The sequence below is a fragment of the Sphingobium sp. OAS761 genome (assembly GCF_024168485.1).
Taxonomy (GTDB): Bacteria; Pseudomonadota; Alphaproteobacteria; order Sphingomonadales; family Sphingomonadaceae; genus Sphingobium.
The window spans coordinates 1-54956 of the sequence record NZ_JALJVY010000009.1; the positions used below are offsets into that span (position 1 = coordinate 1).

Here is a 54956-nt window from a genome sequence, read left to right on the forward strand (position 1 = left end):
GAAGCTTGGAACAGGCTCGTCGATCAGCCGTGGCGCATCATGACAATCGGACGCCGCAAATGGGCATGTGGGTCGTGATCAATGCAGGTTGGTATTACTGGTAAAGAGTGACCGAAAATGGTCGTGTCGTGCCGGGCCTCCTTCCGCGCAAAGCGCTCGAACCATCCATTCTTGAAAATGCGCGAGATGGCGGTTCTCCTGCTTCTTCCGCCATATATAACACCTAGCGTTATAGTTCAACGACGGTGGGATGGGACGATACACCATCGGCCTTCTTGACAGCGGATGCGCTGCGGGTGAGCATGAGTTCCTGCTTCATCACGCTGCGAAGGTGGTCCTTACAAAGGAGCATCCCATGATCGACTCGGCCTAGCGCCTTCTGGCTGTCCCCCGGAACGGGGCGGTTGCGAAGGCTGCGCATGGGATTTTGGTACAGGCTGGGAAAAAATCTGCACTGATCGTGGTCGGTGAGAAGTCTACGCCAAATTCCGCCGTCTTCCGCCGCTGACCGCCGATTGCCGCCGGCGTCCACCATCACCTCACAGCAGTGCTGCCAGCGCGCCCGGAAGTCTCTTGTCCGGGACGGCAAGGCATCCAATGCTCGTGGTCGGGGGCGCGTGCAACATCCTGATTTGAAGAGACTGCCCCCATGACCAGTAGCGATCGTATCATCCGCATGAAAACCGTCCTCGCCCGCACAGGGCTTTCCCGCACGACGCTCTATCGCAAGATGGGCGAAGGCACTTTCCCACGGCAGGTGAAGATCAGCGTCCACGGCGCTGGCTGGCGAGAGTCCGCTGTTAACCGCTGGATTGCCGATCCGGCAGGCTATCGGGAAGAGTTGGGCGTTTGATCCTGTCGCCGTGCCCCTCGTTTCTTGTGGGCGAGGGCACGGCGACAATGACCGATTGCGTTCAGGCCGCCTGGCTTTTCGCCTTGCCGAATTTGCCGGTGAGTATCTTCTGGCCATCGCGCAGGAAATCGAGATGGTCTGACCAGTGCTGCATCATCCGCACGCGTTCGTCCCAATATTCACCGCGCGTATAAGCACGGCGCACTGCATTGTTGTCGCAATGGGCAAGCTGGCGTTCGATCGCGTCGGGATGCCATAGGCCCATCTCGTTGAGCAAAGTCGCCGCCATCGCCCGGAAGCCGTGGCCGGTCATTTCATCCTGCGCGAAGCCCATGCGGCGCAAGGCAGCGTTGATGGTGTTTTCCGACATGGGGCGATCCACCGAGCGGAGCGACGGGAACAGGTAGCGGCTGTAGTCCGCATCATGCTCAATGGTGCTAAGGATCGCCAATGCCTGCCGGGAGAGGGGGATGGTATGCGCCCGCCGCATCTTGGTCTTGTGCGCCGGGACCGTCCACAGCGCCTTGTCGAAATCAAAGTCAGCCCATTCGGCATAGCGGAGTTCGCCCGGACGGACGAATACATGAGGCAACAGTTGCAGCGCGGCCTTGGTGTTGGCGAAGCCCTCGAACGCTTCAATGGCCCGCAGCAGTCCGCCCGCATTGTCCGCGCTGGTAATAGCAGCCCTGTGGACGGGCTGGGGCGCGATCAGCGCTCCGCGCAAGTCCGCCGCCACGTCGCGCTCGGCTCGGGCCGTAGCGATGGCGTACCGGAATATCTGGCTGCATGTGCTGCGCAGACGTTTGGCCGTCTCATAGCGGCCCTTGCCCTCCATCTTGCGCAGCATGGTCAAAACCTCCTGCGCGGTGATGGCGGTGACAGGGCGTTTGCCCAGCGACGCATTGATAAATGCCAGCAGCCAGCGCAGTTTCTTCATGGTGACGGCGGAGCGACCTTCGCGCTCGACTTTTACCAGCCATTCGTCGGCGACAGCCTTGAAGCTGTTGGAGGCGGCCACCGTGGCGGCGATGCGATCCAGCCTGATCTTCTCGGCGGGATCGTCGCCCTTGGCTAACACTTTGCGGGCGGCGTCGCGCTGCTCGCGGGCGTCAGCAAGGCCGGTGTCGGGATAGACCCCAAAGGCCAAAGTCTTCTGCTTGCCCATATGGCGGTAGTTCATGCGCCAGTAGCGACCGCCATTGGGCGTCACATAGAGGAACAGGCCATCGCTATCGGTGAGCTTATAGGGCTTTACGCGGCCCTTGGCATTCTTGATGGCAGCAAAGGTGAGCGCCATGATGGTATCTCCTTTTAGGGGAGGGCTGCGCTACCATCAGACATACCATCAACATGCTGGTATCCGGTGGTGCATAACCACTCCGTATGGGATACCTATACCACAAAAAACCGCAGAAATCCGCCGTTCCCGGCACTTCCTGAAACCCTCTGGGAGAGAGTTTTGGTGACCCCTACGGGAATCGAACCCGTGTTTCAGCCGTGAGAGGGCCGCGTCCTGACCGCTAGACGAAGGGGCCGCGCGGCGCGCTTGCAGCGGCCGGCAGGGGCAGCGCTTTAGCAGACCATGGCGGTCGGTCAAGTCGCCGCCGCCATAAATAAAAAACCACCCCATGCGTATCACATGGGGTGGCCAGGTTCAGGGAGGAGACGCCTCCAAAGGGGGAGGCGCCCATACGACACACCCGAAAGGGGGGGCAGGTGCGCCGTATGATGATTAGATAAGACAGGTCGCATCCCCTTTCAAGGGGAATACGACAGGTCATTCATCCATCATTTGGACCGTTTCGGCGCGACGTTATTTCAGGCGTTGGCGGGCTGGGCGACCGGACCCTTGCCCTGAGTGACCTGCGCCTCGAAAATCTCGCGCATCAGTTGCAACGAGAACAGATGCGCATGAATCAGGGGCAGCATGCCGCTCTGGTTGATCTTGCGAAGCTGGTCGCCGCGCAGGTCGCGCAGCTTTTCCTCGTTGATCATGCGAAAGCCGCGATAGACAAAAGGCTGCTCGTTGCCCGGCGACTGGATGGCAACTTCGCCGTCCATCAGCAGGTCCATTTCCTGCAACTCACGGACGAACTGGCCGGTGCGGGCGGCCGCCTGCTCGAAATCCTCGCAGAATTTCAGCACGCCCTGCGTCAGTTCGCTCGGCTGGTTGCCGTCGAACAGCGGATTGCCCTCGTCAAACACGCCGATAGCCGGGCTGGTGGGGTCGAAACAGAGCGACAATTCCTCGCTGTCGGGCCGCAGCTTCGCCAGCATCCAGGGATAGCGCCGGACATAGGCCGGAACGTAGGCCGGACCGCGCAGCTTGCCCTCGTCGTCGACGAAGATGTTGACGCCCTCGTTGAGGCCCATCAGCGCCAGCGGAACGCTGTCGGCGCCGGCGGAAAAGATGATCGGCACGAACCGCTGGGCGGTAACGAACTCGTCCACCGTCAGCGGCACGGCGTGCTGGGTGACCAGGAATGGCGCGGCGTCGACCGAGCGGGTCTTGTATTCGGCATGGTCCTGCGTGCTGAGCGGGATGAGGTCGTTATAGAAAATCGGCAGGGTGTTCGCGGCTGCGCTGGCCATGGTCAGGTCCATTCTCTTTCTGGGCGGCGCCATCGCGGCGACGCGGGTCGCAATTGGGGCAGGGCGATAAAGGCCTTGCGGCCGCCGTGCAATCGCTTTGTCGGCGGTTCGGGCTCAGTCCTCGCCGGGCAGCGGGATCAGCTTGCCGGGGTTGAACAGCCCGCCCGGGTCGAACGCGGCCTTGATCGCCCGCAGCGCGCCGATCCGCGCCGGGGCGGCCAGCCGCCCCAGTTCCGCCCGCTTCATCTGGCCGATGCCATGCTCAGCCGAGATCGAGCCGCCCGCCGCGACCACCATATCATGCACGAAGCGGTTGATCGCTTCGCCCTGCGCCGCGATCCAGGCCGGACCGTCGCGCGTGCCGCGCGGCGCGCGGACGTGAAAATGAACATTGCCGTCGCCCAAGTGCCCGAAGGAGGAGGCGGTGGTGCCCGGAAACTGCGCCTGGACCCGCTCCGCCGCGTCGACCATGAAGGCGGGCATGCGCGCTACGGGCACGCTCACATCATATTGCAGCGCCGGCCCCTGCGCCCGTTCCGACTCCGACAGGGACTCGCGGATGCGCCAGAATGCCTCGGCCTGCGCTTCGCTCGCGGCGATGGTCGCGTCGGCGGCAATGCCGCGCTCCAGCGCCTCGGCCAGCGCTTCCTCCAGCCGCGCTGCGGGCCCCGGCTCGGAATGATCGGCATGGTCGATCTCGATCAGCACATGCCAGGGTGTTCGCGTGCCGACCGGCGACCGGGTGTCGGGAATATGGCCCAGCACGAAGCCCAGCGTCTCGTCGGACAGTATCTCGAACCCTTCGACGGTATCGCCCAGCCGCGCTTCTGCCAGGCGCAGCAGCGACAGCGCGTCCTCGGGCGAGGGAACGGCGACCCAGCCGACCGCGCGCGTCGCGATCGCGGGGACCAGCCGCAGGGACGCAGCCGTCACCACGCCCAGAGTGCCTTCAGCGCCGATCAGCAGTTGCTTGATGTCGTAGCCGCGATTGTCCTTCTTCAGCGGGTCGAGCCCTTCATAGATGCTGCCGTCGGGCAGCACCGCCTCGATACCCGCGACCAGCGCGCGCATCGTACCGTGGCGCAGCACCTGCGTGCCGCCGGCATTGGTCGATATAAGCCCGCCGATGGTCGCCGAACCCTTCGCGCCAAGGCTCAGCGGGAAACGCCGTCCGACCGCTTCGGCCGCTTCGTGCAGGGTCGCCAGAATGACGCCGGCATCGCAAATCGCGAGATTGTCGTCAGGCGCCATCGCGCGGATACGGTTCATGCGTCGCAACGACAGGATCAGCGCCGATCCGTCGGCCGGCGGCGTCGCCCCGCCGACCATGGAACTGTTCCCGCCCTGTGGCACCAGCGGGACGCCCAGCTCCGTCGCCAGCCCTACCGCCGCCGCGACCTCCGCGGTCGACGCTGGCGCCAATATGGCCGCGGCCGCGCCATGATAGCGCCCGCGCCAGTCATGGACCCAGGGGTCGATGTCGTCCGGATCGGTCAGGACCGCCTTGGTCCCCAGCCGTTCGACGAAGCGCGCAATGACATGCTGATCGATCATGGCACCGCTATGCGCCGGAATTCATCGACTGTTCAACCATTGGACGATAGTCTGCGCCGTACAAAAGGGGTCGATATTGTTTCATTCCATCCTGTTGTTGCTCGCCGCGTCGGCCGACCAGCCCGTGCAATGGGCGCAACTCACGATCGAGCAGAGGGTCATCATCCGCGTCCCCATGGCGCGGCAGGGCAAGGCTCCGGCGCGGATCACGCCTGATTCGCAGGATGATTGGGAGGAAAGAAAGGGGCCGCGCTGCATCGCCTTGCGATCGATCCGCGCTGCCAGCATCGTCACGCGCGACGGGATCGACCTGATCCTGGCGGACCGCCATCGCTATCGCGCGCGACTGGAAAAGGGATGCGACTCGGCTGGATATTATTCGGGTTTCTATGTGGAGCCGGCGGAGGACGGGTCGCTATGTTCGGGTCGGGACGAATTGCAGGCGCGCAGTGGGGCGAGCTGCGAAATCGTAAGCTTTCGTCGCCTCGTCGAGGCGGAAGACGGTGACTGACCGGCGCCGGAATCGCGCGATTTTCTTGACAAGCGGCCAATATTTCCGCAAGGCCCGCGCGATTTATGCCCTGTTGAACGCCGGGCGCCTCTCCCTCCAGTAACGGACGCCTGAATGACTTTTGCCGATCTCGGCCTTTCCGATGAATTGCTCAGGGCCGTGACCGAAGCGGGTTACGACACGCCCACGCCCATCCAGGCGCAGGCGATCCCGCCGGTCCTGATGATGAGGGACATTATCGGCATCGCGCAGACCGGCACCGGCAAGACCGCCAGCTTCGTGCTGCCGATGATCGACATATTGGCGCATGGCCGCGCCCGTGCGCTGATGCCGCGCAGCCTGATCCTGGAACCGACCCGCGAACTTGCCGCCCAGGTTGCGGAGAATTTCGAGAAATACGGGAAATATCACAAGCTTTCCATGGCGTTGCTGATCGGCGGCGTGCAGATGGGTGATCAGGTCAGGGCGCTGGAAAAGGGCGTCGACGTGCTGATCGCCACGCCGGGCCGTCTGATGGACCTGTTCGAGCGCGGCAAAATTCTTCTCAACGGCTGCAGCATGCTGGTGATCGACGAGGCGGACCGGATGCTCGACATGGGCTTCATCCCCGACATCGAACAGATTTGCACGAAGCTGCCCGCCCAGCGCCAGACGCTGCTGTTTTCGGCGACCATGCCGCCGGTCATCAAGAAACTGGCGGATCGGTTCCTGTCCAATCCCAAGTCGATCGAAGTGGCGCGACCCGCGACCGCCTCGATCAACATCACCCAGAATCTGGTTAAGGTCGATTCGCGCAAGAAGCGGGAAGCACTCCGCGCGCTGCTGGACCGGCAGGACGTGCACAGCGCGGTCATCTTCTGCAACCGCAAGACCACGGTGCGTGAACTCAACAAGAGCCTTCAGCGCCATGGCTATCGATCGGGCGAGATCCATGGCGACATCGATCAGGCATCGCGCATCGCCGAGCTGGAGCGGTTTCGCGTCGGCACGGTCAACATCCTGGTCGCGTCCGACGTCGCGGCCCGCGGCCTGGACATCAAGGGCGTATCGCACGTCTTCAACTTCGACGCACCGTGGCATCCGGACGATTATGTCCACCGTATCGGGCGCACCGGTCGCGCGGGTGCGAAAGGCGTCGCTTTCACCTTCGTGACCAAGGACGATGCCGAGGCGATCGACAATATCCAGAAATTGATCGGTACGCAGATCCCCTATGCGGACATGCCCGACACAGGCACGGACGCCGGCCCGCCGGAGGACGCGCCGCAAGAGCGTCCCGCCCGTGCCGAACGGTCGAAGCGTGGCAAGGAACGGGATGGCAAGCCCGGGCAAAAGGCGGAAGCGCGCGCTGAAGAGACACGCCGCGAAGAGCCTCGCCGTCAGGAACGCCCGGCCCGCCCGCCCGAACCGCGTCGTGCGCCGCGCCACGCGGAGCGGGATGACGGCCCGGACGATGGCTGGAACGGCCCGGTTCCGGAATTTCTATCGGTCGGTTTCAGCGGCTGATCCGCCGCATGTCACCGCCGGCGATGCGCCATTAGACGCGATGGCTGTCACTTCAGCCATCCGGTCAGCACCGCCATCAGCCCGATCCGCGCATCGCCGGACGCGGCGCGGGGCGCGCCATAGGCGCGGCATTGCAGGCAATCGGCGCGCACGCCGCCACCCGTCACCATCGCCCTTGCATCGTTGACCGCCTGAGCCGCCCAGCGGCGCTGGAGCAGCGCCTGTCGTGCCAGCAGGTCACGCGCCGCCCCGGCATCCTCGCCGTCGCGTTCGCGCTCTGCCATGGCCTCGAACCATTGCGCCCATTTGTCGGGCTGCTTCTCGATCCAGTAGGGACGGGCCTTGGCCGGGTCGATCTTCGCGCGTCGCGCAGCTTCGGCGATGGCATCTTCCAGCCCGCCGAAACGATCGACCAGCCCGATCTGGCGTGCCGTCCCGCCGTCCCACACACGGCCCTGCGCGATGGCGTCAACCTGCTCGGGCGTCTTGCGACGCGACTTTGCCACCAGGCCGATGAAGCGGCGATAAATATCCTCCACGCCCATCTGCATGATCTGGTCGAACGCCTCGTTGGTGCCCGCCATGACGTCGGGCTGGCCGGAAAGCGGCGTGGTGCGCACGCCGTCGGTCGTGATACCCATCTTGGCCAAAGTGCCTTCGAAACTGGGGAGGATGCCGAAGACGCCGATGGAACCGGTGATGGTGTCGGGCTCGGCGAAGATGATGTCCGCAGGCGTCGACACCCAATAGCCGCCGCTCGCCGCGACATTGCCCATGGACACGACGACCGGCAGGCCCTGTGCCTTCGCCTGCAATATGGCATCGCGGATCTTGTTGCCCGCCATCACAGATCCGCCGGGCGAATCCACCCGGACGACCAGGGCCTTCAGCGATTTTTCGTCGAGCGCCGTCAGCAGCAGGTCGGAAATCGTATCGCCCGCCGCCGTGCCGGGGCCGGCCTCGCCGTCGACAATGTCGCCGGCGACGGTGAGCACGCCGATCTGGCCGTCATTGGCGGGCTTGCGCGCCTTTACATAGGTCGAAAGATCGATTGAGGCGAAACTCCCTGCGGCATCATCCGTGCCATCCCCGGCGATGTCGGCGACATGATCGCCGAACGCGCTTTCGTTGCCTACCCGGTCTATCAGGCCGGCAGCCATCGCAGCCTTGGCCATGTCGCCCCCCGCCGCGCGTGCGGCGGCGACGGGATCGGCGGCATAGGCGGCGATTTTCGCCTTGGGGCGTGCCTTGGCCACGTCATCCTGCCAATTCTGCCACAGCGCGGCGGCCAGCGCCTGATTGGCCTGCTTCGCTTCGGGAGACTGGTCGGCACGGATGAAGGGTTCGACGAAACTCTTGTACGTGCCGACGCGATAGACATGGGTGGTGACGCCCAGCTTGTCGATCAATCCCTTGTAGAACAGGCTGGACCCGCCCCGTCCCATGATGGCTACGCCACCCAGCGGGTCGGTCCATATTTCGCTCGCATGGGCGGCCAGCTGATAACCATCGTCGGTATAGAGCGTGGCATAGGTCAATACGGGCTTCTTCGCCGCGCGCACCGCGTCCAGCGCTTTGCCCACCCGTGCCATCGCGACCTGGCCGCCGCCCATGAAACCGTCCAGGTTCAGCACGACCGCCTTCACCTTGGCATCTGTCCTGGCCGCTTCCAGCGCCAGGACGATATCCGACAGGCGATATTCCTTCGCATCCGGTCCGCTGCCCGACAGCAGTGCGAAGGGATCGACCTCGGCTGGCTGTTCCACGATCGTTCCGTCCAGGTCCAGCAGCAGCGCACCGCTGGCGATGGCTTTTGCGGGCTTGGGCGAAAAGGACAGCGCGGCGTAGAGCGCGCCGAAGAACAGCAGCAGGAACAGCAGGACCAGCCCGTCCTTGATCGCGACCAATATGCGCCAGACGCCCTTTACGAATGCCAAGTCCCTGCTTCCTTCCGGTGATGTCCCGCAACCAGCTATCCGATGGCGTGCCGGACTGCAATGTGGGGGACGGTCGCAGGGGCGGCAAGCTTGCGCCGCCGATTTTGGCCGCTATGGGATGCAGCCATCATTCGCCGCTATCGTGCAGGAGACGCGCCAGATGCCTACACTCGTCCTCATCCGTCATGGCCAGTCGGCCTGGAACCTGGAAAACCGCTTCACCGGCTGGTGGGACGTGGACGTCACGGAAAAGGGCGCGGAAGAGGCGCGTGCGGCCGGCAGGTTGATGGCGGAGAAGGGGCTGGATTTCGACCAATGCTATACCTCTGTCCAGACCCGCGCGATCAAGACGCTCAATCTGGCGCTGGAGGAAATGGGCCGGTTGTGGCTGTCGGTCGAGAAGGACTGGCACCTTAACGAGCGCCATTATGGCGGCCTTACCGGCCTCAACAAGGCGGAGACGGCGGCCAAGCATGGCGACGATCAGGTCAAGATCTGGCGGCGCAGCTTCGATACGCCGCCGCCGCCGCTGGAGGCCGGAAGCGCATTCGACCTGTCCGCCGACCGTCGCTATGCCGGCATCGAAATCCCCTCGACGGAAAGTCTGAAGGATACGATCGCCCGCGTGCTGCCTTACTGGGATGCGAAGATCGCGCCCGACCTCATGGCCGGCAAGCGCGTGCTCATTTCCGCCCACGGCAATTCGCTGCGCGCGCTGGTCAAGCATCTGTCGGACATCCCCGACGACGAGATCACGGAACTGGAAATCCCGACCGGCCAGCCGATCGTCTATCAGCTTGCCGACGACCTGACCGCGACCGACCGCTATTATCTGTCGGAGCGGTAACCAGTCGCAGCGCGGCACCCGAATCGGCATTGCCCCCCGGCGGTCCGCCCGCTAAGGGGCTGTGCTTTCCGGGCGATATCAGGGGAAGCGGGTAATGGACGGCGCGGTCGAGGTCGGCATCATCATGGGGTCCCGGTCGGACTGGGATACGATGCGCCATGCCGCCGAAGTCCTGGAAGCCTTGGGCGTGGCGCATGAATGCAAGGTCGTGTCCGCCCACCGCACGCCCCAGCGCCTCTACGATTATGCGACCGGCGCCGCCGCGCGCGGGCTCAAGGTGATCGTCGCCGGCGCGGGCGGGGCGGCGCATCTGCCCGGCATGGCGGCATCGATGACGCGGCTGCCGGTGTTGGGCGTGCCGGTCGAATCCAAGGCTCTCAAGGGCATGGATTCGCTTCTGTCGATCGCGCAGATGCCCGGCGGCATTCCGGTCGGCACGCTGGCCATCGGCAAGGCGGGGGCGATCAATGCGGGCCTTCTGGCCGCCGCCATCCTCGCCACCGCCGATCCGGCGCTCGCGACCCGGCTGGAGGACTGGCGCGCGCGCCAGACCGCCTCGGTTGCAGAGACGGTCGAGGATTGACGCAAGACCCATGACCAGCATTCCCCCCGGCTCGACCATCGGCATATTGGGTGGTGGCCAGCTTGGCCGCATGATCGCGGTCGCCGCCGCGCAGCTGGGCTATCGCACCCATGTCTTCGCGCCGGAGGATAGCGGACCGGCCGCCGACGTGTCGCCCAACTGGACGCGCGGCGCCTATGAGGATGCCGGCGCACTCGCTGCCTTCGCCGAAAGCGTCGACGTCGTCACATATGAGTTCGAGAATATCGATCCGTCCGCCGTCGATACGCTCGCGGGCCATGGCCTCGTCCGTCCCGGTGCCCACGCGCTGCGGATCGCGCAGGACCGGCTGGCCGAAAAGCGGTTCGTCAGCGATCTGGGCGGCCTGACCGCCCCCTTCGCGCCGGTCGAGAGCCTGGACGATCTGGAGGCGGCGATCGAGACCATCGGCAGCCGCGCCATACTGAAGACCAACCGCATGGGCTATGACGGCAAGGGACAGGCGCGCCTTTCCGAACCGGGCGACGCGGTCGGCGCCTGGAACGCGATCGGGCGGCAGAGTGCGATCCTGGAGGGCTTCGTGACCTTCGCCGAGGAATTTTCGGTCATCCTGGCACGCGGCGCGGACGGTGCGATCCGCTTCTGGGACTCGCCGGCCAACGTCCATGTGAACGGCATATTGGCGACGTCGACCGCGCCCGCGGGGCCGGTCATCGCGACGCAGGTGGATCAGGCACGCGCGCTCGCGGCACAGGTGGCCGACGCGCTCGACTATGTCGGCGTGCTGACGCTGGAATTCTTCGCCAGCGCAGACGGCCCGATGTTCAACGAAATGGCGCCGCGCGTTCACAATAGCGGCCACTGGACCATCGAGGGCGCGGTGACGAGCCAGTTCGAAAACCATGTCCGCGCCATTTGCGGCCTGCCGCTGGGGGATACCGGTCTCGCCGCGCCGCGCGTCGAAATGCGCAACCTGATCGGGGACGAAGCGCATGAATGGCTGTCGATCCTGTCCGATCCGGTCAGCCACCTGCATCTCTACGGCAAGCATGAGGCGCGGCCCGGCCGCAAAATGGGGCATGTGACCCGGCTGACGCTGTGACGCCACGCATCGTCCTGGTCCTCGCCCGCGCCGACAATGGCGTGATCGGCCGGGATGGCGACCTTCCCTGGCGATTGCCCGCCGACCTGCGGCATTTCAAGGCGCTGACCGCAGGTCATCCGATGATCATGGGCCGCCGGACGTTCGACAGCCTGCCGGGCCTGCTTCCGGGCCGTCGCCATATCGTGCTCACCCGCGATCGGGACTGGTCGGGCGAGGGGGCGGAAGTCGCCCACGATGTCGACGGCGCGCTCGCGCTGGCGGCCGCACCGACCGCGATGGTGATCGGCGGGGCGGAGATATATCGCCTGTTCCTGCCGCTGGCCGACCGGATCGAACTGACGGAGGTTCATCTGGACGCGGAAGGCGACGCCGCCATCGCCTATCCCGATCCGGCCGCATGGCAGGAGGTCCGGCGCGAATGCCATGGCGTGAAAGACGGGCGGCCCGCCCATGATTTCGTGACGCTGGAGCGCGTTTAGACGGGCGCTGATGGAACGCTCCCGCCGGCCGCGCGCTTTCCCGGTTCATGCCGAAGAGGAGAGCCGGACGATGAGCGTAGTGCAAACGCGGGACGGAAAGACCCTGCATTACAAGGTAATGGGAGAGGGCGCGCCTGTCATCCTGATCCATGGATGGCCGCTGACGGGCGACATGTGGGAATATCAGACCGTTGCACTGGTGGAGGCCGGCTTTCAGGTCATCACCTACGACCGGCGCGGTTTCGGCCATTCCAGTCATCCCGCCACGGGTTATGACTATGATGTCTTTGCGGACGATCTTGCCGACCTGATCGACCATCTGGCGCTGCCGAAGGTCGCTTTGGTGGGATTTTCCATGGGCGGTGGCGAAATCGCCCGTTACCTGGGCCGGCATGGCGCCGCGCGCGTGAACCGCGCGGCGCTGGTTTCGTCCGTCGTCCCCTACCTGCTCAAGACCGACGACAATCCCGGCGGCGCCGATGCCAGCGTGTTCGACGGCATAAAGGACGATCTGCGGGCCGACCGTTTTGCATTCCTCCAGGAGTTCGCAAAGCAATTTTACGGGGTCGGGTGGGTCACCAGCCCGGTCAGCAAGGGTGTGATGGACTGGAGCTTCGCGCTTGCGATCATGGCAAGTCCGATCGCGACGATCGCATGCGTCGATGCCTTCGGGCGCACCGATTTCAGGCCCGACCTGCCAGGTTTCACCATCCCGACGCTGGTCATCCACGGCACGGCGGACAAAACGGTGCCTATCGATCCGTCCGGCCGTGCGGCCGCTGCCGGCATCCCGGGCGCCCAGCTCATCGAATATGACGGCGAACCCCATGGCTTGTTCGCGACCGCGCCGGATCGGCTGAATGCGGATTTGATCGCCTTCCTGCGCGCGGCATAGGCACATCATCGGGCGCTGCATTGCCCTACGCCGCAGTGCCGCCTATAGCGCGCGCCATGGAGCGGCTTTCCAGCAGCGCCCCGGTTCCCGCCGCCCTGCGCGGGAGCATCATGGCGCTCGGCAATTTCGACGGTTTTCATGCCGGGCACCAGGCGGTGGTCGGCCGCGCGGTCGCGCGTGCCCGTGCGGAGGGGCGCCCGGCCATCGTCGCCACTTTCGATCCGCATCCCATGCGCCTGTTTAACCCCGGGACGCCGCATTTCCGCCTGACGACGCTGGACCAGCGGCAATCGCTGTTCGCCGCTGCCGGGGCGGACGCCATGCTGGTCTTTGCGTTCACGGCCGAACTGGCCGCGCTGGAACCGGCCGACTATGTGCGGGTGCTGACCGATCATCTGGGCGTCGCGGCGGTGGTTACCGGGCAGGATTTTACCTTCGGCCGGGGGCGCAGCGGTTCCATCGCCTCGTTCGCGCCGCTGGGCCTTCCGGCGGAGGCTGTGGCCCCGGTCCGCGACGGGGGGGGGATCATCTCGTCCAGCCGTATCCGCGACGCCCTGAAATCCGGCGATTGCGGAACGGCCGCGCGGCTGCTGACCCGGCCCTTCGCCATCAGGGGCACGGTGCAGCATGGCGACAAGCTGGGCCGTACCATCGGTTTCCCGACCGCCAATCTGGACCTGGGCAGCTACCTGCGCCCGGCTTATGGCATCTACGCCGTGCGTGGCCTGCTGCCCGACGGCCGGCTGCTGGACGGTGCGGCGAACCTGGGCATCCGCCCCAGCTTCGATCCGCCCAAGGAATTGCTGGAGCCGCATTTCTTCGATTTTTCCGAAAGTCTCTACGGGCAGGACATCGAAGTGCAGTTGATCCACTATCTGCGTCCGGAGGCGAAATATGACGGCCTCGACCCGCTGATGGCGCAGATTGCGCGGGACTGTGCCGATGCGCGGCAAATCCTTGCGGCAACGCCCCACCTCGCTTAATGCCGCGCAGTCATTCCCGACCCCGTTCGCCCGCGAACGGATGTTTGCAGATACCGGACACCCATGACCGACCAGCCTGACTATAAAAGCACCGTATTCCTGCCCCAGACCGACTTTCCGATGAAGGCCGGCCTCGCGCAGAAGGAGCCGGCGATTGCCGCGCGGTGGGAGGCGATGGACCTCTACGGCAAGCTGCGCGAGAAGCGGGCGGGGCGCGAGCGCTTCATCCTGCATGACGGCCCGCCCTACGCCAATGGCGACATCCATATGGGCCATGCGATGAACAAGGTGCTGAAGGACATCATCGTCCGCAGCCAGTCGCTGCTCGGCAAGGACGCGCCCTATGTGCCCGGCTGGGACTGCCACGGCCTCCCCATCGAATGGAAGATCGAGGAGGAATATCGCAAGAAGAAGCTGAACAAGGACGAGGTGCCCGCGTCCGAATTCCGCGCCCAGTGCCGCGCCTATGCCGACAAATGGGTCGACGTGCAGAAGGAACAGTTCAAGCGCCTGGGCGTGATGGGCGACTGGGAAGATCCCTATCTGACCATGAAGTTCGATGCCGAGGCGACCATCGTCGGCGAACTGCTGAAGTTCGCGGAAAGCGGCCAGCTCTATCGCGGCGCCAAGCCCGTCATGTGGTCCCCGGTCGAAAAGACCGCGCTGGCCGAGGCGGAGGTGGAATATGAGGACGTCGTGTCGACCCAGATCGACGTGGCGTTCGAGATCGTGGAAGCGCCGAACGCGCCCGAACTGGTCGGCGCCCATGCTGTGATCTGGACCACGACGCCCTGGACGATCCCGGTGAACCAGGCTTTGGCTTATGGGCCGGAGATTGAGTATCAAGAATATGAAATCGTCGCGGGTGGTCCACCTGAAGCCCTAGAAAAGTTGGCAAGCGCTTATCCGCTTAATGGTGTTCGAGTACTGATCGCACCAGCTTTGAAGGAAGCATTTCAAGAGCGTTTGAAACACGCCGCTCGGAACGGTGGATGGATTAAATTCGGCAACCGCCGTATCAATATCGGCGTTCCTGAGTTGCAGGGTATCATTCCATTCTTAACGACCGAAATTGGCTCCGGGGGAACTGGAAGAAGAGTTAAAGGCTCGCAACTCGCCGGTGCCGTCGCCCGCCATCCGATGCACGCGCTCGGCGGCTTCTTCGCCAAGCCGCGCCCATTCCTCCCCGGCGATTTCGTCACGACCGACGCAGGCACCGGCCTCGTCCACATGGCGCCGGACCATGGCGAGGACGACTTTGCGCTCTGCAAGGCGCACGGCATCAATCCCGTGTTCGCGGTGGAGGGTGACGGGAAGTATCGCGCCGACTGGGCGTGGCTCGGCGGGCAAGGCTCGGTCATCAATCCGAAGTTCGTCAGCAAGGACGGCCCGATCTGCACCGACTTGGCGCAGGCGGGCGGCCTGTTCGCCGCGTCGGACGACTTCCGCCACAGCTATCCGCATAGCTGGCGCTCCAAGGCGAAGATCATTTTCCGCTGCACCCCGCAATGGTTCATCCCCATGGATCAGCCAAGCGGGCAGGTGGCCGACTATCCGCTGCCGCCGCTGGAGCCGGTGACGGGCGCGCTCGCCACCGCGCTGCCGACCAACGGGCCGACGCTGCGCGGCGTGGCGCTGGACGCGATCCAGAATACCCGCTGGGTGCCCGAACGCTCGATCAACCGCATCCGCTCCATGGTGGAGGGCCGCCCCGACTGGGTCATCTCCCGCCAGCGCGCCTGGGGCGTGCCCATCGCGCTCTACGTTCATCGCAAGAGCGGCGAGTATCTGGTTGATCCGGCGGTCAATGCCCGCATCGTCGAAGCGTTCAAGGCGGGCGGGGCAGACGCATGGTTCGGCGCAGATCATCAGGCGCTGCTTGGCCCCGATTACGACCTGGCCGACTATGAAGTCGTCAACGACATTCTGGACGTCTGGTTCGACAGCGGCTCCACCCACAGCTTCGTGGTCGAGGGCCGCTATGGCGATGGCACCCGCGCCGACCTCTATATCGAAGGATCGGACCAGCATCGCGGCTGGTTCCAGTCCTCACTGCTGGAAAGCTGCGGCACGCGCGGTCGTGCGCCCTATGACGCGGTGCTGACCCATGGCTTTGCGCTCGACGGGTCGGGCAAGAAAATGTCCAAGAGCCTCGGCAATGTGGTCGATCCGCTCAAGATCATGAGCGAGAGCGGCGCGGACATATTGCGCGTATGGGTCGCCAGCACCGATTATTTCGACGATGTGCGCATCGGCAAGGAAGTGCTGGCCGGATCTTCCGACGCCTATCGCAAATTGCGCAACACTTTCCGTTACATGCTTGGCGCTCTTTCCGACTATGATGAAGATGAGGAGGCGGTGTCCTACGCGGAAATGCCGGAACTGGAGCGCTACATGCTCCATCGTCTGGCCCAACTCGACGCCGAATTGCGCGCCGTGGTGGACAAGGACAAGGGCAGCGAGAGTTGGCTGGAATTTTCGCGCTACACCCGCGCGATCTTCGACTTCGCGAACAGCGACCTCAGCGCCTTCTTTTTCGACATCCGCAAGGACTGCCTCTATTGCGACGCGAAGTCGGATCCGAAGCGCCGGGCCTACCGCACCTTGCTCGATACGCTGTTCCATGCGCTGGTCCGCTATGTTGCGCCGATCATCCCCTTCACCGCTGAGGAAGTGTGGCAAAGCCGCTTCCCAAGCGCCGGGGATAGCGTCCATTTCCTGGAATGGCCGCAGGTCGACCATCACTGGATCAACGGCCATCTTAATGACAAATGGGCCGAACTGCGCGACCAGCGCGAACAGGTGAACGAGGCAATCGAGCCTTTCCGCCGCGAAAAGATCATCCGCTCCAGTCTGGAAGCGGACGTGACCATGGGCGAAATGCTGCCCAGCGACGGTGTGAACTTTGCCGAAATCGCCATTGTCGCCCGCGTCGAAATGGGCGTGGGCGACGGTATCGTGGTCAAGCCCAGCGACTGGCACAAATGCGGCCGCTGCTGGCGCCTGCTACCCGAAGTGACGGAGGACGGCACGCTCTGCGACCGGTGCGACAAGGTGCTGAACGCATGAACATCCAGCCCGCGGTCAACCACCGTCCCCTCGGCCTGACCGTCGCGATCGTGACGCTCGCGCTCGACCAGCTCGTCAAATATACCGTCACATATCCCCTGGCGCTGCAAAGCCGCGCAGGGGAGGGGATAGAGATTTTGCCGATCTTCCGCCTGCGCTGGCTGGAAAATCGCGGTGTGTCGATGGGCTTCTTCCACGCGGACACGGACGTGATGCGCTGGGCGCTGGTTGGCATGACATTCCTGATCGCCGGCTTCGTCGGCATTTGGATGTGGCGCGAAAAGGCGCGGCAGGATGTCGCCGCGCTCGGGTTGGTGCTGGGTGGGGCCATCGGCAATATCGTCGACCGTGTGCGGCTGGGCTATGTCGTTGATTATGCCGACCTGCATTTCGGCGAATGGCGGCCTTTCCTGATTTTCAACCTGGCGGACGCGGCGATCACCATTGGCGTGCTGATCCTGCTTGCGCGGGCGCTGCTGCTGCGCGACAAGGGCGCAAAGACGGAGACTTTGAAGTGAAGCGTAAACTGATCCTCGCCGCCGGCCTCGTAGCAACCTTGTCGGCCTGCGGTGGCGGCCGTGGCCTGTTCGGGCGCGATCGCCCCGACGAATTCGCCGTCTCGCGTCAAGCGCCGCTCGTGATTCCGCCGGATTTCGCTCTGGTGCCACCTGCGCCCGGCACGCCGGCGGCGGCATCGGTCGATTCGGGGCGTGAAGCCATGCAGGCGATGTTCGGCGGCCCCGCCGCGCGCAGCGCCAGTGAAGCGGCTGCGCTGAACGAGGCTGGCCGCGCCAACGCTGCCGCGGGTATCCGCTCCTCGGCCGGTGATCCGGGAACAGAGGTCGTCGACAAGGGCAGCACGACGCGCGATGTCATCGCCGCACCGGAAGGCGACGGCCAGGACGCTCGCGCCTCCACCCCGCAATAAGGTCAGGGCGGGGGACCTATCCGTCCCCGTCCTCGACGAACGCCTTGAGCCGGGCGAGCGTGCCGTCCCACTGGGAATTCACCTCGTCCAGCCATGTGCGCGCCGCTTCGATCGCCTCGCGGCGCAGGGCATAATGCACCTCCCGCCCGCTCTTCCTGCGGTCGACCAGGCCTGCGCCGTGCAGCACGTCCAGATGCTTGGCGACGCCCTGTCGGCTTATCGCCAACCCATCGCCCAATTGCACGATTGACAGCGTGCATCCATCCGACAGGCGTGACAGCATGGACAGGCGCGTCGCGTCGCCCAGAGCCGAAAATAGCCGCGCCGGCTCAACCTTCGACATAGCGGCGTATATTGTTCACCTGCTCCGCCCAGCCGCCATCGTTGGATCGCATGACGTTGGTCCGGCGGGGCTCCGGCACCTTGTCGAACCCGCTTTCCCGCACCGTCAGCCGGGTTCCGTCCAGTGTCGGTTCAAGCAGGAATTCGACCAAAGTCCGTTCTGCCACGCCGTCGCGGATCGCATCCCGGTCGCCGCCGGTCGCGGGCCATTCGAACGCGAAACGTGTCATCGGCTCGATCGCGACGGTGCGAGATTCCCACGGGAAATGTTCATAGCCCGGATAGGTCATATGGCCCCCGGTCTTTTCTCCCACCGCGAACGGGCGATCGAGCGCGACGAGGAACCATGTGCCGAATTTTCGATGGTCGACGAGCGAATCCCATACGCGAGCGACGGGTGCGGCGATTTCGACGGTCTTGGTGATGCAATCAGACATATAGGCAACCTCCTGGGTGCCTATATGCTCCACCCGACGTTAAAGAGCAACTGATAAGTTGCCCTTTAGGCACGCGCCTCCGCGCCGACATTATTGTGACGCAACGCGGTCAGCACGGTATTGACGATACCCGCCGCGTCGAGCCCGGCGTCGGCATATTGCTTTTCCGGCTTGTCCTGATCCTGAAAGGCGTCGGGCAGGCGCATCGTCCGCAGCTTCAGGCCGGTGTCGATCAGTCCGAGATCGCTCGCCAGCGTCAGCACATGGGCACCCAGGCCGCCAACGGCGCCTTCCTCGATCGTCACTGCGACCTCATGGGTCGTCAGCAGGCGCCGGATCAATGCCTCGTCCAGCGGTTTGGCGAAGCGCAGATCGGCGACGGTAGTCGACAGTCCCTTCGCCTCCAACAGATCGGCAGCCTTCAGCGCCTCCTCCAGCCGCGTGCCAAGCGACAGGATGGCGACCTGACGGCCTTCGCGCACGATGCGGCCCTTGCCGATGGCCAATCTTTCGGGAACTTCCGGCATCGCGACGCCGGTGCCGTTTCCACGCGGATAGCGGACCGCGATGGGACCGGTGTCGTGGCAAGCGCAGGTATGGACCATATGGACCAGTTCCGCCTCGTCGGCGGCCGCCATCACCACCATGTTGGGCAGGGTCGCCAGATAGGCGAGGTCGAAGCTGCCGGCATGCGTTGCCCCGTCCGCCCCCACCAGACCCGCGCGGTCGAGCGCGAAGCGCACTGGCAGGTTCTGGATCGCCACGTCGTGCACGACCTGATCATAGGCGCGCTGGAGGAAGGTCGAATAGATGGCGCAGAACGGTCGCATGCCCTGCGCGGCCAGACCGGCGGCGAAGGTGACGGCATGCTGTTCGGCAATACCGACGTCGAAACTACGATCGGGAAAGGCTGCCTCGAACTTGTCGAGCCCGGTGCCCGACGGCATGGCGGCCGTGATGGCGCACACGGTCGGGTCCCGTTTCGCCTCGGCAATCAGGGCCTGGGCAAAGACGTTCGTGTAGCTGGGCGGACCTGGGGGAGCCTTGGCCTGTGTGCCGGTGACCACGTCGAATTTCTGCACACCATGATATTTGTCGGCTGCAGCTTCCGCCGGAGCATAGCCCTTGCCCTTCTGCGTCACGACGTGGACGAGGCAGGGGCCTTCGGCGGCGTCGCGAACATTTTCGAGCACGGGAATGAGCTGGTCCAGATTATGCCCGTCGACCGGGCCGACATAATAGAAACCCAGTTCCTCGAACAGCGTCCCCCCCATGGCCATGCCCCGGGCAAACTCGTCGGTCTTGCGCGCGGCATTGTGCAGTGGGCGGGGCAGCTTGCGCGCCAGCCGCTTGGCCAGGTCGCGCAGCCCCAGAAATTCGCGGCTCGACACCAGCCGGGCGAGATAGGCGGACAGGCCGCCGACCGGTGGCGCGATCGACATGTCATTGTCATTGAGGATGACGACCAGGCGGTTGCCTGCCTCCCGCGCGTTATTCATCGCCTCATAGGCCATGCCAGCCGACATCGCGCCGTCGCCGATGACGGCGATGCCCTTGCCGGGCTGGTCGGTCATCTTGTTGGCGATGGCGAAGCCCAGCGCGGCGCTGATCGACGTCGAGCTATGTGCGGCACCGAAAGGGTCATAATCGCTTTCCGCGCGCCTGGTGAAGCCGCTGAGGCCTCCTCCCTGGCGCAGTGTGCGGATGCGATCGCGACGCCCGGTCAGGATCTTGTGGGGGTAGCATTGGTGCCCGACGTCCCAGACCAGCTTGTCGCGCGGGGTGTCGAACACATAATGGATGGCCGTCGTCAGTTCGACGACACCCAGCCCCGATCCCAGATGTCCGCCCGTAGTGCCCACGGCGGAAATCGTCTCCGCCCGCAATTCGTCGGCAAGCTGGCGCAACTGCCCGGGTTTCAGCGCGCGCAGGTCGGAAGGCCAAGTGACCTTGTCGAGCATCGGCGTGTCGGGGCGATCATTCATATTCAGCAGACTCCTGGGCATGTCCTGGCGTTCCGATGGCGCGCGCGCCACCGTTCACGCTGCGCATTTCGCGCATGTGCCCAATATTTCGATCACCGGCCGCTCGGCGTGAAACCCCTCATGCTCGGCCACGGCACGGACGTTGTCCGTGACCTTGTCATCATCGACGTGGGTGGCCTGCTTGCAGGCGCGACAGACCAGAAAGATGCAGTCGTGCTGGCAGCCGGGATGGGCATTGGCGATGTAGGCATTGGCGCTTTCCACGCGCATCGCGATATTATTGGTCACGAACAGGTCGAGGATGCGGTAGACACTGTTGGGCGCGACCCGTTTTCCCCGTGCCTTTGATACGCTGTCCGCGATATCATAGGCCGAAGCGGGACGGTCCTCGGCCGCCAGTGCGTCGAAGATGGCGGCGCGCATGGGCGTCCATTGTTCGTTGCGCGCTTCCAGCGTCGCGCGCGCCGCGTCGGCAAGCTTCGCGCCGGTTGGTTCCATATGATGATGATGGTGATCGGCCATATACTCAATCTATGCGCGGCGAGGCGCGGGGGCAAGGGTTCGGGTCAGCGCTGCCCGAATGTCCATGCGGCCCATAGCCAGCCGCCGATCATCAGAACGCCGCCGATCGGCGTGATCGCGCCCAGCCATCGCGGTGCGCCCAGCGCCATGGCATAGAGGGAGAGGGCGAAGATCGCAGCGCCCGCCAGCAGCAGCGCAGCGGCCCCGCGACTTGTTCCCGGCAGCGCCAGGGCGGCCACGGCGTGGACAAGCTGGTAGATGCCGCCTGTGCGCAGCCATTCCGCCGCCTTGGGGTCGTTCACGCCATGGGCGCCGAACGCTCCTGCGCCGATTGCGAGCGCCGCAGACAGGCAAGACAAAATGGCTATCATGCTTCCTCCCCGTCGCCCCGCGTGGTCAGGCGCATGGACCGGCCGGGACGGAACATCAAGTGCTTTGCCGCCAGCAGGTCGCCATGTTCGATCTGGAGCGCCAGGCGCTGATCGTCATTGTCGCGATACTGCCGCTCGACCTCGTCGATTTCCTTATCGGGTACGCCAAGGACCTGCATCGCCTGCGCGCCCATGCATATCGCCGATTCATAGACTTCACGCACCACCCCGGCCAGATCCATGTCCTTGAACGCCAGCAATTGCCGCCGGTCATAGGCGCGCAGCATCAGCGCGGCCTGCGGGAAGGCTTCCGCGATCGGTTCCAGCACGCGCGGATCGAGCGACGGATCGTCGATGCAGAAGGCGATGAGCCGCGCCTCCTCCGCCCCTGCGCGTCGCAGCAGGTCGATGCGCGTACCATCGCCATAATAGACCTTCATGTCGAACCGGCTCGAAACTTCGATCTGGGCCGGCTTCTTGTCGATCAGAACGACCCCGAAGCCGTGGCCCATCAGCATCTGCGCCACGGTCTGGCCAAAGCGGCCATAGCCCACGATGATCGCGGTGCCATGCGTTTCCTCGTCCGGGCCGGGCAGGTCGTTTCGCTCCTTGGGCTGGGCAAATTCGAACCGGCGGGCAAAGAGCATAAGGAACGGCGTCGTCGCCATCGAAAAGGTGACGATGGCACTGAACAGGCTTGCCGCTTCCGGGGCGATCAGAAACGCATTCTGAGCCTGCGCGAACAAAACGAAACCGAATTCGCCACCCTGGCTGAGCAGCAGTCCGGCGGCGAGCGCCGGTTGCCATTCCATGCCGAACAGGCGCGCAAGGCCGGCAATCAGGGTCGCCTTGGTCGCGACCAGCACCAGCGCCATGCCGATGACGAAGACCGGATGCGCCGCGACGGTCGCGAGATCGAGCACCATGCCTACGGCCAGGAAGAACAGGCCCAGCAGAATCGACCGGAACGGTTCCACATCCGCCTCTATTTCGTGCCGATAGGGCGAATCCGCCAGCATCACGCCCGCAACAAAAGCCCCCAGTGCGGTCGAAAGATGTAGAGCATGCATTAGTGCGGCAGCCGCAAGCACGGTGAAAAGGCCCACGGTCACGAACAATTCCCGCTCCCCCAGCCGGCCGACGAGTTGCAGCGCGGGGCGCAGGATGAAGCGGCCTGCCAGCACCAGTCCCGCTATCGCAGCGACGGTATAGCCGGCCAGTACCCATCCGGGCGGCCCGGCGGCATCGGCCGGGTTGCGCGACAGGGCGGCAATGATGGTGATCAACGGAACGATGGAAAGGTCCTGGAACAGCAGGATCGAAAACACCTTTTCGCCAAAAGGGGAGTTGATGCGGCCGCTCGATTTCAGGCCCGGCAGGACCTGCGCCGTCGAGGACAGGGCTAGCGGAAGGCCCAGCGCGATGGCCGCCCCCCAGGTAAAGCCCGTCGAATAGAAGATGATGGCTGTCAGGATACAGCCGCACAATACGACCTGCGCGAGGCCAAGCGCGAATATGTCGCGTTTGAGACGCCAGAGCCGGGCTGGATGCAGTTCCAGGCCAACGAGGAAGAGCAGCAGCACGATGCCGATTTCGGCAATGGCCAGTTTCGATTCCGCGCCGCCGACCAGGCCCAGCCCCTGCGGCCCGACCAGCGCGCCTGCGACCAGATAGCCCAGCACCGCGCCCAGTCCGAACCGGCGGAAGATCATGACGAACAGCACGGCGGCGCCCAGCAGGATGACGCCGTCCGACAATAACACGTCGGTCGCGCTGACCGCATTTGCCGGGGCGGCCATCAGGCGTCCGCCATCCGCGCGGCTTCGGCGATGGCCTCGAACCCCAGCCGGATCGACGCGTGGCGCGCTGGATAGCCGCGTGCCGGCGCAAGCACGGCGAGGCCCGGCCAGAAATCGAGATCGTCGCTCTCACCCGAAAGATAGGCGGTCAGCCGATCCCGCGCTTCGGCCAGTTCGGCCGCGTTCAAACCAATTGCCTGCGCCGCCATCAATGCCGCCGACGCCTGACCCAATGCGCAGGCCTTGACGTCGAGACCGAGGTCGCTGACACGCCCGTCGCGCATCCGCACGTCGGCCGTGACGCGCGAACCGCACGTCGGAGATCGCTTTTCCACGCTGGCCTGCGGCGCGGTCAGCCGTCCCTGATGCGGAATGCTGGCAGCAAGCCGCAATATGTCCTTGTTGTAGAGAGGGGCGTTCATGTTCCCCATCTAGGCGCGCGATGCCGCCGGGTGAAGCGGGCAGCGGCCCGCAACGCAAATATATCGGTCAGTCGTTGACGATGCGCAGCAGCTTGCGTTCGACCGGAGCAAGCACATTGTGCAGTTCCTGACCGCGCCGAAGTATCTGGCCGCCCTCTCCGACGAGCGCCCACATGCCCTGCCGATGGCGAAGTGCGGGACGTTTTTCGATGCGATATTCGGGCCGTTCCGCGGACCGCCGGAATGCGCTGAAGACCGCCGCTTCGCGTCCCATGTCCATCGCATAATCGCGCCAGTGCCCTGCCGAAACCATCCGGCCGTACAAATCCATGATCCTTTGCAGTTCCAGCCGGTCGAAGCCGACCTGACCGGTTCGCCCTCCTTGACCCGGGAACGGCGTCACATTGGTCATCAGGCGCGGCCGCGTTCCTCGAACAAGCTATCTTCATCGGGGACTAAGGGCCGCTGGCGTTCCGCCATCAGTTCCGCCAGACGCTTCTGCAATTGCTCCACCTCGCACTGCAAGGTTTCCAGCTTCTGCTTTTCCGGGTCGAAACAGTCGGAACAGGGAGTGCCATAGGGCATGAAATCGCGCTGATACGCGGTGACATCCACCAGCATCTGCCGCGCCGGGATGCCCACCATCGTCGCACCTTCCGGGACATCCTTTGTCACGACGGCGTTGGCTCCAACGCGTGCCCGCGCGCCGACATTGACCGGACCCAGGACCTGTGCGCCGGACCCGACGATGACGCCGTCGGCCAGCGTCGGATGCCGCTTGCCGGCTATGCCGTTGGCCGGATCGGTACCGCCAAGGGTCACATTCTGGTATAGCGTGACATCGTCACCGATTTCGGCAGTTTCGCCGATGACGGTGAAGCCATGGTCGATGAAGAAGCGCTTGCCGATCCGGGCTCCGGGATGAATGTCGTTACCGGTCAGGAAGCGGGCGATATGGTTCACTGCACGCGCCAGGAAAAACAGCCGTGCCCGGTAAAGCCGGTGGGCCACACGATGAAACGCCAGCGACCAGACGCCGGGATAAAGCATGATTTCCGCTAACGAACGCGGCGCGGGGTCACGCGCCTTGACCGACTCCAGATAGGCAATGAGATTGCGCACCATCGACAGCGCCCTTGCAAGCTGATCCCGAACAAGACCGCTACATAAGCCCATGGTCAGGATTTTTCCAGAGGAGGCCGGTTTTTGGTCCGATGCCGGTCGGGATAAAGTGGGGCTTGCGTCCGATCGACTTATATGACTATCAATATTGTAGAGAATAATTCGAAGGACGATGGATGATCGATTCCCTCTATGCCCATGTGAGCGACATCCTGCCTTTCATCCTGATCGGCTTTGGCGCGCAAATGATCGACGGGGCGCTGGGAATGGCATATGGGGTCATATCGAGCACATTGCTGCTCGCGGTCGGTGTGCCGCCCAGTCGCGCATCGGCAAGCGTGCACGCGGCCGAAACGTTCACCACCGGCGTTTCCGCCATCAGCCATATCCTGCATGGCAATGTCGACTGGAAGCTGTTCGGTCGCCTGATCGTTCCGGGTGTCATTGGCGGCGTAACCGGCGCCTATTTGCTGACGCATATCGACGGTGCGGTCGTCAAACCCTTCGTTCAGGTCTATCTTGCCACGATCGGCGTCTATCTCATCTGGCGCGGGTTTCACCTGCCGCCCAAGCCGCGCGACCCCAAATGGGTGGCCCCCCTCGGCTTGCTTGGCGGCTTCATGGACGCCAGCGGCGGTGGCGGGTGGGGGCCCATCGTCACTTCGAACCTCCTGCTACAGGGCGCCAGTCCACGACATACCATCGGGACGGTCAATAGCGTTGAGTTCATCCTGACGCTGTCGATCAGCCTAACCTTCCTCTTTCATCTCGGCTGGGCGACCTTCACCACCTATACGCTGGGACTGCTGATCGGCGGCGTCGTGGCGGCGCCTTTCGGCGCGATGCTGGCGCGCCGTATCTCGCCCCGGTGGCTGTTCACTTGTGTTGGCATCATCTTGACGCTGACGTCGCTTTTCGGTGTCAGCAAATGGCTTGGTTATATCGGCTGATACGCTTATATTCGACGTTCTGATCGAGGAAGTCGATGAATGTCGAGTTATCTGCCAACGCTCAAGCAGCTTCAATATCTGGTGGCACTGAAGGAACAGGGCCATTTCGGCAAGGCTGCCGACAGCTGTTTCGTCACCCAATCAACCTTGTCGGCAGGCATTCGCGAGCTTGAATCGCTGATCGGCGTGACGCTGGTCGAAAGAACGCGCCGTGTCGTCCGCTTTACGGCCCTGGGGGATCGCATTGTCGACAAGGCGCACCGGGTGCTGCGCGAGGCGGAGGAACTGGCAGCGATCGCCGAGGCGTCCGGCAAGCCGCTGACAGGCGAATTGCGCATGAGTGTCATACCGACGATCGCGCCATTTCTGCTGCCCCGGCTGTTGCCCCGGCTGCGCGCGGACCGGCCGGAACTGAAACTCTACCTGCGCGAAGAAACCAGCCAGGCTGCGATCGAATCGCTGCGGCACGGCAATGTCGATTGCGTACTGCTGGCCCTGCCGTTTCCGATGGGGGACATGGACAGCGAAATCCTGTTCCAGGACCGGCTCTATGTGGCCTTCCCAGAGGACGAGCCGCGCGATCCACCGGACTGGATCGGTCCGGACATGATCGACGAAAGCAAGTTGCTGCTGCTGGAGGATGGGCATTGCCTGAAGGACCATGCTCTCGCCGCCTGCAATCGTCCCGACCTGCGCGCCAGCGCGACGATGATGGGCACGTCGCTCCATACGCTGATCCAGATGGTCGACAACGGCCTGGGCATGACCATGATCCCGGAAATGGCCATCGCCGGCGGCATATTGGAACATACGCGGATCGCGGCGCGTCCGTTGCGCTCCGACCATGCCTGGCGCGACATTGCGCTGGTGTGGCGAAAGAGCAGTCCGCGGGAAAAGGAATTTCATCTGCTCGCGGGCATCCTTCGGGATGCGGCGGCGCAAAAGGAAGAAGCGGCGGCTGCCTAGCCGTTCCAGCCATGCGCCCTGGCGTCGTCCTCGCTGCGGGACGCGACCCATTGCGTGTTGCCGTCGGCGAAATGTTCCTTCTTCCAGAAGGGGGCGTGGACTTTCAGCCAGTCGATCAGGAACGCGCAGCTTTCCAGTGCCGCCGTCCGGTGCCGAGACGCGGTGCCGACGAACACGATCCGCGCACCGGGAGTCAGATAGCCGTGGCGATGAATGACCGTCATGCCGATCAGCGGCCATCGCTCGCCGGCGTCCATGACGATGCGCTCCATCTGCAAGCGGGTCATGGCCGGATATTGTTCCAGTTCCAGTGCGGCCAGGCCGTTCCCGCCTCGCACTACGCCGGTAAAGCTGGCGACGCCGCCGCCGCCCAGCGCTTCCAGCGTCGCCAGTTCACCCGCGACGTCGAAATCCTCGGTCTGGACGAGCACCCGCTTCATCCGCCGGTAACCGGCGGAAACAGGGCCAGTTCCTGCGCATCGCCAATCGCATGGTCCAGCGGCGTGAAGTGCTGGTCCAGCGCAGCGCGCAGTCGCTGCTGGTCGCCCAGTGCCGCGGCATAGCCATCGCCACGCGCGGCCAGGGCCGAGATGACGTCGGCGATGGTTGTTTCCGGAGCAGGGCGGGGCAGCGCTTCGCCATCGCGCCCGATCATTTCCCGCACCCAGGCGAAATAGACAATCGACAGCATATCGTCAGTCCATGTGCCGGATGCCGACACGCAGATAGTCCCAGCCGGTGATCAGCGTCAGTATTGCCGCCGCCCAGAGGGTAACTAGGCCCACGGCCTGGACGAAGGGAAACTGGGGGACCGCCCCGGCCAGGATCAGGGCACCAAGCGCGATCAGCTGAAACGTCGTCTTCCATTTGGCGAGCCGGGACACAGGCATGGATACCTGAAGCCCGGCCAGGAATTCGCGCAGGCCCGACACCGCGATTTCGCGCAGCAGGATGATCATCGCGGCGATGATGTGGAACCCGGCAATGTCGCGCGTAGCACCCAGCATCAGGATCACGGCACCGACCATGATCTTGTCGGCGATCGGATCTAGAAAAATACCCAGCTTGGATACGGCCCCCTGCGCCCTTGCAAGATAGCCGTCGAAATAGTCGGTGATGCCCATCAGGCAATAGAGCGCGAAAGCCAGGGCGTAACCGGTGGTCCAGCGCGCGCCCAATTCTGCGGGCCAGAGCAACGCGACCAGCAGCGGAACCGTAAATATGCGCGAGAGCGTCAGCAGGTTGGGCAGCGTCAGCATGGGCGCGGACTGCCACAGTCCGGCGCCCCATACAAGCGGGGCGGTGAGCAATAGCACATGCGCATTGGACAGAGACGACACCAGCCGCTAGACCCCGCTCCGGTCGCTAACGGAAAAGAAGACCCCCCATTCCATGCAAGCCTCTCTCAGGCTCCTGAACAAGCGCCGTTTTCTGCCGCTTTTCATCACTCAGTTGCTTGGCGCGTTCAACGACAACCTGTTCAAGAATGCGATGGTGCTGTTCGTCGTCTATCAGGTCTATAACGACGAAAAGTCGGAAACCTGGTTCAGTGCGCTGGCGACCGGCCTGTTCATCCTGCCGTTTTTTCTGCTTTCCGCCCTTTCGGGGCAACTGGCCGATCAGCGGGACAAGGCGGTGATCATCCGCTGGGTCAAGGCCGCGGAAATCGGCATCATGCTGGTGGGCGCAACGGGTCTTGGGCTGATCTGGGGCGGTATCGCCGTCCACACGCTCGCCATTCCCCTGTTGCTGGCCGCCCTCTTTTCGATGGGCGTCCATTCGACTTTCTTCGGTCCGATCAAATATGCGATCCTGCCGCAGCATCTTCATGATGAGGAAGTGCTGGGAGGAACCGGACTGGTCGAAGCGGGAACCTACATCGCAATCCTGGCCGGCACCATCCTGGCCGGAATCATCCCGGTGGAAGCGGCGGCAGCCGGCATTATCATTACGGCGATCATCGGCTATCTGGCAGGCCGGGCGGTCCCTTCCGCGCCATCGCTGCTGGAACGGCAAGCCATCGATTTCCACATTATCCGCTCGTCTATCGCACTGGTGCGGGGCACCATGCATATCCGCCGATTGTTCCTGGCGATCATGGCGATCAGCCTGTTCTGGGCCGTCGGATCGATCCTCTTCATTCAGTTTCCACCGTTGGTGAAGAACGTCCTGACCGCCGACAAGCCGGTGGCGAGCCTGTTTCTGGCGATCTTTTCCATCGGTATCGCCATCGGGTCGGTCGCAATCAATCGGCTCCTCAATGGACATGTCTCGGCGAAATATGCGCCGGCATCGGTCCTGGGCATGGGACTGTGCGTCGTGGCATTTCATGTCGTTTGCGATCTTTGGACACCCGTTGGCGACGGCCGCATGCTTTCCTTGTCGGAATTCATGGTTCATCCGCTGGCCGTGCCGTTATCGCTCAGCCTTCTGGGCGTCGCCACGTTCGGCGGGATGTTCGTGGTGCCGCTCTACGCCTTCCTGACGACCACGGTGGAAAAGTGCGAGGCGGCGCGAACCGTTGCCGCGAACAATATCGTAAATTCCGGGGCTATGGTGATCGGGTCGGTTGCGGCCATCGGATTGAGCATGGCCGGAATGTCGGTGGTAAAACAGCTTTTGCTGGTCGCGGCGCTGTCGATTCCCTGCGCATGGATGGCGCAGAAGCTTCACCGGGCCTGCGACGGGCCCGTTTGTGATTGACAGGCGACCGGTGAGCGATGGCGCGGGTTCAGAAAATGAAGCTGTAGAACGCCGTGAAGAACGCGCAGAAGCTGAGGGCGAAGAGTTTCCAGTCCTGATCGTCGTCCACCCGTTTGCGCGGCGCGCCCGCTGCCGGGTCGGCGGCGCGCAGCACATGGGCCGGCAAACGCTGGCGAAAGGGATGGCGTGCCGATTCCGACGTGAGGACAAGAGGGCGTGTTCGCATGGTCACTGGTTAACGTCTGATTTACCATTTAGGCCACGGCGAAAGATGGTTAATTTGCCACTGTCCCGCGGCGGGACATGCTTGACTGTATCATTTGAATAATACAGCATGACCGAACCCATGCAGGAATCGACATCAGCGGAAACCACGGCGATATCGTCGAGGGAGTTCGGCGCGGGGCCACCAAGCGCCTTCGCCCCGGTCCCGCCCTGGCGACGGCGTCTTCAGATTGTCGGCTGGCTGGCGGTAGCGGCGCTGGCGCTGCTGATGATCGTCGTCGCGTGGCTGGCCGTGACCGCACCCCTGTCCCAATCGCTCCGGCCCATCGCTCCGCCCAGCATCAGCCTGATGTCGGCGGACGGGCATCTGATTGCCCGGCGCGGCGCGGTGATCGACAAGCCTGTGACGATGGCACGGCTGCCCGGCCATGTGCCGCAGGCCTTCATGGCGATCGAGGACCGGCGGTTCCGCAGTCATTGGGGGATCGATCCACGCGGCATCGCACGGGCCGCATGGCACAATCTCTGGTCGGACGGTGCCTCGCAGGGCGGCAGCACGATCACGCAGCAACTGGCGAAGGGCGTTTTCCTTTCCAGCGACCGTACCTTTGGGCGCAAGGCCCGCGAGGCGCTGATCGCGCTCTGGCTGGAAGCCTGGCTGACCAAGGACCAGATCATGGAGCGGTACCTCTCCAACGTCTATTTCGGCGACAATGTTTATGGCTTGCGGGCGGCCGCACGCCATTATTTCAATCGCACGCCTGAACGGTTGACCATCCCGCAGGCCGCGATGCTGGCCGGATTGCTCAAGGCGCCATCGCGCCTGGCGCCGACCGGGAATTTGAAAGGCGCGCGGGCGCGCGCGGCCCTGGTGACGCAGGCCATGGTCGACGCGGGCTATCTGACTCAGGCGGAACGCAACGCGCTGCCCCCGGCGCGTCTCAACGTGCATGAAGAGCCCGATGCTACCAGCGGCACCTATTTTGCCGATTGGGTCCTGTCCGATGCGCGCGACCGCGCCGGCGCCGTCTATGGCGAACAACAGGTCGCGACCACGCTGGACTGGCGCGTCCAGCGTCTCGCCGAAGCGGCGGTGCGGCGCGCGCCCCTGGGGGATGCGCAGGCCGCTCTGGTCGCGATGAAACCAGATGGCAGCGTCGTGGCCATGGTGGGTGGTAAGAATTATGCCAAGAGCGGTTTCAACCGGGCTGTCCAGGCAAAGCGGCAGCCCGGATCGACCTTCAAGCTGTTCGTCTATCTGGCGGCATTTCGTGCAGGAATGAGCCCTGACGATATGATCGACGATACGCCGATCACGACCGGTACCTATCGTCCGACCAATCATGGCAGCAAATATCGGGGACGAATCACGCTGCGGCAGGCGTTCGCCGCGTCCAGCAACGTGGCGGCGGTACGTCTGGCGCAGAAGGTCGGGATCGACAATGTGATCAAGGTGGCACGTGACCTGGGCGTCACGGTGCCGCTGACCGAGGATCTGAGTCTGGCCCTGGGAACATCGGAAGTGCCGCTGATCGAACTTGCGCAGGCTTATGCGGCGGTGGCAGCGGGCAGCTATCCGGTTGTTGCCCATGGTCTGCCACCCGAAGAGCAGGGCTGGTTCGACCGGCTGGTCAAACGCCAGCGCGCATTCAGCGACGATCAGCTTGAAATGATCCGGGACCTCCTGTCGTCAGCCGCCAATCGCGGCACCGGCAGCGCGGCAGCCTTGCGCACCCGCACTTTCGGAAAAACGGGCACGACGCAGGATAGTCGCGATGCAATATTTGTCGGTTATGCCGGCGGCCTGGTGACAGCAGTCTGGATCGGCAACGACGACAATGGCCCGCTGCCGGGTGGTGCGGCGGGCGGCGGCGTGCCGGCGCGGATTTGGCGCAATTTCATGAGCGGGGCGATCAACGAGCCGGTCGAGGATGCGCCGGCGGAAGCGCAGGACCCGGATCTGGTGAACGCCATCGCCAATGTCACGGTGGAAACCGGCATCGGCAATATCGGGATAGGCGTCGATCCGGGCGGCATGACCGTAAACATCGGGGGCAATCAGTTGCGTCTGCCGGCGGATGGTCTGCCGGCAGACGACACGCCGCCGCCAAGGATCGCCCCTACATTGCCCGCCGACAACGAGAACCAACCCTGACGGCGTGGGCGGTTCAGGCGGGCGCGCGTTCCAGGTAGGGAAGCCGGCTGGTCAGCGCCGGCGGCAGGCCGCCGACGATTATCGCCCGGGCGTGATGCCACAGTGCCGAGAGGAGCAGCAGCGCGGAACCGATCACCAGTGCGGTGAGCGCCCAGGACAATTCGACCGCCCCGGCCTGCTTGAACAAGGCATATAGGGCGAACAGGACATAGGCGAGGCTGGACACCAGCAGCGCGCGGCGGTCGATGGCCAGCGCGACCAGGCCGAATATGACGTAAAGCGCTATGACGGTCAGGGCCTTGCCGCCGCTGATCTCGTCGCCGTTCAGGACGCCCAGCAGATGGAACAGCGAATGGGCGATCATCGGCGCCGCCGCCAGATGCAGCCAGAAGGCCACGTCGGACCGGCGGGTCATGCGTGCCCGGTCCGACATGTCCCAATGCATCGCCAACAGGAATATGGCGACGCCCGCTGCAAGCAGCAGCAGGAAGGGCAGGATATGGTCGTCGGGAAATGCCGCAAGTATCAGGCCCGCGACGACGGCGGCGCCCGCGGTGGCCCCGGCCGCCACGGTGATCGGGACCATGAACCGCCGCCAGTGCAGCCAGGCCGCGCCCGCGCTGATGGCGGCAACGCCAGACAGGATCAGTGACGCCGTCCTGTCGTCGGCATCGGCGAATATCTGCGTAATGAGAGCACCCAGTGCGAACGCGACGCCGCCCACATAGCCGAGCAGCAAGAGAATTGAAGGCAGCGCCATCCGCCGCTGACGCGTGAAATATTCGGCAAGGCCCCAGCTGGTCGCTGCCACCAGCAGGCCAGACATGAAGGCGGGGTGATGATCCGCCGCCCCGAATCGCAGCTCGTTGCCCAGCCAGCCGACCGCGACCAGCAGGATCACGCTCGCGATTGCCACGAAAATATCATTGAAGCCCGTCAGCAGTCGAAAATGCTCTTCATCGACCACCGGGCTGGCACGTAATCGTGCGACATGATCGCGGAGCGCCAATGCCGCCTCCGGCGACAATATACCGGCCGCTACGGCATCCTGCAAATCGCTCTCGCTATACATTTCCCTGCTCCTGACGACATTAAGTCCTGGGGCATTCTATCACTACTGTATTATGCTATCAATACAGTAGAATTGGCTCTTTTCCGTTGGGCAAGCTGTGTTAGCGCGGATGTCCCATTCGGAAGGATTGCAATTCATGACCCTGCCTTCAGAGCTCAAGGACCGTCTTTCGCTGCCGCTTATCGGTTCGCCAATGTTCATCATTTCGCAGCCGGATCTGGTCATCGCCCAATGCCGCGGCGGGATTGTGGGGGCCTTTCCGTCGCTGAACGCGCGACCGTCCGGCCAGTTTGAGGCATGGTTGCAGCGGTTGGGGGAAGAATTGGGCGACGCGGATGCGCCTTTTGCCGTCAATCTTATCGTGCACCGGACGAACAAGCGGCTGGAGGAGGACCTGGCGCTGTGCGTGCGCTACCGCGTGCCGGTTGTCATCACGTCGCTCGGCGCGCAGGAGCGGGTGAACGAAGCGGTACACAGCTATGGCGGCATCGTGCTGCACGATGTCATCAGCAACGCCTTCGCGCGCAAGGCGATCGCCAAGGGCGCCGATGGCCTTGTCGCCGTGGCCGCAGGCGCCGGCGGCCATGCCGGGACGTTATCGCCGTTCGCGCTGGTGCAGGAAATCCGGCAATGGTTCGACGGCCCGCTCGCGCTTTCGGGTGCGATCGCTACCGGCCGTGCGATCGCGGCCGCGCGGATGATGGGGGCCGATCTGGGCTACATGGGGTCGCCGTTCATCGCGACGCGCGAGGCGAATGCGGATGCGGCCTACAAGCAGATGATCGTGGATGGCCGCGCCGAAGACATCGTCTATTCCGACGTATTCACGGGCGTCCATGGAAACTATCTTCGCCCCAGCATCGTGGCAGCCGGGCTCGATCCCGATGCCCTGCCAGAGGCAAAGGATATGGATTTCGCCGCGCTCGCGGGCGAAGGGACCAAGGCTTGGCGCGACATTTGGGGGGCGGGGCAGGGGATTGGCGCCATCGACGCGGTTCAGCCGGCGGCGGATTTCATAACCCGGCTGATATCGGACTATCGCGCCGCTGTTGAAGATTTCAGGCCCTGAGCATGGTCGGCTCAGAAAAAGCCACGCAATTCCTCGATAAAACGGTCGAACTGGTCGTGATGCAGCCAGTGGCCAGCATCCGTGAATTCGACCAGGCGGGCGTCGCGGAAATGACTCATCCGCCCATCGGTGGCGGGGTTTGACGCCCAGCTGTCCAACCCCAGGCACAGCAGCGAAGGACAGGTGATCCGCGACCAGAAGGCAGGCAGGTCTTCTTCCGACCCGTTATGGGGCGCCTGATCGTGCAGATAGGGATCGAATTTCCAGCTATAGCTGCCATCCTCGTTCCGGTTGACGCCATGCAAGGTCAGATGCATTGCCTGTTCGACCGAAAGTTGCTCGTTGCGTTCCCGCATGCGTCCGACCGCTGCTTCTATCGTGGGATAACGGCGCGGTGCCCGGCTTGCGCGGTTCCGCCGCGATGTCATCCATCCCCGCCAGACGTCAACCGGTGCCTGCTCCGCTTTTTCCTTGGCCCGTTCCGGCGACAGGCCCAGCCCCTCGATTGCGACGATCTTGCTTACCTTGTCGGGAAACAGGCCCGCGAAACGCAGCGCGATCGATCCGCCCAGCGAATGGCCGACGATATGCACCGGGGACCGATCGAGAAGATCGACCAGCAGCGCCAGATCATAGACGAAGTTGGCGGTCAGATATGAGCCGTCCGTCGACCAGCCGCTGTCGCCATGGCCGCGCAAGTCGGGTGTAATGACGTGATAGTCCCGTTCCAGCGCCCGGGCGGTCCAGTCCCAGCTTCGCGCATGGTCGAACGCGCCGTGCAATAGAATGACGACGGGAGCCGAGGGATTGCCCCAGTCCAGATAATGAAGGCGTGTTCGCAGCGATGTGAAGAAGCGCGAAGACGGTGTCGGATGGGTGGGCGTATCCATACAGTCCTTTTGGGGCTGGAGGAAAGGTCATCCAACTCCTTTGGGCAAGTAGGCCATGCTTGCAAGTGCGAATGAAGGAAAAGTATGACTTTTCCTGTATTTCGAGGATATCGATGAAGAAAATTGTTGCCGCGCGGCGAAAATTTGCGTGGCCATGACGCTGCTTCCTGACCTGCCGGGAGCGGGTGTTGCCAATCGACTGACCGGCTGTCCGGAGTCTCGACGGGCCGCCTGGACTCGCCGGCCGGTGGTGATGTCGAGGCGCTCGCCCCGATTGTAAACACCTCGGACCGGCCATCTCTACTGCTGTCAGGGCGCCACGGCATGGCAGGCATGGGGAACGGAAGGTGCAAGTAGCATGAGGCGCCTCGTTCCGGGGCCGCAGGATGCCATGCCTATTGTCATCGCGAGCCCGAAAGCCCCGCTTGTGCGACGAAGCGACCTCGCTTACATCGCCCCAATGACCTCGACCAACGACATTCGCCGCTCTTTCCTCGACTATTTCGGGGCGAACGGCCACACTATCGTGCCCTCGGCACCTCTGGTGCCGCACAACGACCCGACGCTGATGTTCGTCAACGCCGGGATGGTACCGTTCAAGAACGTCTTCACGGGGTTGGAAACGCGTCCTTACAAGACCGCGACGTCGAGCCAGAAGTCGGTCCGCGCCGGTGGCAAGCATAACGATCTCGACAATGTCGGCTACACCGCGCGCCACCATACCTTCTTTGAAATGCTGGGAAATTTCAGTTTCGGCGACTATTTCAAGGAACAGGCGATCACCCATGCCTGGACCCTCCTCACCAAGGAATGGGGCATCCCGGCCGAAAAGTTGACCGCGACGGTCTACCACACCGACGACGAGGCGTTCAATCTGTGGAAGAAGATCGCCGGCCTGCCCGAACAGCGCATCATCCGCATCCCGACCAAGGATAATTTCTGGGCGATGGGCGACAGCGGTCCCTGCGGTCCCTGCTCGGAAATCTTCTACGATCATGGCGACCATATCTGGGGCGGTCCTCCAGGATCTCCGGAAGAGGATGGCGACCGCTTCGTCGAGATCTGGAATCTCGTCTTCATGCAATATGAGCAGGAAGCAAACGAGATCGTCAGCGAACTGCCCAGGCCTTCGATCGATACGGGCATGGGGCTGGAGCGCATCGCGGCCGTGCTCCAGGGCGTTCACGACAATTACGATACCGACACGTTCAAGGCGCTGATCGCCGAGAGCGGTGCGCTGACCAAAACGGCGACCGACGGCGATCACAAGGCCAGCCACCGCGTCATCGCCGACCATCTCCGCTCTACCGGCTTCCTGATCGCGGACGGCGTGCTGCCGGCGAACGAAGGCCGTGGCTATGTCCTGCGCCGCATCATGCGCCGCGCCATGCGCCACGCCCATATCATCGGTGCGAAGGAGCCGCTGATGTATCGCCTCGTCCCCAGCCTCGTGTCGGAAATGGGCGTCGCCTACCCCGAACTGGTTCGCGCGCAGCCGTTGATCGAGGAAACCCTGCTGCGTGAGGAAACGCGGTTCCGCAAGACGCTGGAAAACGGGCTGAGGCTGCTTGATGAAGCGACCGTCGATCTGACCGAAGGCGGCACTTTGCCAGGGGAAACCGCGTTCAAGCTCTACGATACCTACGGCTTCCCCTATGACCTGACCGAGGACGCGCTGCGTTCGCGCGGGCTGACCGTCGATCGCAGTGGTTTCGACAGCGCCATGGCCGAGCAGAAAGCCGCCGCCCGCGCCGCCTGGAAGGGTTCGGGCGAAAAGGCGTCGGACGACATCTGGTACGACATTGCCGAGCGGCTGGGCGGTACCGAATTTACAGGCTACGCGGCCACGAGCGGGGAGGGCTGCGTCGTCGCCCTGGTCAAGGATGGCAAGGAAGTTTCCAGTGCCTCCGCCGGTGAGGATGTGATCGTCATCACGAACCAGACGCCTTTCTATGGCGAGAGCGGTGGCCAGACGGGCGACGCGGGCCGCATCATGAGCCCGGCCGGATGCGTGAACGAGGGCCTGCACCTCACCGTCATGGACACCATGAAGCCATTGGGTCGGCTGCACGCACATGTGGCGCGGGTCGATGCGGGCACTATCGAGGTGGGCGATAATGTCAGGCTTGAGGTCGACGTCGAACGGCGGAACGCGATCCGCGCCAATCACAGCGCCACGCACTTGCTGCACGCAGCGCTGCGCAAGGAACTGGGTGCGCATGTAACGCAAAAGGGCAGCCTCGTCGCGGCGGATCGGTTGCGTTTCGACTTCTCTCATCCCGAAGCGCTGACGCATGCACAGATCGCCGCGATCGAGGCCGACGTGAACGCGCAGGTGCGGCACAACGAGGATGTGACGACGCGCCTGATGAGCCCGGATGATGCCGTCGCGGCTGGCGCAATGGCCCTGTTCGGTGAGAAATATGGCGACGAGGTTCGCGTTCTTTCGATGGGGCGGGGTGACGACGCATCCTATTCCGTCGAACTGTGCGGCGGCACCCATGTCCGCGCGACGGGCGATATCGCCCTGTTCAAGATCGTGTCGGAAAACGCCGTTTCTTCGGGCGTGCGCAGGATCGAGGCGCTGACCGGCGAAGCGGCGCGCCTGTGGCTTACGGAACGTGACGACAAGCTGCGTCAGACCGCCGCAGCGCTGAAGACCACGCCGGACGACGTTCCAGCGCGCATCGCCGCGCTCGTTGAAACCAGCCGCCGACTGGAGCGTGAGCTTGCCGAAGTGAAGAAAGCGTTGGCGCTTGGCGGCGGTGGCGCGGCCCAGGCGGCCGGTCCCGAAAAGATCGGCAGCATCGCCTTTCTTGGCCAGGTGATCGAAGGCCTGGATCCCAAGGAACTGCGCGGCATCGTGGACCAGAACAAGGCCACGCTGGGCAGTGGCATTTCCGCCGTGCTTGCCGTGGTGGACGATCGTGCGACCATCGCGGTGGGCGTTACCGACGACCTCAAGGGGCAGATCAGCGCCGTCGATCTCGTCCGTGCGGGCGTGGAGGCGCTGGGCGGCAAGGGCGGCGGTGGTCGCCCCGACATGGCGCAGGGCGGCGGCCCGGACGGCGACAAGGCGCGTGAAGCGCTCGATGCGGTGAAGGCGATGCTGGCGGCGGTCCCGGTCTAGGGGGATCGCTGCCCGACATCCGGCCGGAGTGGATGCCGGGCGGATCCGGGCTGCTCCGGATCAGCGTCCCCAATCTTCGGGGCAAGCCAACAAAAAAGCCGCCCGGTGGGGCGGCTTTCTCGTTTGATCCGTTCGAAAACGCTCAGGCTTCTTCTTCGGCCGAGGCTTCGTCGGCCTCCGCAGCGATTTCGCCGGGCTCCGCGTTGGGATCATAGTCTTCCGTGAAGCCGGCCTCGTCCTTTTCGAACATTTCGGCCATCACGTCCACGCCCTGCGACTGAAGCTCGGCTTCCTCGGGCGAACGGGCGACGTTCACCGTGACGGTCACGGCGACTTCGGGGTGCAGCGCGACCTTGACGTCGAACACGCCCAGCGTCTTGATCGGACGTTCCAGAACGACCATCGCCTTGGTGACATTGGTGATACCATCGGCGTGCAGCGCGTCGACCACGTCGCGGACCGCGACCGAACCATAAAGATGGCCGGCGTTCGACGACTGGCGGATCAGGACGATCTGCTTGCCGTTGACGCCTTCGGCAGCCTTTTCGGCGTCCGAGCGGCGGGCAGCGTTGTCGGCTTCGATCTTCGCGCGGTTGGCGTCGAAGACTTTCTTGTTGGCGGCGTTCGAACGCAGGGCCTTCTTGTTGGGCAGCAGGAAGTTACGGGCGTAACCGTCCTTGACGGTGACGACGTCACCGATGGCGCCCAGCTTTTCGATGCGCTCAAGGAGAATGATTTCCATGGGTCTTTCTCCCTTACTTCACGATGTAGGGCAGCAGGCCCAGGTGACGGGCGCGCTTGATGGCCTGGGCCAACTCACGCTGCTTCTTGGCGGACACAGCCGTGATGCGGCTGGGGACGATCTTGCCGCGCTCGGACACGAAGCCCTGAAGCAGACGGACATCCTTGTAATCGATCTTCGGCGCATCCTTGGCGGCGAAGGGGCAGCTCTTGCGGCGGCGGAAAAACGGGCGTGCCATGTCTCAGATCTCCTTATTCGCCAGCCGGGGCTTCTTCGCGCTCACGGCGCGGGCCACGATCGCCACGGTCACCGCGATCGCCACGCGGGCCGCGCTCGGAGCGCTCCTGCTTGCGCATCATCACCGACGGGCCGGTTTCCAGTTCGTCGACGCGGATCGTCATGTAACGAATCACGTCTTCGTTGATCTGGGTCTGACGCTCCAGTTCGGCAACGACGCCGGCGGGGGCGTCGATGTTCAGCATCACATAATGCGCCTTGCGATTCTTGGCGATCTTGTAAGCGAGCGAACGCAGGCCCCAGGTCTCGACCTTGGTCACCTTGCCGTCCATGTCCTCGACAATCTTGGTGGCGTTTTCCGCCAGGGCGTCAACCTGCGCCTGTGCCAGATCCTGGCGCGCAAGGAAGACGTGCTCGTAAAGAGCCATGTCAGTGCCTCATCTGTTGGCCGATCGCTGACGAGCGCCCCATGCGCACCGCCCCTCCGGCTGTCGTCTCATGCTCCGCAAAAGGGCCGAGTCGTCCCGGTCCTGCTGCGAAGGCGCGCCTATGACGGAATTGCGATGGAAAGGCAAGGGCCGGTAGACGAACCAGGCCCGGCGCGGAATGACCTGCTCAGGCGCGTAGCGGCTGGTCATCCGGCATCCCACGGACTTGGCGGTGGGGGGAGTTGTCCGTGGTCGACCTGCCGCGATTCCAGAGCAGGCGTGTTTCCGGAAAATGGGCTTCGCAAAACGTGTAAACGGGCTCGTAGAATTCGGCAACTTCCTGTGCAAACTCCTCGGAGAGTTCACCGGCCTTTGGTGACGCATTTACCCTGGTGACAAAATGGCCGGTTTCGAACCCGATGCCCAGAAATGTGCCGAGATTTCGGACGGTGTCGATCGTGAACAGATTTTCGTACAGCGCATAGAAAATATCGGGCTGTCCGAATATCTGCTCGATATTGACTATCGTTCGGTCGTAGCGGCTGATGGCAACGGTTCGATCATTCCGATACAGTCTGCGTATCCTGTCGACATCATCAAATGATGTCGACCTCCGACGCGCCGAAGAGACCTCGTGCCGGTGTTGCATGCGCGCCGCGCTCCAGATTCTTTCGACAGGATCACGCATCAGAAAAACGACTTTCACGATGAAGCCGGCATCTTCCATTCGTTGCCGGATGGCGGAAAGCGTCTGGACGTCCAGCCCGGCATAGGCGGGGGTAATATCCCCTGTAATCCGGACCTCGCCCCGGATCAGCCCGCTAAAGAAGGCTTCATAGAAACCCGGATTGTTTTGCATCGCGTAACGAATTCGGACGCGTTCGATGGCTGGCGTCCCTACGGCATTCGACAGCGCGGCTTCATCGACGATGAATTTGGAAAAAACGGGAGAAGAGATGGCGTCCCAGACGTGATATTCCTTGATCGGTCCGAAATTCACGTCCGCAAATCGGCGTAAATAGGAATGAAGCCAGGTAGTCCCGGACTTTTGCGCGCCGACGCCGAGCACGAATATCTTTTGCAGGCCCATTCTCCCTGACGCCGCGCGATTCCGCAAAGGCTTAAGCCTCTCTCGGCGCCATGGCAATCTGCCCGGCCGGTCATGCTCCGCCGGAAAGCCAAGCGCCCCCGGAGGGAGTCCGGGGGCGCCGACAGAAGTCTCCATAGAAATTAGCGGATGGCGCTGCCGATCACCGCGCCGATGATGCCGCTGGTGATCGCAACCAGCACCGCATCATTGCCCGAACGCACCCAATGGTAGCCGCGCGGCGGCGGCGACAGGCGATAGTTGCGATAGTTGGCGATCACGCGGTAGTTGGTCGCGTAACGGCGATCGAAACGCTGGCCCTTGGCCCAGCGGCGATGATCGTCCTTGCGCGCATAGCTCTGCTTCTTGACCACGGTGCGCCCATGGTCGCGATGCGTGACGACCGTGCGGGTGACTTGGCGATGGGGCGCGGCCTGGGCCTGCGCGGTGACGATGGGGCTGGCAACCAGGGTGGTGGTGGCCAGGGTCATGAGGATCTTCTTGAACATGTCGCGTTCCTTACCTTGTCAATATCTGGCGCCGTTCCGTGGCGTCGAAGACATAGATAGGAGTCACTTGTCGCAGGCTTGTGCCGTGAGAGGCGAAAGAGTGTCGGAAATTGTATCAGCGGGCGATCCGCCCTGAACGGATGGTCAGGAAAGGGCTGTTTCCCCGCCCTGCGGTCAGCGCGGAAACAGCCCCTTGCCTCATTCGTGGCGCAACGCGTCGATCGGGTTCAGTGCCGCCGCGCGACGGGCGGGGAAATAGCCGAACACCACGCCGATAGCCGCCGAGAAGAGAAAGGCGATCACGTTGACCTTCACGTCGAACAGGAAAGGCACCTTCATCAGCGGTGCGAGCGAAAGCGAGGCCACCAGAGCGAGAAACAGGCCGATAAGGCCGCCCAGGCAGGAGAGCACGATCGCCTCCACCAGAAACTGCATCAGCACTTCGCGCGCGACCGCGCCGATGGCGAGGCGGATGCCGATTTCCCGCGTCCGCTCCGTCACGGATACCAGCATGATGTTCATGATGCCGATGCCCCCGACCAACAGAGAGATAGCCGCGACCGCGCCGACGATCTGCGTCAGTATGGTGGTTGTTCCGGTAAGCGTATCGGAAATCTGTTTGGTATCGAAGACGTTGAAATTATCTTCCGCTCCCGGCTTGATCTTGCGTCTTTCGCGGACGAGCTGTTCCAGGCTGGATTGAACGGTGGCGCTGTCATAGGCATCGTCCACCGCCACCATGATCTGACTGATGTCGCGATTGCCGGTAAAGCGGCGCTGCACGAACCTGATGGGCATGACGACCACGTCGTCCTGATCGCCAAAGCCGCCCTGGCCGCGTGTGGTGAGCACCCCGATTACCTGGCAGGTGACGCCCTTGATGCGCATCCGCTTGCCGACGGGATCGCTGTTGGGGAAAAGATTGGAGCGAACGGTATTGCCGATGATGCAGATGGCGCGACCGGCTTCCTCTTCTTCCGGCATGAACAGTCGTCCGCTCGCCACCTTCCATTGCTGGACCTCGGAATAGGCTGACGTCGTGCCGTAAACGGTGGTGGACCAGTTATTGCCTTCGTATATTGCCGTGCCGCTGGATTGCACGAGCGGGGCGACGGCCCGTACGCCGTTCATCTGGTTCTGGATCGCCGTCAGGTCGCTTTCCTTGAAATCGGGCGGGCGCGGGCCGCCGCCGCCGCGGCCAAAGCCCTGTCCCGGGCGCAATTGCAGAACGTTGGCGCCCAGCGAGCTTATCTGTTCGCGCACCGCCGCCGTGGCGCCATTGCCCAGAGTGACCATGGTGACGACCGCCGCGACGCCGATGATGATGCCCAGCGTCGTCAGGAAACTGCGCAGCTTGTGCCGATTGATCGCCCGGAAGGCCAGGATGATGGTCGTACCAAGCATCAGCCTTCCACCCCCTGATCGATCCGTTCGACGAGTCCGTCCTTGAAATGCACGATAGTCCGGGCAAAGGCGGCCATGTCCGGTTCATGCGTGACCATCAGGACGGTGATGCCGCTGTTGCGGTTCAGATCGGTCAGCAGTTGCATGATTTCCACCGATCGTTCCGAATCGAGATTGCCGGTCGGTTCGTCTGCCAGCAGCACGTCGGGCTGGGTCACGATGGCGCGGGCGATCGCGACGCGCTGTTGTTGACCGCCCGACAATTCGGCCGGGGTGTGATCCCACCAGTCCTTAAGGCCGACCTTGTCAAGCGCGGCCATGCCCATGTCGTAGCGGGTCGCCTTGTCCTCTCCACGATAGAGAAGGGGCAGTTCGACATTCTCCAGCGCGGTGGTCCGCGAAAGCAGGTTGAAGCCCTGGAACACGAATCCGAGATAGCGGCGCCGCAGCAGCGCGCGCTGATCGCGGTCCAGCGTTTCGACATGACGGCCCTTGAACAGGAACGTGCCGCCCGACGGCACGTCCAGGCATCCCAATATGTTCATCGTGGTGGATTTACCCGATCCCGACGGCCCCATAACGGCGACGAAATCACCCTGCGCGATGTCGAGGTCGATGCCCTTGAGCGCCTGAAAGGCTGTTGGTCCGTCGCCATAGACCTTGGTCACCGCGCGCAGCGAAATGATCGGCTGTTCCGTCATCGTGGGTCAGGTTCCGCTCTGGCGGCCGGTTCCGCGCGTTTCACCGGCTGTCGGCTCGTTCCTGGCCGGGGCGACGGGCGCGGTTTCCGGAGCGGCATCGCCCGAATTGCCGAGCGTGCCGACCGTCGCCGGGCGGCCGTCGGTGGATGGGCTGCGCGGCCGGTCCCGTGCCTTGTCGTTCCGCGCGTCCGCCTTTTGATCCTCGGCTGGCGGCTCCTGCCCGGCGGCGAGCTGGCCGGTGATCACCTTCATGCCGGCTTTCAGATTGCCGCCGGTGATAACCGTGCGGGAACCATCGCTCGCCCCGACCACGACCTGTAGCGCCTTGGGTTGGCCGTCCTCGCCGACGACATAGAGTGTCTGCGTGCTGCCCGCGCCGAAATTCACCTGTTGGTTGTTGCCGCGCCGGAAACGGCGTGGTCCGGGCAGGACGCTGGTAATGCCGCCGCCCTGTCCGGCGCCGCTGCTTGGCTTGAAGCGCAGCGCGCTGTTGGGAACGAGCAGGACATCGTGCAATTCCTGCGTCACGATGTCGGCGGTCGCGGTCATGCCGGGCCGCAGGATTTCGTCCTTGTTGTTGACCGTCAGTACGGCGGTATAGGCGACGACCGTCCCTGTCGAACTGCTGGACGAACTGCTGCTGGACGTCGACGAGGAAGCACTGCTGGACGCGTTGGAGCCTACGTTGACGCGCGTGACCCGGGCGGGAAATGTGCGTCCGGGAAAGGCATCCACGCTGAAGGTCGCATTCTGTCCGTCCTTGACCTGTCCTACATCCGCTTCGTCGACCGATACTTCTACCTCCATCTGCGTCAGGTCTTCCGCTATCGTGAAGAGAACCGGTGCATTCAGCGACGCAGCGACCGTCTGGCCGGGTTCGATGTCGCGGGACAGCACCACGCCGGTGACCGGGGAAACGATCTGGGCGATCGACAGGTTGGTCTGGGCGGTGGACAGCTGGGCCTGCGAGACCCGCACCTGTGCTCGCGCGGAGTCAAGGCTGGCGGCCGCGCTGCGATAGTCCGCTCGTGCCGAATCCAGTTCGGTCCGCGAAGGCACCCGGCCGCCCGATACTCTGTAGACGCTTTCCTGCCGGTCCAGGCTTGCCTTCGCCAGCGCAACCTGCGCCTGTGCTTGCGCGACGCCGGCCTGCGCCGCGGCGACCTGCGCCCGGTTCTGGTTTATGGTGTCGACCAGGCGGCGGGTATCCAGTTCGGCCAGCCTCTGCCCCCGCGTCACGCGATCGTTCACGTCGACGAACACCTGCGTGATCTTGCCCGATTGTTCCGAACCGACATCGACCTGATTGATGGGCTTCAGGTTGCCGGTCGCCGAAACGGTGACCGTCAGATCGCCCGTCTGCGCTGCACGCGTGGCATAATTGACCTTCTGGTCGCCGGAAAAGCAGCGGGCGAGTAGCAGCACCGCGATCAGCAGCGCGACCCCCAGCCCAACGCGGATCGCCCATTTGCGCCATGGTTTCTGAGGCTTGGCGCCCAGGAAGTCGTCCAGTTCCTGATCCTTGGTCACATCATTGCTCATCGGGGCGTTCATCCATGCTCTGCCAGCCGCCGCCCAGCGCATTGTAAAGCTGAGCGATGGCCAGGACCTCGTCAGCCTGCGCGGCGGCAAGACTGTTGCGGGCGTTCAACAATGTGGTTTCGCTGCTGGACAGCGTCAGGAAATCTATCAGGCCGGCCTGATACTGGCTGCGCGCCAGAATGGCGGCGTTGTTCGACGCTTCCAGCGCGGTTGCGAACTCCACTTTGCGACTGCGTGCGCTGGACAGGGACGCCATGGCGTTCTCCACATCCTCCAGCGCGCCCAGCACGCTCTGCTTGTAGGCGGCAAAGGCAGCGTCCGTGGCCGCCTTTTGCGCGCGGACCTGCGAGGCGAGGCGTCCGCCGTCAAAAATGGTCTGCGCGACGTTTGCAAAAACTCCGCCGGTGATCAGGCTGAACAGATCGCTGAATGCATTGGCTGTCGTCCCGATATTGCCGCTGATGCCGAGCGAGGGGTATAGCTGTGCCTGTGCGACGCCGATCCGCGCGGTGGCGGCTGCCAGCGCCCGTTCCGCGCTTCTTACGTCGGGTCGCTGGCGCAGCGTGTCCGCCGGTATGCCCGTGGCGATCCGCGTCGGCGCGACCGGAATGGGGGCAGGGACCTCCAAAGCGCGCGTGGCCTCGCCCGGCGCCTGTCCGGTCAGTACGGCTATTCGGTTCAGGCTGCTTTTCAGTCCTGCTTCCAGTTGGGGTATGGCGGCATTTGTCTGCGCCAGTTGCGCCTTTGCCTGCTGTTCGTCGAGCGACGACACCAGTCCGGCCTGCAACCGCCACCCGGCTATCTGATAATTATCCTGCTGGATCGCCTGGCTCTCGCGCGCGATGCGCAGTTGCGCCTGCGCTTGCCGAGCCTGAACATAGTTGGTGACCAGTTCTGCGATCATCGTCATGCGGACGGTCGCCAGATCGTAGCCCGACCCCTCAAGTGCGGCACGCGCCGCTTCCCGCGAGCGGGACAATTCGCCGAAAAGATCGATCTGCCAGCTTGCATTGGCCCCCAGCGAATAGGTGCTGGACCAGTTGCTCGCGCCGGTGCTGATGACGTTCCCATTGTCATCCACCCGCGTTCCGCCGCCCTGACTGCGGTAATTCTTGCCGGCGCTGCCCGATCCGCTCACCTGCGGCAGGAGGCTGGCATTGGCCTGACGCAGGCTTTCGCGCGCCTGTCGCAGCCGGGCCTGCGCCTGCACGATGTCCAGGTTATTGGCGATGGCCGCGTCGATCAGGCCGCTCAATACCGGATCGTTCAGGCGCGTCCACCACCGGGCCAGATCGGCATCGCTGACCGGTGCGCCGTCGCCCGCGCTATAGGCAAGCGGCACGCCCAGCGACGCGGGCTGCGGATGACGGTAATCCGGCCCCGCCGCGCAGGCGGAAAGCAGGAGCGCCGTGCCGCTGATCCATGCAATGCGATATCGCACCTTTTCCTTGCACTCCGTCATCGTTAAAGGGGCCGCCACGCTTTTGCCCCGGCGGGGGATGGCAGACGAGCCGCTCCTGACTGCCGCAGGGGCATGTAAGGCTCAACGGCATTTGTGTCTCAAAGTGTAACGGCATGGGATTTACGCGCTTTTGAAGCGCTTTCGGATCAGAGGATGAATATGCGGGCTTTTCTATTTCCGGGACAGGGCAGCCAGTCGGTAGGCATGGGCAAGGCGCTGGCAGACGCCAGCCCCGCGGCCAGGGAGCTGTTTCAGGAGGTGGATGATGCGCTGTCCCATCATCTTTTCCGCCTTATGACCGAGGGACCGGAAGACCGGTTGACCCTGACGGAAAATGCTCAGCCGGCAATCATGGCCAATGCGCTTGCGACCCTTCGCGTGATGCAGCGGGAGGGTGGCTTTCGCCTGGTCGAGGCAGGCGATTATGTAGCGGGACATAGCCTGGGAGAATATAGCGCGCTTTGTGCAGCCGAGGCGATGGACGTCGGAACGACCGCACGCCTGCTAAAACGTCGTGGGTACGCCATGCAAGAAGCCGTACCGGTGGGAGAAGGGGCGATGGCTGCTCTGCTGGGTGCGGACGTCGAAAAGGCGCAGGCACTTGCTGCCGCCGCGGCCCAAGGCGAGGTGTGCGCCGTTGCCAATGACAATGATCCAAGTCAGGTTGTGATATCTGGCCACAAGAGCGCGATTGAACGCGCTGTGGCAATGGTCAAGGATCATGGCATCAAGCGCGGAATGCTACTGCCCGTATCGGCGCCCTTTCATTGCGAACTCATGCAGCCGGCCGCAGACGCCATGGCCCAGGCTCTGGCCGAAGCATCGCTTTGTGCCCCCCTGCTGCCGGTTTACGCCAATGTCCTCGCCGCGCCGATCGCCGATCCCGAAGCGATCAGGGCACGCCTGGTCGAGCAGGTGACGGGCCGCGTACGCTGGCGCGAATCCGTCGCCGCCATGTGGGACGCGGGCGTCACCGAGTTCGTCGAGCTGGGCGGCAAGGTGCTCGGCCCGATGGTCAAGCGCATCGCGCCCGACGCTACCGTGCGCAGCATCGTAACGATGGACGATATCGAGGCGGCGCTGGCCGCCTTCTGACAGGACAAGGAAAACGACATGTTCGATCTTACAGGCATGACTGCGCTGGTGACCGGCGCTTCGGGTGGTATCGGTTCGTCAATTGCGAAGGCGCTTGCCGCGCAGGGCGCGACGCTGGCCCTGTCAGGCAGCAACGAGGAAAAGCTGAAGGCGTTCGCGGCCGAACTGGGCGGCGATCACAAGACCATCCTGTGCAACCTGAGCGATCCGGCCTCGGTCGACGCGCTGGTGCCGCAGGCGGTGGAAGCGCTGGGCGGGAAGGTCGATATTCTCGTCAACAACGCGGGCATCACCCGCGACAACCTGATCCTGCGCATGAAGGACGACGAATGGTCGCAGGTCATCCAGGTCAATCTGGAGGCGGCCTTCCGTCTGTGTCGCGCTGCCGCCAAGCCGATGATGAAGGCGCGCTTCGGCCGCATCATCTCGATCACCTCGGTCGTGGGCGTGACCGGTAATCCGGGCCAGGCCAATTATTGCGCGTCGAAGGCGGGCATCATCGGCATGTCAAAGTCGCTGGGTCAGGAATTGGCGAGCCGCGGCATCACCGTGAACTGCGTCGCACCCGGCTTCATGCGCTCGGCCATGACGGATGCGCTGAACGATGCGCAGAAGGGGGCTATCCTGGCGAAGATCCCCGCCGGCGATCTGGGCAGCGGCGACGATATCGGCGCGGCGGTCGTCTACCTGGCGAGCAAAGAAGCGGGGTACGTCACCGGACAGACGCTGCACGTAAACGGCGGCATGGCGATGATCTGACGGGAAGGCATGGAGGCCTGCGGTTCAGGCCTCCATGCCTTCCAGGGCTGTGAAACGCTGCGACCAGAGTGCGCCGTAAACCGCCATCCACTGTACCACCGGCGCCAGCCCCTTCGCGCGGGCGGCATAGAATGTCTCGCGCCCCGCGCGACGGACGGTCACGAGTTCCGTCCGTTTCAGCTTCGCCATGTGGCGCGACACCATCGGCTGCGATACGCCGGCTATGGCGGTGAGGGCATGGACGCTCTGCTCGCCCTCCCGCACCAGATATTCCAGCAGGGCACGGCGGGTTCCGTCGGACAATGCCTTGAACTGCATATCGATGGTTGTGTCGGCGGTTTGCGAAATTTCCTTCATGCTGAATACATAATCATAGGGTTATGGATTTGGCAAGAATGCGCTGCCTGAAGCACGTTAACGAAAAAAAATGAGCGGGTCCGCCAGCTGAGTCTTTTGCGCCACACGCCCCCATGTTGAGTCCCGCCGGGTCCGTTGGACTCAACATGTTGTAGGTCACCATTCGTTCCAGCCCGCGCACTGCCCAACCGGTGCGACTCGTCACATTCCGGGGCCTTGACGCCGGACTGCCGAGGACTCATCGCCCTTCGGGTAATGAGACGAAACGGGGGTAGCAGCATGGGAGTCATGGAACGCGTCGCGCCGCGGCGGAGGAAGGCGATTGCGCCGATCGATGCCGATCCGGCCAATATTCCCGTCGACAGTCTGCTGCGCGGCGACTGCATCGCCCAGATGGCGTCGCTTCCCGACAAATGCATCGACATGATCTTTGCCGACCCGCCCTATAATCTGCAACTTGGCGGAGATCTGTTCCGGCCGGAGGGCAGCCGGGTCGACGCGGTCGACAATGATTGGGACAAGTTCGACACGCTCGGCGCCTATGACCGGTTCACCAAGGCATGGTTGCGCGAGGCGCGCCGCATCCTGAAGCCCAACGGCACCATCTGGGTGATCGGCAGCTATCACAATATCTTCCGTGTCGGCGCGGCATTGCAGGATGAAGGCTTCTGGATCCTCAACGACATCATCTGGCGCAAGGCGAACCCGATGCCCAATTTCAAGGGCACGCGCTTTACCAACGCGCATGAAACGCTGATCTGGGCCAGCCAGGGCGAAGATGCGAAATATACGTTCAACTACAAGGCGATGAAGACGCTCAATGACGAGCTTCAAATGCGTTCCGACTGGGTTCTTCCGATCTGTAGCGGGCAGGAACGGCTGAAGCGCAACGGAACGAAGGCGCATCCGACGCAAAAGCCGGAATCCTTGCTCTATCGTGTGATGCTGTCCTGCACGAAGCCGGGCGATGTGGTTCTCGACCCGTTTTTCGGCACCGGTACGACCGGCGCGGTGGCCAAGCGACTGGGACGCAAATGGATCGGCATAGAGCGGGAAGAAGACTATATCGAAGTCGCGCTTGCGCGCATTGCCGATGCCCTTCCGCTCGATGAATCCGCGCTGACCATCATGCAAAGCGCGCGCAGCCAGCCCAAGGTCGCCTTCGGAACGCTGGTGGAAACCGGCTATCTCAAGCCTGGCACGCTGCTCACGGATACGAAGCGCCGTTGGCAGGCGCAGGTCCGCGCGGACGGATCGCTGGCGTTAGGCGGCGACACCGGATCGATCCACAAGATGGGCGCGACCCTGCAAGGCGCGCCAAGCTGCAACGGCTGGACTTTCTGGCATTATGAGGCAGAAGGCGGGCTAAAGCCCATCGATACGCTCCGTCAGACCTATCTTCTGGCGAACGAGCCCTGATCTCCAAGCGGCCAAGGGATGCCCATGTCGATGTTGTCCACCATCCCCGCAGACGCGCGCTTATATCTTAAGCCGACCTGGACCGTGCCGACGCCGGTCGGCTTGCCGGATGGCACGGCTGCGCGGATGGGCAATGGACTGATATGGTTTCAGGCCTATGAGTTGACCGCGCTCGACGGTCGGCAACGGATCGCGCGGACAATCATTCCGGTTGCCGATTTTGCCACCGTCATCGACGGCCTGCCTGACGCCCTCACCGAGCGGGCCAGTCGGCTCGCGGCCAACATCTCGGCCCCGCGACAGCCGCTGGTGCTGGGCGACCGCACTATTCGGTTCGACGCGCCGCAGGTCATGGCGATCCTCAACATCACGCCGGACAGTTTCTCCGACGGCGGCAGGCACATGGACGACCCGCAGGCGGCGGCCGATGCAGGTTTTGCCATGGCTGCCGCTGGCGCGGCGCTAATCGATGTCGGCGGCGAGTCCACCCGCCCCAAGGCGCAGAAGCTGTGGGAAGGGGATGAGGTGAAGCGGGTTGTCCCCGTTATCGAGCGCCTGGCGGCGTCGGGCGTCGCCATGTCGATCGATACCCGCAAGGCAACCGTGATGGAGGCCGCACTGGCCGCCGGGGCGGCGGTCGTCAACGACGTCAGCGCGCTGGCCCACGACCCGCGCAGCCTGGAAGTGGTGGCGCGCGCCGGTTGCCCCGTCATCCTGATGCATGCGCCTTGCGCCGGGGACGACCCGCACGACAATCCCGGCGGTTACGGCGATGTCGTTGCGGATGTTCATGATCATCTGGAGGCTCGGATCGCCGCCTGTCTCGCTGCCGGCATCGCCCATGACAGGATCATGATCGATCCCGGCCTCGGCTTCGGCAAGAGCCTGACCGACAATCTGGCGCTGGTGAACGGGCTCGCTGCCTTTCATGGGCTGGGCGTGCCGCTACTTTTCGCGGGTAGCCGCAAGCGCCTGATCGGTGCATTGTCCAACGAGGCACCGGCGTCGGAACGGCTGGGTGGCTCGGTTGCGCTTGCCTTCCGCGCTGCACAGCTCGGCGCGCAGATGGTAAGGGTCCACGATGTTCGGGAAAGCGTCCAGGCGCTGCATCTCTGGCGGGGCCTGGCCGATGCGGGATTGAGCCAGATTTAAGGCAGGTATTATTTTACCCGCCAGCAAAGCCGCCTGATCTCTTGACTTGCGGCCGTCTAGGCGTCATTAGCGGCCCACTTCCGGGTGCCGGTGACGGCGCCCGGTTTCATTTTCTCATTCTGGAGATTGGCACCATGAAGGCGCTGATGAAGACCACCAAGCCGGCAACCCCGGCAACGGTCGAAAAGAAGTGGATCCTGATCGACGCCGAAGGCCTCGTCGTGGGTCGCCTGGCTTCGACCGTAGCGAATATCCTGCGCGGCAAGCACAAGACCAGCTTCACGCCTCACGTTGATTGCGGTGACAATGTCATCATCGTCAACGCCGGCAAGGTGAAGTTCACCGGTCGCAAGCTGACCGACAAGGTCTATTACAAGCACACCGGTTATGCCGGCGGCATCAAGGAAACCACGCCTGCCAAGATCCTGGAGGGGCGTTTCCCCGAGCGTGTCCTGGAAAAGGCCGTGGAGCGCATGATCCCCCGCGGTCCGTTGGGTCGCCAGCAGATGCGCAACCTGCGCATCTTCGCCGGCGCCGAGCACCCGCATGAAGCCCAGAACCCCGAAGTGCTCGATTTCGCGTCGCGCAACCGCAAGAACAAGGTGGGTGCATAATGTCCGATAACCGTCAGTCCCTGTCCGACCTCGCGTCGCTGACCGCCAACGCTCCCGCCGCCGCGCCCGCCGCTGCGGTGGAAGGTGAAGCGTCCGTCGCTGCGCCCGTCGTTCCTTCGGCTCCCCTGCGCGATCAGGAAATCGACAGCCTGGGCCGCGCCTATGCCACCGGCCGCCGCAAGGACGCCGTGGCCCGCGTGTGGGTGAAGCCCGGCACCGGCAAGATCACGGTCAACGGCCGCGATCAGGAAGTCTATTTCGCCCGCCCGACCCTGCGTCTGGTGATCAACCAGCCCTTCGGCGTTACCGAGCGTGAGGGCCAGTATGATGTCGTGTGCACCGTCAAGGGCGGCGGCCTTTCGGGGCAGGCCGGCGCGGTCAAGCATGGCATCGCCCAGGCGTTGTCCAAATATGAGCCGGCGCTGCGCAGCGCGGTCAAGGCCGAGGGCTTCCTGACCCGCGACAGCCGCGTCGTCGAGCGCAAGAAGTACGGCAAGGCCAAGGCGCGCCGGAGCTTCCAGTTCTCGAAGCGCTAAGCGTTCGAGCAATTCGATCAGAAAAGGGGCCGGAATTTCCGGTCCCTTTTTTGTTGCCTATGCGGGGCTGGGGGACTCGATGCGAATATGCGTCGGGATTTCCGGCCCTGCTCCGGTGAGCTGTGCATCTTCCTGCATTTGGGTAAAGCCGAGCCGAGCATAGAGGTCGTGCGTCAGGCCATTATCCGTCGTTTGGACCAGCCGGGCAGACACGGTCTCATTCCGGTCCCGTTGCACCAAAGAAATTAGCCAGCCGAGGGCGGCTTTTTCGACCTCCAGCCCTATGACTCGGCAACTCATGACAAACTGGCGGATATGGGTGCCCTCGACAATCGCGACAGCGACCACGCCATAGTTGGAATAGATGTCGGTGACGGCGAATGTGGCAAGCCATCCGCCACGTTCGAACAGCGCGGCGAAGGCGTGCAGCGTCCAGCGTTCACCGCTGGTGTTGAACTGGTTCGTCTTGTTGACCAATTCCATTGCGCGGGCAAAGCCGGGATGCTCCACATGATCCAGCACCGCAGGCGTGACGCGCATATTGAGGCCCGACAGGAATGCTTCGCGTGACAATCTGCCCCGGGCCGTTTCACGCACGCCCTGCGCCCGGACCATGTCGGTCCGGCGGGCGGATTCCTGAGATATGGCAGCGACCTGTGTTTCAGGCGCCCACAGCAGGATGCGTCGCGTCAGATAGGGATGATCGCCCAGCAGGCGGATGTCGGGATAGGCAGCGGCCATTGCGGCGCGTTCGACCGGATTGTCGTCGATGAAGACGACATTGCGCGGGAGGATGTTCGCTTCCGCCAGCACCTCTGCCATATTTTCGGACTTCGGCCGCCAATTTATCTTGCGGATGGCGAATGTGGAAAGCGGCAAAATGGGGCCGAAAATGCTGTCCCACTTCGCCTCGATCCGGTCGCCGTCATTCTTGCTGAGGATCGCCAGCAATATGCCACGTTTTTTGAGCGTCACCAGCGCTTCGGCAAAGCCCAGCGGCCATCCTTCCAGCGGTTCGGCGTGGCTCAATGCTTCCTCGGCCATGACCCCTCGCCACAGCGTGTCATCCAGGTCGATGGCCACCAGCTTCACGGCATCCATCTGCCGGACAATTCGCCAGCTTGCCTCGACTTCCTGCCAAACGGCCTTGAAGAATTTCGACGTTTCCAGTCTATGGTAATGGCTGATCGGTCGGCTCCGTTCGATCCGGCCGCTATCCTGTTCATAGTCCCAGTCGCCCAGAAAGCCGTTGTGCGACAGGTGCCAGAGATGGTCATCCTGAACCATTTTCCGGCCGAAGGTCGAGGCTATTTCATCGACGTCGATCATGTGGACATTGGGCCGGTCCGCAATCGCGCCATCGAGATGCTGATTGAGCCGTTCAACGAAATGGACCGGATTGCGAAGGTCGTAGCGCGGCATCAGCTTGCCCAGGCTGTTCTGCTGAGGGGCGAGGAAATTCGTGACGAAGCTCAGCAACTTATGCTCGCTGTTCCAGCGCAATATGGTGTCGAGCAGCAAGTCCAGTCGGGCGCAACATTCTTCGAAAAAGGCCTGCAAACGCGCTTCGTCGGCGTGGGGAATTGCGAAAATGCCATATTCGGGCACGATCGTGCGGTAGGTCAGGTTGACGAGCTGGAAGTCGTACTCTGCGACCGGGCGTGGCGGCTTTTCGGGTATGCCGCCCGCGTGGTTCGTCATGACAAGGTCACAATCGAACGGCGCCGTATCGCCCAGATAGTCGACATAGGCCTGCGCCATGCACGAGCCCAACACGATTACCCGGGCCGACGGTGTGTCGGTACGCCGCAAATCCGTCGGATTGCGATATTGATGGTCGTCGTGACCGGGCAGGACAAGCGGAATGGGGATCGGTCCCCGGAACTTTTCGCGCGCCCGGCGGGACGTCGCCATGCGCAGCAGGCGAACCGTTTCCGACTTCCAGAGTTTCCGAATAGAGTCCGGATATCGCAATGTTACCCCTCTTGGTCCAGTCAGCAGTCTGCATCGCGGCATATCGCATGTTCCGCAATATATTAGCTGCTTGGGCGGATATTTTCGCGATGGTCCGGCCATGAAAAAGGGCGGCTCCCTTGCGGGGCCGCCCTTTCTCGAAACTCTGTACGGAAGAACCGATCAGCGCGAATAGAATTCGACGACCAGATTGGGCTCCATCTTCACCGGATAGGGCACCTCGTCCAGCGTCGGCACACGGACATAGGTGATCTTGGCGGCGCCATCGGGCGACACATAGTCGGGAATGTCGCGCTCGGGAAGGCTCTGCGCTTCCATTACCAGCGCCATTTCCTGTGCCTTTTTGCCCAGCATGATCTCATCGCCCGGCTTCACCAGACGCGAAGCGATGTTGCACTTGACGCCGTTCACATAGATGTGGCCATGGCTGACGATCTGGCGGGCGGCGAAGATGGTCGGTGCGAACTTGGCGCGGTACACAACGGCATCCAGGCGGCGTTCCAGCAGGCCGATCAGGTTCTGACCGGTGTCGCCCTTCATGCGGCTGGCTTCGATATAGTTCTTCTTGAACTGCTTTTCGGTGATGTCGCCGTAATAGCCTTTCAGCTTCTGCTTCGCGCGCAGCTGGATGCCGTAATCCGACATCTTGCCCTTGCGGCGCTGGCCATGCTGACCGGGACCATATTCCCGCTTGTTCACCGGGCTCTTGGGACGACCCCAGATGTTTTCGCCCATCCGGCGGTCGAGTTTGTACTTGGCGCTGGAGCGCTTCGACATAGATATTTCCTAACAATCGCTAACAACGTTACTCCCGGTATCGCCTGCGATCCATATTTCGGGGGCAGGGCCGCCGCTTCACCGGGGTGCGGGGCCAATCGCGAAGGCGCGCCTATGACGGGACGGGGAAGGGATGTCAAGCCCTCGACAGGGAGGGGCGCGCGGCCTAGTGCAAGCGTC

General features: G+C 63.5%; 55 protein-coding genes and 1 tRNA gene. 24 read left to right on the forward strand and 32 right to left on the reverse strand.

Annotation, left to right across the window (positions count from 1 at the left end; genetic code table 11):
- Positions 1-649: 649 nt before the first annotated feature.
- Positions 650-853, forward strand: coding sequence for an AlpA family transcriptional regulator (locus tag J3E64_RS12920; protein ID WP_253343440.1), 204 nt, complete (start codon positions 650-652; stop codon positions 851-853).
- A 61-nt stretch (positions 854-914) separates the two neighbouring features.
- Here the strand turns inward: J3E64_RS12920 and J3E64_RS12925 are convergent, their stop codons facing one another.
- The 4 genes from J3E64_RS12925 to J3E64_RS12940 form a co-directional block, all read right to left on the reverse strand.
- Positions 915-2150, reverse strand: coding sequence for an integrase arm-type DNA-binding domain-containing protein (locus J3E64_RS12925; RefSeq protein WP_253343441.1), 1236 nt, complete (start codon positions 2148-2150; stop codon positions 915-917).
- Positions 2151-2313: 163 nt separating this feature from the next.
- Positions 2314-2388 (reverse strand) — tRNA-Glu (locus J3E64_RS12930).
- A 283-nt stretch (positions 2389-2671) separates the two neighbouring features.
- The gene (locus J3E64_RS12935; protein ID WP_253343442.1) at positions 2672-3445 is read right to left on the reverse strand and encodes a SapC family protein; all 774 of its coding nucleotides are present in this window, start codon (positions 3443-3445) and stop codon (positions 2672-2674) included.
- A gap of 114 nt (positions 3446-3559) precedes the next feature.
- Positions 3560-4999: an FAD-binding oxidoreductase gene (locus tag J3E64_RS12940; protein WP_253343443.1), complete on the reverse strand. Its 1440-nt coding sequence runs from the start codon at positions 4997-4999 to the stop codon at positions 3560-3562.
- A gap of 76 nt (positions 5000-5075) precedes the next feature.
- Here J3E64_RS12940 and J3E64_RS12945 point away from each other — a divergent pair, with 76 nt between their 5' ends.
- A complete protein-coding gene (locus J3E64_RS12945) occupies positions 5076-5510 on the forward strand; it encodes a hypothetical protein (RefSeq protein ID WP_253343444.1) in 435 nt (144 codons plus the stop codon).
- A 114-nt stretch (positions 5511-5624) separates the two neighbouring features.
- Positions 5625-7016 (forward strand): DEAD/DEAH box helicase, encoded by a 1392-nt coding sequence (locus tag J3E64_RS12950; RefSeq protein WP_253343445.1) that lies wholly within the window; start codon positions 5625-5627, stop codon positions 7014-7016.
- 47 nt (positions 7017-7063) lie between these two features.
- Here J3E64_RS12950 and sppA read toward each other — a convergent pair whose 3' ends face one another.
- Positions 7064-8953, reverse strand: a complete 1890-nt coding sequence (gene sppA / locus J3E64_RS12955) for a signal peptide peptidase SppA (RefSeq protein ID WP_253343446.1) — start codon at positions 8951-8953, stop codon at positions 7064-7066.
- 160 nt (positions 8954-9113) lie between these two features.
- On the opposite strand from sppA, the gene gpmA reads away from it, so the two are divergent.
- The 9 genes from gpmA (at position 9114) to J3E64_RS13000 (ending at position 17821) form a co-directional block, all read left to right on the forward strand.
- Positions 9114-9800 carry a 2,3-diphosphoglycerate-dependent phosphoglycerate mutase gene (gene gpmA / locus J3E64_RS12960; protein ID WP_253343447.1) on the forward strand — a complete coding sequence of 229 codons (687 nt, stop codon included), beginning with the start codon at positions 9114-9116 and terminating at the stop codon, positions 9798-9800.
- A gap of 94 nt (positions 9801-9894) precedes the next feature.
- Entirely contained in the window at positions 9895-10383 is a 489-nt protein-coding gene (gene purE / locus J3E64_RS12965; protein ID WP_253343448.1) for a 5-(carboxyamino)imidazole ribonucleotide mutase, read from the forward strand.
- Between the two features lie 10 nt (positions 10384-10393).
- Positions 10394-11464, forward strand: coding sequence for a 5-(carboxyamino)imidazole ribonucleotide synthase (locus J3E64_RS12970; protein WP_253343449.1), 1071 nt, complete (start codon positions 10394-10396; stop codon positions 11462-11464).
- A complete protein-coding gene (locus tag J3E64_RS12975) occupies positions 11461-11946 on the forward strand; it encodes a dihydrofolate reductase (RefSeq protein WP_253343450.1) in 486 nt (161 codons plus the stop codon). Before J3E64_RS12970 ends, J3E64_RS12975 begins: the two co-directional genes overlap by 4 nt.
- A gap of 70 nt (positions 11947-12016) precedes the next feature.
- Complete coding sequence (locus J3E64_RS12980) at positions 12017-12841, forward strand: alpha/beta fold hydrolase (protein ID WP_253343451.1); 825 nt, start codon at positions 12017-12019, stop codon at positions 12839-12841.
- A gap of 56 nt (positions 12842-12897) precedes the next feature.
- Complete coding sequence (locus J3E64_RS12985; protein ID WP_253343452.1) at positions 12898-13824, forward strand: bifunctional riboflavin kinase/FAD synthetase; 927 nt, start codon at positions 12898-12900, stop codon at positions 13822-13824.
- Between the two features lie 63 nt (positions 13825-13887).
- Positions 13888-16893: an isoleucine--tRNA ligase gene (locus tag J3E64_RS12990; RefSeq protein WP_253343453.1), complete on the forward strand. Its 3006-nt coding sequence runs from the start codon at positions 13888-13890 to the stop codon at positions 16891-16893.
- Positions 16890-17411: a signal peptidase II gene (gene lspA / locus J3E64_RS12995; RefSeq protein WP_253343454.1), complete on the forward strand. Its 522-nt coding sequence runs from the start codon at positions 16890-16892 to the stop codon at positions 17409-17411. The genes J3E64_RS12990 and lspA overlap by 4 nt, the downstream gene beginning before the upstream one ends.
- Positions 17408-17821, forward strand: a complete 414-nt coding sequence (locus tag J3E64_RS13000) for a DUF3035 domain-containing protein (RefSeq protein ID WP_253343455.1) — start codon at positions 17408-17410, stop codon at positions 17819-17821. Before lspA ends, J3E64_RS13000 begins: the two co-directional genes overlap by 4 nt.
- Positions 17822-17837: 16 nt before the next feature.
- On the opposite strand, the gene J3E64_RS13005 is transcribed toward J3E64_RS13000, so the two are convergent.
- The 9 genes from J3E64_RS13005 to epsC form a co-directional block, all read right to left on the reverse strand.
- On the reverse strand, positions 17838-18164 hold the full coding sequence (locus tag J3E64_RS13005) for a helix-turn-helix transcriptional regulator (RefSeq protein ID WP_253343456.1): 327 nt from the start codon (positions 18162-18164) through the stop codon (positions 17838-17840).
- Positions 18151-18600 carry an SRPBCC family protein gene (locus tag J3E64_RS13010; RefSeq protein ID WP_253343457.1) on the reverse strand — a complete coding sequence of 150 codons (450 nt, stop codon included), beginning with the start codon at positions 18598-18600 and terminating at the stop codon, positions 18151-18153. Before J3E64_RS13010 ends, J3E64_RS13005 begins: the two co-directional genes overlap by 14 nt.
- A 65-nt stretch (positions 18601-18665) precedes the next feature.
- Entirely contained in the window at positions 18666-20585 is a 1920-nt protein-coding gene (gene dxs / locus J3E64_RS13015) for a 1-deoxy-D-xylulose-5-phosphate synthase (RefSeq protein ID WP_253343458.1), read from the reverse strand.
- Between the two features lie 54 nt (positions 20586-20639).
- Positions 20640-21107: a Fur family transcriptional regulator gene (locus tag J3E64_RS13020; protein WP_253343459.1), complete on the reverse strand. Its 468-nt coding sequence runs from the start codon at positions 21105-21107 to the stop codon at positions 20640-20642.
- 44 nt (positions 21108-21151) lie between these two features.
- On the reverse strand, positions 21152-21478 hold the full coding sequence (locus J3E64_RS13025; protein WP_253343460.1) for a DUF423 domain-containing protein: 327 nt from the start codon (positions 21476-21478) through the stop codon (positions 21152-21154).
- On the reverse strand, positions 21475-23277 hold the full coding sequence (locus tag J3E64_RS13030) for a monovalent cation:proton antiporter-2 (CPA2) family protein (protein WP_253343461.1): 1803 nt from the start codon (positions 23275-23277) through the stop codon (positions 21475-21477). Before J3E64_RS13030 ends, J3E64_RS13025 begins: the two co-directional genes overlap by 4 nt.
- Entirely contained in the window at positions 23277-23699 is a 423-nt protein-coding gene (locus J3E64_RS13035; protein WP_253343462.1) for an iron-sulfur cluster assembly scaffold protein, read from the reverse strand. Before J3E64_RS13035 ends, J3E64_RS13030 begins: the two co-directional genes overlap by 1 nt.
- A gap of 67 nt (positions 23700-23766) precedes the next feature.
- Positions 23767-24111, reverse strand: coding sequence for a DUF2794 domain-containing protein (locus J3E64_RS13040; protein ID WP_253343463.1), 345 nt, complete (start codon positions 24109-24111; stop codon positions 23767-23769).
- The gene (epsC, locus tag J3E64_RS13045; RefSeq protein WP_253343464.1) at positions 24111-24824 is read right to left on the reverse strand and encodes a serine O-acetyltransferase EpsC; all 714 of its coding nucleotides are present in this window, start codon (positions 24822-24824) and stop codon (positions 24111-24113) included. The genes J3E64_RS13040 and epsC overlap by 1 nt, the downstream gene beginning before the upstream one ends.
- Before the next feature lie 173 nt (positions 24825-24997).
- Between epsC and J3E64_RS13050 the strand changes: the two genes are divergently transcribed.
- Positions 24998-25771 carry a sulfite exporter TauE/SafE family protein gene (locus J3E64_RS13050; protein WP_253343465.1) on the forward strand — a complete coding sequence of 258 codons (774 nt, stop codon included), beginning with the start codon at positions 24998-25000 and terminating at the stop codon, positions 25769-25771.
- Between the two features lie 39 nt (positions 25772-25810).
- Positions 25811-26737 carry a hydrogen peroxide-inducible genes activator gene (locus J3E64_RS13055; protein ID WP_253343466.1) on the forward strand — a complete coding sequence of 309 codons (927 nt, stop codon included), beginning with the start codon at positions 25811-25813 and terminating at the stop codon, positions 26735-26737.
- On the opposite strand, the gene J3E64_RS13060 is transcribed toward J3E64_RS13055, so the two are convergent.
- From J3E64_RS13060 to pgsA, 3 genes are read right to left on the reverse strand one after another with little or no spacing between them, the layout of a single operon-like run.
- Positions 26734-27177 (reverse strand): molybdenum cofactor biosynthesis protein MoaE, encoded by a 444-nt coding sequence (locus tag J3E64_RS13060; protein ID WP_253343467.1) that lies wholly within the window; start codon positions 27175-27177, stop codon positions 26734-26736. The genes J3E64_RS13055 and J3E64_RS13060 overlap by 4 nt on opposite strands.
- Positions 27174-27428 (reverse strand): MoaD/ThiS family protein, encoded by a 255-nt coding sequence (locus J3E64_RS13065; RefSeq protein WP_253343468.1) that lies wholly within the window; start codon positions 27426-27428, stop codon positions 27174-27176. The genes J3E64_RS13060 and J3E64_RS13065 overlap by 4 nt, the downstream gene beginning before the upstream one ends.
- Positions 27429-27432: 4 nt before the next feature.
- Positions 27433-27996, reverse strand: a complete 564-nt coding sequence (pgsA, locus tag J3E64_RS13070) for a CDP-diacylglycerol--glycerol-3-phosphate 3-phosphatidyltransferase (protein WP_253343629.1) — start codon at positions 27994-27996, stop codon at positions 27433-27435.
- Between the two features lie 133 nt (positions 27997-28129).
- Between pgsA and J3E64_RS13075 the strand changes: the two genes are divergently transcribed.
- Positions 28130-29440, forward strand: coding sequence for an MFS transporter (locus J3E64_RS13075; protein WP_253343469.1), 1311 nt, complete (start codon positions 28130-28132; stop codon positions 29438-29440).
- Positions 29441-29468: 28 nt separating this feature from the next.
- Here J3E64_RS13075 and J3E64_RS13080 read toward each other — a convergent pair whose 3' ends face one another.
- Positions 29469-29666 carry a hypothetical protein gene (locus J3E64_RS13080; protein WP_253343630.1) on the reverse strand — a complete coding sequence of 66 codons (198 nt, stop codon included), beginning with the start codon at positions 29664-29666 and terminating at the stop codon, positions 29469-29471.
- Positions 29667-29774: 108 nt separating this feature from the next.
- On the opposite strand from J3E64_RS13080, the gene J3E64_RS13085 reads away from it, so the two are divergent.
- Positions 29775-31820 carry a transglycosylase domain-containing protein gene (locus J3E64_RS13085; RefSeq protein WP_253343470.1) on the forward strand — a complete coding sequence of 682 codons (2046 nt, stop codon included), beginning with the start codon at positions 29775-29777 and terminating at the stop codon, positions 31818-31820.
- A 13-nt stretch (positions 31821-31833) separates the two neighbouring features.
- Here the strand turns inward: J3E64_RS13085 and J3E64_RS13090 are convergent, their stop codons facing one another.
- Positions 31834-32892 carry a hypothetical protein gene (locus tag J3E64_RS13090; RefSeq protein WP_253343471.1) on the reverse strand — a complete coding sequence of 353 codons (1059 nt, stop codon included), beginning with the start codon at positions 32890-32892 and terminating at the stop codon, positions 31834-31836.
- 136 nt (positions 32893-33028) lie between these two features.
- On the opposite strand from J3E64_RS13090, the gene J3E64_RS13095 reads away from it, so the two are divergent.
- Positions 33029-33961, forward strand: coding sequence for a nitronate monooxygenase family protein (locus J3E64_RS13095; protein WP_253343472.1), 933 nt, complete (start codon positions 33029-33031; stop codon positions 33959-33961).
- Positions 33962-33972: 11 nt separating this feature from the next.
- Here J3E64_RS13095 and J3E64_RS13100 read toward each other — a convergent pair whose 3' ends face one another.
- Positions 33973-34851 (reverse strand): alpha/beta fold hydrolase, encoded by an 879-nt coding sequence (locus tag J3E64_RS13100; RefSeq protein ID WP_253343473.1) that lies wholly within the window; start codon positions 34849-34851, stop codon positions 33973-33975.
- Positions 34852-35311: 460 nt separating this feature from the next.
- Between J3E64_RS13100 and alaS the strand changes: the two genes are divergently transcribed.
- Positions 35312-37981: an alanine--tRNA ligase gene (gene alaS / locus J3E64_RS13105; protein WP_253343631.1), complete on the forward strand. Its 2670-nt coding sequence runs from the start codon at positions 35312-35314 to the stop codon at positions 37979-37981.
- 142 nt (positions 37982-38123) lie between these two features.
- Here alaS and rplI read toward each other — a convergent pair whose 3' ends face one another.
- From rplI to J3E64_RS13150, 9 genes are all read right to left on the reverse strand, one after another.
- On the reverse strand, positions 38124-38723 hold the full coding sequence (rplI, locus tag J3E64_RS13110; protein ID WP_253343474.1) for a 50S ribosomal protein L9: 600 nt from the start codon (positions 38721-38723) through the stop codon (positions 38124-38126).
- 13 nt (positions 38724-38736) lie between these two features.
- Entirely contained in the window at positions 38737-38961 is a 225-nt protein-coding gene (gene rpsR, locus J3E64_RS13115) for a 30S ribosomal protein S18 (protein WP_004212076.1), read from the reverse strand.
- Positions 38962-38974: 13 nt separating this feature from the next.
- Complete coding sequence (gene rpsF / locus J3E64_RS13120) at positions 38975-39388, reverse strand: 30S ribosomal protein S6 (RefSeq protein WP_253343475.1); 414 nt, start codon at positions 39386-39388, stop codon at positions 38975-38977.
- Between the two features lie 187 nt (positions 39389-39575).
- A complete protein-coding gene (locus J3E64_RS13125) occupies positions 39576-40478 on the reverse strand; it encodes a sulfotransferase (RefSeq protein WP_253343476.1) in 903 nt (300 codons plus the stop codon).
- Positions 40479-40618: 140 nt separating this feature from the next.
- Positions 40619-40984 (reverse strand): RcnB family protein, encoded by a 366-nt coding sequence (locus J3E64_RS13130; protein WP_253343477.1) that lies wholly within the window; start codon positions 40982-40984, stop codon positions 40619-40621.
- Positions 40985-41182: 198 nt separating this feature from the next.
- The gene (locus J3E64_RS13135) at positions 41183-42388 is read right to left on the reverse strand and encodes an ABC transporter permease (protein WP_253343478.1); all 1206 of its coding nucleotides are present in this window, start codon (positions 42386-42388) and stop codon (positions 41183-41185) included.
- Positions 42388-43089, reverse strand: a complete 702-nt coding sequence (locus J3E64_RS13140) for an ABC transporter ATP-binding protein (RefSeq protein WP_253343479.1) — start codon at positions 43087-43089, stop codon at positions 42388-42390. The genes J3E64_RS13135 and J3E64_RS13140 overlap by 1 nt, the downstream gene beginning before the upstream one ends.
- Positions 43090-43095: 6 nt before the next feature.
- Entirely contained in the window at positions 43096-44631 is a 1536-nt protein-coding gene (locus J3E64_RS13145; RefSeq protein WP_253343480.1) for an efflux RND transporter periplasmic adaptor subunit, read from the reverse strand.
- Complete coding sequence (locus J3E64_RS13150) at positions 44621-46093, reverse strand: efflux transporter outer membrane subunit (RefSeq protein WP_253343481.1); 1473 nt, start codon at positions 46091-46093, stop codon at positions 44621-44623. Before J3E64_RS13150 ends, J3E64_RS13145 begins: the two co-directional genes overlap by 11 nt.
- A 159-nt stretch (positions 46094-46252) precedes the next feature.
- Here J3E64_RS13150 and fabD point away from each other — a divergent pair, with 159 nt between their 5' ends.
- On the forward strand, positions 46253-47188 hold the full coding sequence (gene fabD / locus J3E64_RS13155) for an ACP S-malonyltransferase (RefSeq protein WP_253343482.1): 936 nt from the start codon (positions 46253-46255) through the stop codon (positions 47186-47188).
- An 18-nt stretch (positions 47189-47206) separates the two neighbouring features.
- Positions 47207-47947, forward strand: coding sequence for a 3-oxoacyl-[acyl-carrier-protein] reductase (fabG, locus tag J3E64_RS13160; RefSeq protein WP_253343483.1), 741 nt, complete (start codon positions 47207-47209; stop codon positions 47945-47947).
- A gap of 24 nt (positions 47948-47971) precedes the next feature.
- On the opposite strand, the gene J3E64_RS13165 is transcribed toward fabG, so the two are convergent.
- Positions 47972-48304: a helix-turn-helix transcriptional regulator gene (locus J3E64_RS13165; RefSeq protein WP_253343484.1), complete on the reverse strand. Its 333-nt coding sequence runs from the start codon at positions 48302-48304 to the stop codon at positions 47972-47974.
- A 279-nt stretch (positions 48305-48583) separates the two neighbouring features.
- On the opposite strand from J3E64_RS13165, the gene J3E64_RS13170 reads away from it, so the two are divergent.
- From J3E64_RS13170 to rpsI, 4 genes are all read left to right on the forward strand, one after another.
- Positions 48584-49723: a site-specific DNA-methyltransferase gene (locus J3E64_RS13170; protein ID WP_301287280.1), complete on the forward strand. Its 1140-nt coding sequence runs from the start codon at positions 48584-48586 to the stop codon at positions 49721-49723.
- Positions 49724-49753: 30 nt separating this feature from the next.
- Entirely contained in the window at positions 49754-50875 is a 1122-nt protein-coding gene (folP, locus tag J3E64_RS13175; protein ID WP_253343633.1) for a dihydropteroate synthase, read from the forward strand.
- Between the two features lie 134 nt (positions 50876-51009).
- A complete protein-coding gene (gene rplM, locus J3E64_RS13180) occupies positions 51010-51489 on the forward strand; it encodes a 50S ribosomal protein L13 (protein WP_253343485.1) in 480 nt (159 codons plus the stop codon).
- Positions 51489-52025, forward strand: a complete 537-nt coding sequence (gene rpsI, locus J3E64_RS13185; protein ID WP_253343486.1) for a 30S ribosomal protein S9 — start codon at positions 51489-51491, stop codon at positions 52023-52025. The genes rplM and rpsI overlap by 1 nt, the downstream gene beginning before the upstream one ends.
- 57 nt (positions 52026-52082) lie before the next feature.
- On the opposite strand, the gene J3E64_RS13190 is transcribed toward rpsI, so the two are convergent.
- Together J3E64_RS13190 and rpsD are read right to left on the reverse strand one after the other, a co-directional pair.
- Complete coding sequence (locus J3E64_RS13190; RefSeq protein WP_253343487.1) at positions 52083-53999, reverse strand: HAD-IIIC family phosphatase; 1917 nt, start codon at positions 53997-53999, stop codon at positions 52083-52085.
- 162 nt (positions 54000-54161) lie between these two features.
- Entirely contained in the window at positions 54162-54776 is a 615-nt protein-coding gene (gene rpsD / locus J3E64_RS13195) for a 30S ribosomal protein S4 (RefSeq protein WP_253343488.1), read from the reverse strand.
- Positions 54777-54956: the final 180 nt, after the last annotated feature.

Bases quoted from the DNA above. Each gene is read 5' to 3' on its own strand.
- J3E64_RS12920 (WP_253343440.1), top strand. From the start codon at position 650: ATGACCAGTAGCGATCGTATCATCCGCATGAAAACCGTCCTCGCCCGC.
- J3E64_RS12925 (WP_253343441.1), bottom strand. From the start codon at position 2,150: ATGGCGCTCACCTTTGCTGCCATCAAGAATGCCAAGGGCCGCGTAAAG.
- J3E64_RS12935 (WP_253343442.1), bottom strand. From the start codon at position 3,445: ATGGCCAGCGCAGCCGCGAACACCCTGCCGATTTTCTATAACGACCTC.
- J3E64_RS12940 (WP_253343443.1), bottom strand. From the start codon at position 4,999: ATGATCGATCAGCATGTCATTGCGCGCTTCGTCGAACGGCTGGGGACC.
- J3E64_RS12950 (WP_253343445.1), top strand. From the start codon at position 5,625: ATGACTTTTGCCGATCTCGGCCTTTCCGATGAATTGCTCAGGGCCGTG.
- gpmA (WP_253343447.1), top strand. From the start codon at position 9,114: ATGCCTACACTCGTCCTCATCCGTCATGGCCAGTCGGCCTGGAACCTG.
- purE (WP_253343448.1), top strand. From the start codon at position 9,895: ATGGACGGCGCGGTCGAGGTCGGCATCATCATGGGGTCCCGGTCGGAC.
- J3E64_RS12970 (WP_253343449.1), top strand. From the start codon at position 10,394: ATGACCAGCATTCCCCCCGGCTCGACCATCGGCATATTGGGTGGTGGC.
- J3E64_RS12980 (WP_253343451.1), top strand. From the start codon at position 12,017: ATGAGCGTAGTGCAAACGCGGGACGGAAAGACCCTGCATTACAAGGTA.
- J3E64_RS12985 (WP_253343452.1), top strand. From the start codon at position 12,898: ATGGAGCGGCTTTCCAGCAGCGCCCCGGTTCCCGCCGCCCTGCGCGGG.
- J3E64_RS12990 (WP_253343453.1), top strand. From the start codon at position 13,888: ATGACCGACCAGCCTGACTATAAAAGCACCGTATTCCTGCCCCAGACC.
- lspA (WP_253343454.1), top strand. From the start codon at position 16,890: ATGAACATCCAGCCCGCGGTCAACCACCGTCCCCTCGGCCTGACCGTC.
- J3E64_RS13005 (WP_253343456.1), bottom strand. From the start codon at position 18,164: ATGTCGAAGGTTGAGCCGGCGCGGCTATTTTCGGCTCTGGGCGACGCG.
- J3E64_RS13010 (WP_253343457.1), bottom strand. From the start codon at position 18,600: ATGTCTGATTGCATCACCAAGACCGTCGAAATCGCCGCACCCGTCGCT.
- dxs (WP_253343458.1), bottom strand. From the start codon at position 20,585: ATGAATGATCGCCCCGACACGCCGATGCTCGACAAGGTCACTTGGCCT.
- J3E64_RS13020 (WP_253343459.1), bottom strand. From the start codon at position 21,107: ATGGCCGATCACCATCATCATCATATGGAACCAACCGGCGCGAAGCTT.
- J3E64_RS13025 (WP_253343460.1), bottom strand. From the start codon at position 21,478: ATGATAGCCATTTTGTCTTGCCTGTCTGCGGCGCTCGCAATCGGCGCA.
- J3E64_RS13030 (WP_253343461.1), bottom strand. From the start codon at position 23,277: ATGGCCGCCCCGGCAAATGCGGTCAGCGCGACCGACGTGTTATTGTCG.
- J3E64_RS13035 (WP_253343462.1), bottom strand. From the start codon at position 23,699: ATGAACGCCCCTCTCTACAACAAGGACATATTGCGGCTTGCTGCCAGC.
- J3E64_RS13040 (WP_253343463.1), bottom strand. From the start codon at position 24,111: ATGACCAATGTGACGCCGTTCCCGGGTCAAGGAGGGCGAACCGGTCAG.
- epsC (WP_253343464.1), bottom strand. From the start codon at position 24,824: ATGGTGCGCAATCTCATTGCCTATCTGGAGTCGGTCAAGGCGCGTGAC.
- J3E64_RS13050 (WP_253343465.1), top strand. From the start codon at position 24,998: ATGATCGATTCCCTCTATGCCCATGTGAGCGACATCCTGCCTTTCATC.
- J3E64_RS13055 (WP_253343466.1), top strand. From the start codon at position 25,811: ATGTCGAGTTATCTGCCAACGCTCAAGCAGCTTCAATATCTGGTGGCA.
- J3E64_RS13060 (WP_253343467.1), bottom strand. From the start codon at position 27,177: ATGAAGCGGGTGCTCGTCCAGACCGAGGATTTCGACGTCGCGGGTGAA.
- J3E64_RS13065 (WP_253343468.1), bottom strand. From the start codon at position 27,428: ATGCTGTCGATTGTCTATTTCGCCTGGGTGCGGGAAATGATCGGGCGC.
- pgsA (WP_253343629.1), bottom strand. From the start codon at position 27,996: ATGCTGACGCTGCCCAACCTGCTGACGCTCTCGCGCATATTTACGGTT.
- J3E64_RS13075 (WP_253343469.1), top strand. From the start codon at position 28,130: ATGCAAGCCTCTCTCAGGCTCCTGAACAAGCGCCGTTTTCTGCCGCTT.
- J3E64_RS13080 (WP_253343630.1), bottom strand. From the start codon at position 29,666: ATGCGAACACGCCCTCTTGTCCTCACGTCGGAATCGGCACGCCATCCC.
- J3E64_RS13085 (WP_253343470.1), top strand. From the start codon at position 29,775: ATGACCGAACCCATGCAGGAATCGACATCAGCGGAAACCACGGCGATA.
- J3E64_RS13090 (WP_253343471.1), bottom strand. From the start codon at position 32,892: ATGTATAGCGAGAGCGATTTGCAGGATGCCGTAGCGGCCGGTATATTG.
- J3E64_RS13095 (WP_253343472.1), top strand. From the start codon at position 33,029: ATGACCCTGCCTTCAGAGCTCAAGGACCGTCTTTCGCTGCCGCTTATC.
- J3E64_RS13100 (WP_253343473.1), bottom strand. From the start codon at position 34,851: ATGGATACGCCCACCCATCCGACACCGTCTTCGCGCTTCTTCACATCG.
- alaS (WP_253343631.1), top strand. From the start codon at position 35,312: ATGACCTCGACCAACGACATTCGCCGCTCTTTCCTCGACTATTTCGGG.
- rplI (WP_253343474.1), bottom strand. From the start codon at position 38,723: ATGGAAATCATTCTCCTTGAGCGCATCGAAAAGCTGGGCGCCATCGGT.
- rpsR (WP_004212076.1), bottom strand. From the start codon at position 38,961: ATGGCACGCCCGTTTTTCCGCCGCCGCAAGAGCTGCCCCTTCGCCGCC.
- rpsF (WP_253343475.1), bottom strand. From the start codon at position 39,388: ATGGCTCTTTACGAGCACGTCTTCCTTGCGCGCCAGGATCTGGCACAG.
- J3E64_RS13125 (WP_253343476.1), bottom strand. From the start codon at position 40,478: ATGGGCCTGCAAAAGATATTCGTGCTCGGCGTCGGCGCGCAAAAGTCC.
- J3E64_RS13130 (WP_253343477.1), bottom strand. From the start codon at position 40,984: ATGTTCAAGAAGATCCTCATGACCCTGGCCACCACCACCCTGGTTGCC.
- J3E64_RS13135 (WP_253343478.1), bottom strand. From the start codon at position 42,388: ATGCTTGGTACGACCATCATCCTGGCCTTCCGGGCGATCAATCGGCAC.
- J3E64_RS13140 (WP_253343479.1), bottom strand. From the start codon at position 43,089: ATGACGGAACAGCCGATCATTTCGCTGCGCGCGGTGACCAAGGTCTAT.
- J3E64_RS13145 (WP_253343480.1), bottom strand. From the start codon at position 44,631: ATGAGCAATGATGTGACCAAGGATCAGGAACTGGACGACTTCCTGGGC.
- J3E64_RS13150 (WP_253343481.1), bottom strand. From the start codon at position 46,093: ATGACGGAGTGCAAGGAAAAGGTGCGATATCGCATTGCATGGATCAGC.
- fabD (WP_253343482.1), top strand. From the start codon at position 46,253: ATGCGGGCTTTTCTATTTCCGGGACAGGGCAGCCAGTCGGTAGGCATG.
- fabG (WP_253343483.1), top strand. From the start codon at position 47,207: ATGTTCGATCTTACAGGCATGACTGCGCTGGTGACCGGCGCTTCGGGT.
- J3E64_RS13165 (WP_253343484.1), bottom strand. From the start codon at position 48,304: ATGAAGGAAATTTCGCAAACCGCCGACACAACCATCGATATGCAGTTC.
- J3E64_RS13170 (WP_301287280.1), top strand. From the start codon at position 48,584: ATGGGAGTCATGGAACGCGTCGCGCCGCGGCGGAGGAAGGCGATTGCG.
- folP (WP_253343633.1), top strand. From the start codon at position 49,754: ATGTTGTCCACCATCCCCGCAGACGCGCGCTTATATCTTAAGCCGACC.
- rplM (WP_253343485.1), top strand. From the start codon at position 51,010: ATGAAGGCGCTGATGAAGACCACCAAGCCGGCAACCCCGGCAACGGTC.
- rpsI (WP_253343486.1), top strand. From the start codon at position 51,489: ATGTCCGATAACCGTCAGTCCCTGTCCGACCTCGCGTCGCTGACCGCC.
- rpsD (WP_253343488.1), bottom strand. From the start codon at position 54,776: ATGTCGAAGCGCTCCAGCGCCAAGTACAAACTCGACCGCCGGATGGGC.